Origin of the sequence: Halosimplex halobium (assembly GCF_051414055.1) — an archaeon.
Taxonomy (GTDB): domain Archaea; phylum Halobacteriota; class Halobacteria; order Halobacteriales; family Haloarculaceae; genus Halosimplex; species Halosimplex halobium.
Window position 1 is genome coordinate 1 of record NZ_JBLKNX010000005.1, and the last position, 56007, is coordinate 56007.

The window sequence follows — 56007 nt, forward strand, 5'->3', positions numbered from 1 at the left end:
GGCGCCGGCGGCATGGGCGGCGCCGGTCCGGGCGGCGCTGCAGGCGCCGGCGGCGCGGCCGGCGGCCAGGGCGAGGAGTACGTCGACGCCGACTTCGAGGACGTCGACGACGACGAAGACGACGAGTCCGGCGAGTCGTCCGCCTGACGACGCCCGTCCCCGACGCGACGCGGTTTCCGACCCCCGTTTCACACTTTCTGCGGGCGGTAGCGAACTCGGTAGCCACCGCTCGACGGCGAGCGGTGTCTCACTCGTCCAGATGTGTCGCGTGTCCCGCTCCGGATGAAAACCGTGTCCCTCGTCGGGGGCGAGACGCGTCGCGGCTACCCGGCGTGGCGTTTCGCGGTCGTGTAGGCCTCGCGGACGCGCTTGAACTCGTCCTCGTCGCCGCCCTGGTCGGGGTGGACCTCCTTGACCTTCCGCCGGTAGGCGGCTTTCACCTCGTCCAGGCTGGCGGAGGCCGACACGCCGAGTTCCTCGAACGCGGCCGTGGCGGGGTCGCGGTGCTCGCCGTCGGCCTCCTCGGGCCCGAAGTCCACGTCGGGCACCTCGAAGGGGAGCCGGTCGCCGAGGTGGACGCCGGGCATCTCGTGTTCGACGAGGACCGGGTGGGTCGGCGAGCGGTCGATGCGGTAGTAGGCGTGGGCGTCGAAAGTGATCGCCACGTCGCGCTCGGGGAGGTAGAAGGCGATATGCTGGCCCTCGACGAAGTGGTCCTCGGCGTAGGACTCGCCGATCGCGTCGAGGTAGTCCCGGAGTTCGCCGCGGCGACGGTGTTCGCCGTCGTCGCGGCGCCGGTGGGCCCGCGGGGAGGGATAGAGCCGGTCGGCGGCGACGAACAGGACTGCGGCGAGGACGCTACTCGCGACGCCGAGACCGAGGCCGACGACGAGCCAGTGGGGCAACCCGAACACCGCGTCGTGTACCACGCGCGAGCGTTGGCGTCGCTCGACTATCAAAGTCTCGCCGGCGGGTCGGGAGTCGGAGCGGACGGTCGACGGACCGACCGTCGAGGGGAAGGTGACCGATCAGCCGATGTAGCGCAGGTCCTCGTCGGAGGCCGCGGGCGTCCCCTGGTCCATCTCCTGGATCTTGCGGACGACCTCCTCCATCTCGTCGGCCCGCTCCTCCAGGGAGGCGTAGTCGACGTCGAAGTCGACGACCTCCTGAAGCACTTCGAGGACGGCCTGTGCGCTCTTGGGGTCGACGAGGTAGCCGCTGGTCTCGCCCATCAGGCAGGCGGCCTCGAAGCCCCTGCGTTCGCCGAGGCCCAGCAACAGGCCGCTGACGCCGACGATGCCGCCAGCGGGCTCGTCCTCGCGGAACTCCACGCCCACGTCTTCGAGGTCGTCGACGACCGCGTCGGCCGTCGCGGCGCCGAGCACGGAGTACTCCTCGATGAGTTCGCCCGTCGGGACGCCGCCCAGCGCGAACACGCGGGCGACGCCGTGGTCGTCGGCCACGTCGAGGAAGGTGTCGGTCAGGCCGTAGTGACCGGTGTTGTCCTGGGCCTGGTGGTCGCCGGTGAGCACGAGCATGTCCTGCCCGTCCTCGGGGCGGACGCCGTGGAACTCCGCGCCGGCCAGTTGCGTGCGCCCCTCGTCGACGCTGACCTGCGGCGGGAAGTGCGTCGAGTGGACCCGCTCGACGAGCTCGCTGTCCAGCTCTTCGAGGAGGTGTTCGGCGGCGAGCTTGCCGACGTGCCCCACGCCCGGTAGCCCCTCGACCAGTACGGGGTCGTCGAGGTCGACCTCGCCCAGCGACTCGCGTTCGAATTCGTCCATGCGCGCTAGTCCCGGCGCCGCTCCTTAAGTGCGCGTCGATACTCGCCGTAGTTATCCTCCGGCGAGAAGGGCGCGGGCGCGGAGTTGACCGCCTCCGCACCGCAGTCCGGACAGGTCTCCGAGAGCGTGTAGCGCGGCCGCTCGTGCTCCGCCCGCCAGGCCGAACAGACGAGGATGTCGGATTTCATGAGAAGTGGTGGCGGGCCGCCGTGGCGGCGGGCCGCGAGGGGACGGTCACTCCGTCTCTTCTTCGCGTTCGCGGTGGTAGCGGCCGGAGCCGCCGTGGTCGCCGACGACGGCGACGGCACGGTCGGCGCTCTCCTCGAGGTGGGACTCGGCGGTCTTGTAGTCGGGCGCCTGCACCTGGATGCGGTACTCCGGCGAGCCGACGTAGGTGACCTCGAGCTGGACCTCCTCGGGAATCGACCCGTTGCCCTCGGCGGCCTGCAGGGCCTCCTTGATCACGTCGACGCCGTCGCCGCTGGGACACTCCAGCGTGACGTAGCCGGTGACGTTGACGTAGGGTACCGAGACGTTCTCCCGGGCGGTCTCGACGATGGCTTCGACCTCCTCGTCGTCCAGATCCGTGTCCTCGAGGGCCTCCTCGCCGTGGATGGCGGCCTGCTCGAAGCCCTCGTACATCGAGCCGAACTCGGCGAGCAGCTCGTTGGCGATGGCGGCGTAGCTCTCGTCGTCGATGTCCTCGCCGAACGCCAGCAGCATCCAGTTGTCGGCCTTCTGCTCGTTCTTCCACTCCTGGATCTTGTCCTTGCGCTGGTGGTCGTTGACGTCCTTGATCGAGAGGTCGATCTGCTGGGACCCCTGATCGACGTCGAGCACCTTCGCGACGACCGTCTGCCCCTCAGAGACGTGGTCGCGGACGTTCTTGATCCACCCGGAGGCGACCTCGCTGATGTGACAGAGGCCGCGCTTGTCCTCGTACTCCTGGAGGTCGACGAAGACGCCGAAGTCCTCGATCTCGTCGACGCGTCCGACCACGAGTTCACCGGGGTCGGGCCAGCCGCTGTATTTCATTATCGTGCCTCGACGGTCTCTAGGACCTCGCCCTCGATGGCCGCCTTGCCGCCGGTCGGTCGCGCGAGCGTGTGCCCGCAGACCTCGCAGGCGACCTCGGTCGCGGCCTTGCCGAACACGATCTGTTCGTTCTCACAGTCCGGACACGCGACGCTGAAGAAGTTTCCTGCCATCGTTAGTCCTGGAGGTCGAGTCGCCCGGCGCGCCATCCCTCGCGGAGGTGGGCCTTGCCGCAGTCGGAGCAGCGGTACTTGAGGTCCGTCTTCTGGGTCGGCTTCCCGCCGGACGGGACCTTCGAGAACTTGCCCGCGTTCCCGTAGCCCGAGCGCGTCCGCTCGGCCTGGCGCCCGTTGACCTTCGTCATCCCCGAGGTGCGACCGCTCCGAACGCGCTCGACCTCGTGTTCGTTGTGCTCGTCGCAGTGCGGACAGTACGTGTTAAATCGGCGTGGCATCTCCATAGATATCGACCTTGCGGTCGACTTGGACATCCCCGCTTAAAACCCGTTTGGTTCGCACCGGTCGCGGCGACCGAAACCGCCGACTCGACCCGGCTGTCCCCTGGGATCGCGGCGCACACGCCGGGTTCGTGCGGTCTCGGGCTCGGGTCCCGCGTCGTCCACAGGCGTCGCCTCCCCAAGCGTCGTCGTCCCTACAGCGTGGTCGTCACCTGTTCGCCGCTGACGACCTCGGGGACGATCACCTCGTCGGCGCCCGCGCGGCGGGCGACCGGTTCGTACATCTCGTCGCCCGCGCGGACGACGACCCGCGCCTCGGGCGCGATCTCGCCGGCTGTGATAGCGACCTGGATGTTGACGTTCGCGTCGTCGACGGCGCCGACGACCGCGGCGGCCCGTTCGGCGCCGGCCTCGACGAGCAACTCCTCGCGGCGGGCGTCGCCCTGGACCGCCAGCAGCCCGTCCTCCAGGGCGCGCTCGTACTGGCTCTCTCCCGACTCGACCACAACGACCGGCCGGTCCCGCTCGTTCAGTCGTCGTGCGACGGTCTTGCCGAAGGTGCCGTACCCGCAGACGACGACGTGCTGTCCCGTCTCCTCGATGGTTCGTTCGACCTGCATCCGTCTGAGTTCCGTTCCTATCTGTCCGCCGAACGCCGCCGAGACGACCGTCTCGCCGATCCACAGCCCCGAGAGGATCAGGCCCGACTCGACGACGAGCGCGAACGCCCGCAGCGACCGCGCCGGCGCGTCGTGGGACGCGATGAATATCTCGATGCTCGTCGGGTCGAGCAGCCAGAACAGCGCCTCGACGGCACCAACACCCGCGAGGGCGCCGAACCCGGTCACGCCCGCGACCACCAGCGCCGCGAACGCGGCGACCGGGCGGCCGACGCGGCGCGCCAGCGGGCGACTCATCAGCGCTCGGACGTACTCGCTCGCCACGGGACTCCCGCGTTCGCAGGAACTGATATACGTTACCGCTTAACACATAATGTCCCCTTTCACACCTCCGGATCCTTTCGCCGCCCGAGGACGGCGGGAAACCGGACAGACAGGGGGCGCTGGGGGCGGCGGGCTTCGAAGTCACTAAGTACGCCTCCGTCGAATCGGCAGGCATGAAGAAGCTCATCGTCCACGGGGACCCCGGATTCCGGAAGGACGCCGTCATTTCCGTCGACGGCGAGGAGCTGGTCGTCTTCGGCGTCGCCCGCCAGGGCGAGTGGCACGGCCCCGACGAGCCCCAGCTGTGGTGTACCGTCGGCACCGAGGACGAACGCGAGACCTACCAGCGCCGGGACTACATCCCCAACTTCCTCGACACCGAGGCCGTCGACGCCGAGGCCGTCGAGCTCGTCGAGAAGGCAAGCGCCTGAGCCGCCCCTTTTCCGCGGTTACACCAGGTCGACGTACGGCGGGGTCTCGTCGTAGGCCACCACCTTGCTCGTCCCGGGCGAGCCCGTCGGCGACTTGCGTAGCGTGAGCCACTCGATGCCGTCGTCGCCCCGTTCGATCCGGATCGTCTGGTTGCTCGTGTCGACGAGGAACTCGACGAGCGCGGTGTCCTGGACGGCTGGGTTGATCGTGTAGACGACCACGTCGTCCTCTTCGGTGTAGCGGGCCGCGGCGCGGTAGCGGACCGCCCGGACGCGCTCGCGCGACACCCGCTCCAGCAGCGGTTCGGTGTCGACGAGCGCGAACAGCGGGCGGTCGCCGCTGCGCTCGTAGGACAGTTCCATCAGCCGGTCCCAGTCGCGTTGCTCGTCGTCGTACGAGAGGACGTTCCGGTGGTCGCAGCCGTTGCTCTCGACGAGTTCGAGGACGAACAGCCGGTCGTCGTCGAGCAGGTCCGCGACGGTCCAGTCGGCGTCGGTCCAGTAGCGGTCCAGTTGCGAGAGCGAGACCGCCGCCGGGAGCGCGACGGCCACGGCCATCCCCGCGTCGAGGGCGCTGGCCAGCATCCGCGTGTTGATCGTGTAGTAGCCGGTCGTCCCGTCGTGTGACAGGAGGGTGAACCCACCGCGGACGAGGCCACCGCCGAGCAGGTCGTCGAGCGCGTCGACGCCGGTCGAGAGGTGGTCGTGGGCCAGGAGCGCGCTCGGCGGCGTGCGCTGTGTCGGCTGGACGGTCACGCCCGACTCCCCGAAGACGAGTTTGTGCCGCCGCGTGTCGTGGTCGCGGCCGCGGAGCTTCTCGACGCGCAGGAAGCGGTGGCGCTGGTTGGCCCGCTCGTCCCACGACAGCTCGACCACCCCGTGGGTCGCGTACCGCAGCAGCTCGCTGGCGACGCTGTCGCCGGTGTTCCTGTCCTCGGCGGTCAGCAGGGACGTGGCGTCGAACGTGTCCGAGAACAGCCGGATCAGGTCGTACGTCGAGCGCCAGAAGGAGATCTCGTCGGCGGCGATCGGCCGCAGCCCCGAGAGGCTGTCCAGCAGGATCCGGTCGCGGGGGCCGTACTCCGAGAGGTAGTGGACGACGTTCTCCCGGGTGAACGGGAGGTCGAACCACTCGGTGACGGCGCGGTCGCCGCCCTCCAGCGTGCGGACGACCAGGTCGTCGTCCCGCTCCATCGTGTCCCCCGGCTCGCAGTGGACGGTGATCACGGTCAGCCCCTCGGCTTCGAGGTCGAACGGGTACGGCTCGAACGTGTCCGCGAGCTCGTCGATCGTCTGCTCGGTGCTGACGAACAGGCAGTCCTCGCCGTCGTCGAGTCCCGCCTGGAGGAACTGCATGCCCAGGGTCGTCTTGCCGGTCCCCGGCGGCCCGGACACGAGGAGGCTCCGCCTGTCCGGGACGCCGCCGCCGAGCAGTTCGTCCAGCCGTTCGCACCCGGTCGAGAGACCCATCGTTCACTAGTGGGATTCGTTCGGTAAATCAATTTGGCAGAGTAGTGAGGTACGGGGAGCGTCCGTGGTGTTGCCGGGTCCGAAGGGGGACAAAAACGTATCGGGGCGGTGATAGCCCGTCACACCCGAAAGAAACGCTTTACTGTCGGCCGGAGCGACCACTCGGTATGGACACGGCCGAGCGACTCGAACTCGCGACCCGCAACACGGCGGAGGTCGTCGAGGAATCGGAACTGGAGGCGCTGTTCGACGAGGGGCGGCCGTCGGTGTACATCGGCTACGCCCCCACCGGCGAGATGCACATCGGCCACTTCACCACGATGCGCAAGCTCGCCGACTTCCTCGGCGCCGGCATGGACGTGACCGTCCTGATCGCCGACCTCCACGCCCACCTCGACGACAACAAGAGCCCGTTCGACCTGCTCGACGCCCGCTCGGCCTACTACGAGGCGACCATCGAGGCGATGATCGATGCCGCCGGCGCCGACGCCGACCGGATCTCGTTCGTCCGCGGCAGCGACTTCGAGCTCGACGAGGAGTACACGCTCGAACTCCTTCGGATGGCCGCCGAGACCACCATCTCCCGCGCCCAGCGGGCCGGCAGCGAGGTCGTCCGCGAGTCCGACTCGCCCAAGCTGGGCGGCCTGCTCTACCCGCTCATGCAGACGCTCGACGTGGACGCGCTCGACGCCGACGTGGCCTACGGCGGCATCGACCAGCGCGGCATCTACATGCTCTCGCGGGAGGTCCTCCCCGACCACGGCGGCGAGGCGCCGGTCTGCGTCTTCGCGCCGTTGCTGTCGGGGCTCACGGGCGAGAAGATGTCCTCCTCGCTCGAGGAGTCGAAGATCAACCTCACCGACTCCCGCGAGGAGGTCCTCGAGAAGATCGGCGACGCCTACTGTCCGGCCGGCGAGCGCGAGAACAACGGCGTGCTGGAGTACCTCGAGTACCTCGTGTTCCCCGTCCTCGACGAGCGCGGCGAGAGCCTCGTCGTCGAGCGCCCCGAGGAGTACGGCGGCGACCTGACCTACGACGCCTACGAGCCGCTGGAGGAGGACTTTCTCTCGGGCGAGTTGCACCCGGCCGACCTCAAGCCCGCCGCCGGCGAGGCCATCTCCGAGGTCATCGCGCCCGTCCGCGAGCGGCTGAACGACCGGCCCGAGCTACTCCGCGAGGCCTACCCCGAGAAGTACGACTGACCGGAGCCGATGCCCGAGGAACCGCCGTCGGCGCCGGACGATCCGTCGGCGCCGGACGATCCGTCGGCCGACTCGGTCCGCGCGACGTACGACCGCATCGCCGACCACTTCTCGCAGACCCGCGAGTACCCCTGGCCGGAGATCGAGTCGTTCCTCGACGGCCGATCCGGCCGTGTCGGGCTGGACGTGGGATGTGGCAACGGGCGCCACACGGAGTTGCTGGCCGAACGCTGCGAGCGGGCCGTGGGCGTCGACCTGAGCCGCGGGATGCTGGCGACCGCCGGCGAGCGGGCCCGCGAGCGCGGCTTCGAGTGTGGCCTCGCACAGGCCGACGCGGGGTCGTTGCCCGTCCGGAGCGACCGCGTGGACCTGGGGGTGTTCGTGGCGACGCTGCCGCACCTGCCGTCGCGGGAGCGGCGGGTGGCGAGCCTGGACGAGCTGGCGCGGGTACTGAGCGACGGGGGGCGGGCGCTCGTGAGCGCGTGGTCGACCGAACACGACCGCTTCGACGCGAGCGAGGGGTTCGACACGACCGTCGAGTGGACGCTGCCCGGCGGGGAGGCCGTCGACCGGTTCTACCACGTCTACGACCCCGAGGAGTTCCGCGCGGACGTGGCGGCCAGCGGGCTGGCACTGGTCGAGTTCGAGGTGTCCAGCGGGAACTGCTACGGCGTGGCCCGGGCCGAGTGACCGGGGACAGCCCGGGGGCGTTCTCCGGGTCCGGTCCGGACTGAAAGGAAACACCCTTAGTTCGTGACGCGAAACTGCCGGGTGCGATCGAACGAGCGCCGGTGGTCTAGTGGTAGGACCTGAGCCTTCCAAGCTCATGGCCCGGGTTCAAATCCCGGCCGGCGCATAGGACGGCGCCGCGATGTTGCGGCCTTCTTCGGAATCCGAACCGGATAGCCACGAGAAACCGTTCGGCCGAGGCGGAAGTCGATACTGTTCCCCGGTCACTCCGGGAACAGAGTTGCTGTAACGGACAGATACAAGTGTATCTGTTCGCTTGCCTTGTCCGAACGGAGAGAGTGTGTATATATGCCAGTTCGAAACACAGCGTGTCCCAACTGCGGCCACGAGATGATCGCGAACGTCCCGACCACCAGCACGACGATACGGAAAGTGAAAGTGTACTCCAGCGGTGACGGCTACGACACGAAAGCCACGTGCAAGAACTGCCAGAAGAGTATCTCCGTGTATTACGGCTAACCAGCCGTACGCGCTCGCGAGTACATCGGGCATCGCCGGTGGCGGCCGAACCCGGACCAGTCGTGCCGAAAGGTGCCGATACCGGCGACAGTGGTGCGCGGTCGTATCGTAGCGTCGAATTCCGTACGTGGAAGACAGGAGCGGGATGGGAGTCCCCGTTTTCCCCGGATCCGCTACCCTGCGGCGTTCGATTGCGTCGCAAGCGCCGCCGACTCCGCTCCGTGGCGTCGAGGGTGGCAGGCCTCGGTCGGAACGATCGGGTAACCCGGCGTTACCGAACGGAGACCGCGGCCGGAGCGCGGACGGTGTGTCCATCGCGGTCCGGCGCGACGGCGCGTGCGTGGGACGAAGTGACACAAGGAGTGGCCTATCGCGGCGACCGTCGCGGTTGCCCGAGCTTACGGCTCGGGGACGGTCCGTGGGCGGAGGATAACAAAGTGTATCTCGGCCTTGCCCTCAGTCGCATGACTTACGATAGGTACACGAAAGCGATAGTCGGAGTCGTCGCTCTGACACTCGTCGTGAGCGCGCTCGCGGCGGGCGGGGCGGCGTCCTCGTTCGCGGCGCAGGAAGACGAGGAGACAACTACACAGACCCAGGACACGTCGTATCTGCGGATCGCCCACATGTCCCCGGACGCGCCGGCCGTGGACGTGACGATCGACAACGAGACCGTCGTCGAGGGGGCGGCGTTCGGTGACGTGACTGGGTACCTGACCCTGGAGAGCGGCACCTACAACGCGACCATCGCGGTCGCGGACCAGCCGAGCAACGTCCTCTTCGATGGCAACCTGACGCTCGAACCGCGGACGGTCGGGACGCTCGCCGCCAGCGGCGAGTTCTCGACCGGGTCCGAGACCGAGTTCCAGCCGGTCCTCTTCGAGGACGACGCCTGGGAGCCGGACAACGACACCGCCGCGGTCAGCCTCGTCCACCTCTCGCCGGACGCGCCCGCGGTCGACATCGTCGTGACCGAGGGCCCGACCGAGGAGACCGAGACCGACACCGCGACCGGGACGGAGACCGAGGAGACCGCGACCGACACCGAGGAGACCGAGACGCCGACCGACGACGGCACGGAAACGCCGACTGACGACGGTACGGCGACTGAGACACCGGCCGACGACGGCACGGCCACCGAGACGGGCACCGCCCAGGGCTCGCCGACCGCGACGCCCACCGAGGCAGGGGCGACCGCGACGGAGGCGGGCGCGACCGGCACGCCGACCGACACCGTCGGCGTCGACAACCTGATGCCGGCCCAGCAGGAGGAGAACGAGACCTACCTCGCACAGAACCTCACGTTCGGGAACGCGACGGACTACACGAACGTCCCGGCCGGTAACTACACGGTCGAGATCCGCGACAACGAGACCGGCGACGTGCTCGCCACCGTCGAGCTCTCGGTGGAGGGCGGCACCGCCTACTCCGTGTTCGCGGCCGGCTACGCGAACCCCGACGAGTCGCCCGCCGGCGCCTCGTTCACCGCCATCCCGGTCGAGGACGCGACGATGACCGTCTCGCTCCCCGAGATGGCCACCGACAACGGGACCGCCACCGACATGCCCGGCACCGAGACGGACGGCGTCGGCACGGAGACGCCGACCGACGACGGTACCGAGACGCCGACCGACGACGGCACGGCGACCGAGACACCGACGGAGGACGGGACGGCGACCGAAACGCCGACCGACGGCACGGCGACTGAGACCCCGGCCGACGACGGAACCGGGACGGCGACCGACACCGCAGGCACCGAGACGGCGACCGACACCGCAGGCACCGCTACAGCGACGGCGACCGAAGCGGGCGCCTGACTCGCGCGACCTCATTTTTTCGCGGCAGTGTCGACGGATGTGACGAGATTCAAGACGCCGGCGTCCGAACGGCCTGGCGTGAGCGACGAGACGCGAGCGGACGCCAGCGACGGGGGGTCGGACAGCGACGGCGCCCGCGGCGGCCGCGAGTCTGAGCCGACGGGCGACGCCCCGAATCCGCGATACGACCGGGTGAGCCGCCACCCGACCGCCGGGCCGTACAACTCCATCTTCCACTGGACGGACGCCCGCCACCCGCTCCGGGTGATGGTCAACTACGTCGTCATTCTGGCCTGTCGGGTCTGCCCGAGCATGCGGCTGAAGAACTGGCTGCTGCGGCGCATCGGCGTCACGGTCGGGACCGGCGTCGCGTGGGGGCTGGAGTCGACGCCCGACGTGTTCTGGCCGGACCTCATCACCGTCGAGGACCACGCAATCGTCGGGTACGACGCGACGGTCCTCTGCCACGAGTTCCTCCAGGACGAATACCGGACCGGGGAGGTCGTGATCGGGGAGCGGGCGATGGTCGGTGCCGGCGCGGTGGTCCTCCCGGGCGTCGAGATCGGCGCGGGCGCCCAGGTCGCGGCCAACTCGCTGGTCGCCGAGGACGTGCCGCCGGGCGCGACCGTCGCCGGCGTCCCGGCGACCGTGCAGGACGAGGAGTGAGGCGCCGGAGAGTGGGCCGCGGGGCGCCTGCCCCGGCGCAGCCGGGTCCCCTCGCTCAATCGCGGACGCGCACGATGCCGCTGGAGAAGACCTTCCCGTTGGGGACGATGTACTCCTCGCCGTCGCTCTCGATGCGCGTGGTGAACATGTCGACCTCCTGGACGATGCCCTCGCTGTCGTCGATGCGGACGCGGTCGCCGATGCTGTACGGTTCGCGCAGCAGGAGGTAGGTGCCCGCGGCGCCCGACCGGAGCAGGTCCCAGAACGCCACGAGGGCGACGACGACGATTGCGAAGGCGTAGACGCCCAGCAGGACGACCAGCGCGGTCGTCTCGACGCCGAGCTGGCTCAGCGCGATGAGGATCGCGACGTAGAAGATGCTGTACTTGACGAGCTCCGGGATGACGTTGACCTCGGGGAGCTTGACGCTCCGGAGGCGCTCGCTGACGTGGAGTTTGGCCTTGTCGCCGACGATGAGGCCGATTATCAGCGCGAACGCGGCGACGAACAGGCTGGGGAGGAACCCGACCAGTCGCGTCCAGAACAGGTCAGGGTTGCCCAGCTGGGCGATGTTGACGGCGAGGACGATCGCGAGGACGTAGACGAAGATCGCGGCGATCGTCGAGACGATGCCGACCGTCGAGGTGCCGAAGCTCCTGGCGGTGCGCTCGAAGGGCGTCCCCTCGACGGCGTCGGAGACGCCGGCCCTCTTGAGGAACTTCCGGGTCCACCGCCAGACGAGGTAGCTGCCGAGAACGCCCAGGAACAGGACGGCGATGGAGACGGCGAAGGCACCGCGCTCCGAGAATATCGACCGGACGACCTCGGGCCACTCGATCTGCATCAGTACGCCTCCGGATCCAGCTCCAGAATGAGTTCGCCCGCCTTGAACGCCCGGACCAGCCCGTCGCTCTCCGAGAGGACGATGGCGATGGCGTTCGTGTCCCGCGTGATCGCGCCGGCGGCCATGTGGCGGGCGCCCAGCCCCTTCGGGATGTCGACGCCCTCGGCGGAGGGTTCGAGGTAGCGGTAGGCCGAGACGATCTTCCCGGAGTCGGAGATGACGAAGGCGCCGTCGAGCCGCGAGAACTCCTTGAGCATCACGTTCACGATGGGGTCGCCGACGTGGACGTGGGACTTCTCGAAGGGGTTGTAGGACAGGGGCCGGGACTTGTTCATCACCTTCCCGGCGTCGCCGACGACGAAGAGGGCGCCGACGGGCTTGCCCTTCTGGCCCTTCTTGCCGAGTTCGACCGCCACCTCCAGCACATCCCGGATGACCGACGGTTCAGCCCGGGAGTTGGCGAACAGGTCGTAGACTCCCGACTTGTCGAACTCGTCGGCGCGGACCCGCGCGACCGTGTCGGCGTCCTCGCCGAACACCTTCGCGAGACAGACCAGCTCGGCGTCCTCGTCGACGTGGCCCTTGTCGACGGCCCCCTCGACGCCGAACCGGATCCGTTCGCGCAGGTCCTCGAACTCCAGCGGCAGCTCCACGAACGCGTCGGCCTCCAGGTCGTTGTTCGGCCCGACGACGACCACGTCGCCGTCGTCCGCCAGGGCCTCGTAGTGGGACTTCCCCGGCGAGAACAGACAGACCGCGTCCGCGTCGGCCACCAGCTCCTGTAGAAACTCGTCCAGCCCGGTCATTGTCGTATCAACTCATCCGACAGGAAAAAGGGTTTCGGCACGTCTGACTCGCGTCGCGCGCTCGTCTTGCGTGCCGGCCGAACTGCGGTTCGGTCGGCCGCCGCGCAACCATGGAAATGACGGCACTATTATAGGTCCGGGAGCGCCCGGTAGCGCGCCAGCACCCGCTCGCGAACGTCGGCCATGGGGACGCCGGTCGCGCGGGCGAGCGCGAGGGCGCCGCCCATCGCGACGCCCTCCTTGGCCTCGCCGGCGACGTAGCCGTCGAACGCCGGGTGGTCACCCGCCTCGAACCCGGGGTCGGTGACCGTCACCGACAGGTCCAGCGCGTCGGCCAGCCCGTCGATGTCGACCGACGGGTCCTCGGCCACGAACGCCGTCGTCGCCAGTTCGAGGGGTTGCTCGACGCCCGCGTGGCGCAACAGCGCCGCCACGGTCGTGAGCTGGGTCCCGCCGGCCAGCGTCACGGCGGTGTCGGTCTCCAGACACCCCAGCGCGGTCCCCGCGGCCACGGCGAGGACGGGGTCGCCCATCCGGCGGATCGCCACCTTCGGATCCCTCGCCGCGTCGCCCTCGTCGAGTCCGCTCGCGGCCAGCCCCTCCGCGACGACCTCGCGTTTCTGTTCGACCGGGTTCTCCGGGAGCGAGGAGGAGACGCCGGCCCCCTCGCCCAGCGCCGCCTGGACGCCCAGCGCCGTCGTCGTCCCGCCGGGGATTGACTCTCCCAGGTAGATGGCGTCGTCGGGCAGCGCCCGCCCGAACTGCCGGGCGGCCTCGAAGGCCCCGTGGGCCGTCGCCACCGGGTCCTCGTCGCGAACGTCCCCCCCGGGCCGCGCGCCCACGGTCACCGTCGGCGCGCCCGTCGGCTCCGCCAGCCCGGCGTCGACGACGGTCACGTCGAAGTCGACCAGGTCACGCACCGCCCGCGTCACCAGCGCCGGCGTCGGCGTCCCCGTCGGGCTCACCGGTACGACCGGCGCCCGGATCGGCTCGCCGTAACAGACGATCTCCGCGTCGGCGCTCGGCGTGTGGACCATCACGTCCGGGTCGGCGCCGGCGGCGCTGATCCCGTCGATCGCCGCCGTCCGCGTCGTCCCGACGGCCAGCACTACGCGCACGGTCCGGTCCTCCCCGCGGATCGCGTCCTCCACGGTTCACTGCGTTCGGTCATACCGACGGGTTCGGCGGCGCTGGGTTAACTCCGTCGCCACCGCTCTCCGGGAGACGGCCTGCCCGCGGAACCCGCCCCGGAACCCCGCGGGTCCAGCGAACTCCGACCCGGAACGCCGCCGGTCCCGGGGCCTCGCGAGCCGGCGACCGGGTCGATCAGATGAAGTCGTCGACGCTCGGGCCGCCCGCGTCGTCGTCGTCCTCGTGTGCGGTCCCGCCGGCCATCAGCGTCAGCGGGTTGCGCGTCTGCAGCCAGACGTGGCCATCGCCGGTGAACTCCGTCACGTAGCCCTCGCCGCCGAGCATCGTCGACTTGATGCTGCCGTCGCGCTGGCGACTCATCGACAGCCCCTCCGTCCAGGCGACGAGGTGGTCCTCGTCGACGGTCAGCGGCTCGCCCGTCGTCACGTCGACCTCGTACATCGACCCGTACGAGGAGACGAAGGCCATCCCCTGCCCGGAGATACCCAGCACCGTCAGCTCGCCCGACGAGAAGAGGTTCGAGGTGTTGTTCAGCTCCGTCGAGCGCTCGACCAGCGGCTCCCACGCCAGCAGCGACCCCGACTGCGACCGGATCGGCCCCTGCTCGCCGACGTTTATCGCCGTGATGTCGCCCGGGTGGTCGGGCACCAGCGTCACCGTCGACTCGTCGTCGGTCGCGTAGTAGGTGTTCTCGATCAGCCCCCGCTCGTCGCTCATCGCCCGCTTGGCCATCCCCATCACGCCGTCGTCACCCCCGATGTTCGTCTCGTTGTCGATGCCCGCGGACTGGGTCATCATCGCACCCGGTTTCGTCTCGATCTCCTCACCCTCCGCCAGCTCCAGCTCCAGCACCGCGTAGCTGGGACGCTTGCCGATCGTGTAACGCATCTCACCCGGGATGTCGCTCACCGGTTATTTATAACTTTCCTACAGCTTCCGGCCGCCCGAAGGGTCGGCTCGGTCGGGTGCCCTGTCCGCGTACCGTTCGCAGCAGAAGTGCGCGGGACCGGATTCGAACCGGAGGAAGAAATGCTCGCTCCCGACGGTCGCTGCGCGTTCCTTCCAGGATTCAGATCCGCTTGCGCATTCGTCGCTCGCCGTTGGCTCGCGACAGAACTGCGCGGGACCGGATTCGAACCGGCGGACCCCTACGGGACAGCGTCCTAAGCGCTGCGCCGTTTCCTGGCTTGGCTACCCGCGCCCAGTCGTCGCTATCCCCGACGGCGCCAAGAAGGTGTCGTTACTCGTCGAACTCGACGCCGCGGAACTCGAAGCGGGCGCCGCCGTCGGCGCTCTCGGTCGCCGCGGCCTCCCAGCCGTGGGCGCGCGCGACCTGCCGGACGATCGCCAGGCCGTAGCCGGTCCCGTCGGCCGCGGTCGAGAATCCCGACTCGAACACGTCCCCGCGGTCCGCCTCGGGGATCCCCCGGCCGTCGTCCTCGACGAAGAGACAGCCGTCCTCGCCGACGCCGACCCTGACCTCGACGGTTCCGGGCGGGTCGTCAGCCCCGTGTTCCACGGTGTCCTGCTGAGCTTGCGAAGCAGGGCTCGTCGAGCCGTGCTCGACGGAGTTGACGAACAGGTTCTCCAGCAGCTGGGTCAGCCGGCCGCGGTCGGCGACGACCGTCGGGTCGTCGGCGACGACCAGCGAGTTCTCGCCGGTGGGGACGTTGTCCCAGGCGCCGCGGGCGACTTCGGCGAGCGAGACGGGCTCGGTCCGGCCGAGCTGCTCGCCCTGGCGAGCCATCCGGAGCAGGTCCCGGAGCAGCTCGTCCATCCGGTCGAGCGCCGACACGGCGTCCTCGAGGTGGCGCTCGTCGCCCGTCCGGCGGGCCATCTCGATGCGGTGCCTGACCGCGCCCATCGGGTTGCGCAGGTCGTGGCCGATGACGCTCGCGAACTCGTTGAGCCGGTCGTTCTGCTCCCGGAGCCGTCGCTCGCGGTCCTTCCGGTCGCTGATGTCGACGTAGACGGCGTAGCCCGCGGGCCGGTCGCCGGACTCGACGGGCACGTTGCGGAGGAGGAAGGTTCGGGCCCCGTCGGTCGTCTCTCGCTCGGTCTCGACGCGGAGGCGCTCGCCGGCCCGCACCCGCTCGTCGAGCGACGCCGCCTCCGCCTCCCTGCCGTCGGGGACGACCAGGTCGTTCAGCGGCTCGCCGACGGCGACCCCGCGGTCGTAGCCGAACGTCTCGACGAACGCGCGGTTGACCGACTCGACGACGGGTTCGCCGTCCTCGAAGACGTACTCGACGACCGGGTCCGGCGTGGCGGCGAACAGCGCGTCGAGCCGCTGCCGGGCCGCTCCCTCGGCCGCTTCCCCTTCGTCCGCCTCCTCGTGGTCGTCACCGTCGTCGTGGTCGTCACCCACGTCCCGCCCGCGGTCGAGCGCCCGGTCGACGGCGGCGACCAGCGAGGCGCCCGCCGACGCGGGCACGTACTCGTCGGCGCCAGCGGCGACGGTCCGGCCGGCGAGCGACTCGTCCCCGCCGCGGGCGAACACGACGACCGGAGGGCCGCTCGCCGCGAGCGTCTCGACGGTCTCGACCGCCTCGGCCGCCGAGAACGGGCCGGTGTCGCAGACCGCGCAGTCGGGCCGCTCGCCGGCGAGCGCGTCGGCGACCGACCCGGGCGTCGACCGGACGACCGCGTAGCCGGCCCGCTCCAGACGGGCGACCGCTTCGACGGCCTCGACGTCCGCCTCGGCCACTTCGGCGTCTGTATCGGCCGCCTCGACGTCCGACTCGACGGCCCCGGCGACCCGCCCGGTCACCGACTCCTCGCAGACCCACAGGACCGTCGCGCCGTCGCTCATTGTCGGACCGTGTGGCCTCCGATCGTTTACATGTACCGGCCTGGTTTCCGAGCCGGCTTCTCCCTGGCTCGGGTCGAGGCGGCGCCCTCAGCGGGTCGCACCGACGTTCTCCGTGCTCTCCGGGCAGGGCGGGTCCGGTTCGATGTTGGCGTACTCGACGACGCGCCGGCCCAGCGTCCGCACGCGCTCGGCGTCGTCCCCGTCGCGCAGGTCGGGCCCGTCGAACTTCGTCCGGACCTTCGGGAGCGCGACCTGGTGGGGGACCACCCACGCGTTGAGCGAGCGGGCGACCGACCGCAGGTGGTCGAGCGAGGTGATCGGGAAGGATCCGCCGGCGACACAGAGCAGACCGACGGTCGTGTTCTCGAACTCGTCGAACCCGCAGTAGTCGAGCGCCGTCTTGAGCGCCGAGGAGTACGACCCGTGGTAGACGGGCGTGCCGAAGACGACCGAGTCGGCCCGGCCGACCCGCTCGCGCAGCTCCGGCGCGTCGCCGGCGTCGTCGTCGTCCGCGTCGAACACCGGCAGGTCCAGCTCGCGGAGGTCGACCAGGTCGACACTGGCGCCCCGGTCCTCGGCCTCCCTCAGTACGATCCGCAGCGCCCTGCGCGTGTAGCTCTCCTCGCGGAGGCTCCCGCAGAGCGCGACGACGTGTGGTCGCTCGGGCATACTGGCTCTGCGAAGGCACGGGTAAAAACCGCCGCGGTCGACGGCGTCGCCGGGGGCCGACGGCTCAGATCCCACGGACGGTCTCGATGACGCCGGCGGATTCGAGGCCCATCCACGCGAGGAAGACGGCGTACAGCCCGAGAAACACGTAGGCCTCGCGGTCGGTGATCTCCAGTCCGGTGCGGGCGAAGACGATGAACACGAGCGTTGCGAGCGCGAGGAAGCCCATCGTCGGGATGGCCGCCAGGAAGTCGATGGTCGCCTCCCCGGCCAGCAGGACGCCGACGGGGATGGCGACGAGGAGGTTGAAGGTGTTGCTCCCGAGGACGTTCGCGAGGCTGGTGACGTCGTCGTTTTCGCGAGCGGCGTTGACGCTGACGAACGTGTCCGGCAGGCTCGTCCCCGCGGCGATGACCGTCAGCCCCCAGAAGAACGTCGGCGTCTCGAAGGCTTCGCCCAGCGCGAGCGCCGCCCGGACGATGCCCTCGACGCCGACGGCGATCACGACGAGCGAGACGGCGAGGGTGCCCCACTCCCGGAGCACGCTGACGTTGCCGGCGGGGTCGGCGACGTAGTCGGCGGCGTCCTGCTGGTGGAGGAAGACGTAGACGCCGTAGGTGGCCAGCGGGACGACGACGAGCGCCGGCGTCAGCACCGCCTCGCGGTTCGTCCCCCCGGGGACGTAGGTCGCCCCGAGCGCGAAGACGATGAACAGGACGAGGATGCTGATGACGTAGAACTGGGCGTCCTTGTGGACGATGTCCCGCGTCGAGGTCAGCTCCTCGCTGGCCAGCGCCGAGACGGCGGGGATCACGAGGAGGTTGAAGATGGCGCTGCCGACGATCGCGCCGACGCCCAGCGAGAACTCGCCGTGGACGACCGTGCTGATGACGACGGAGCTGATCTCCGGGAAGCTCGACCCGACGGCGACGACGACCGCCCCGTGGACGGCCACCGGCAGCCCGTAGTACCTGCTGAGCCGCTCGGCGGCCCGCTCGAACCACACGCTGCCCTTCCAGATGACGACCGTCGCGACCGCTGCCAGCGCGACCGCGCCGAGGGGTCCGACCATCGACGGCCGGTTTGTCGGCCGCGGGTAACAATCTGCCCCTCCCGGTCCCGCCAGGTCCGAGGGGCCGCGGCGGTCACTTCCGGAGGCTGGCGACGCCGGCCGACTCGTCGTAGTCGACCAGTCCGTCGTCGTCCAGGTCCGCGAGGAGGTCGGCGAGCCACTCGCGGCCGTACTCGCCGTCGGGCGCGTAGTCGACGCGGACTTTCGGGCCGAGCTCGTCGAGCGCGAGTTCCTCGCTGGCGCCGAGGACGTTCACGACCCGGCCGCGCATCTGCCGCCGAGACCCCTCGAAGTCGGGCTGGGTGGGCACGTCCGGCGCGGTGAAATCGCCCGTCCCGTAGGCGTGACACCACTCCCGCCAGGGACAGCCCGCCTCGTCGCAGGCGGGTGTCTTCTCGCAGGCGACCCCGCCGAGTTCCATGACGGCGTTGTTCCAGACGCGGGACTCCCCCTCGGGCAGCAACTCGGCGGCGACCCGCTCGAAGGTGTCGTCGTCGTCCGGCACGTCGAACGCGCGGTAGAGGACGCGCTTGACGTTCGTGTCGACGACCGCGTTCCCGTTGTCGAAGGCGAAGCTCGCGACCGCGTTGGCGGTGTAGGGGCCGACGCCCATCAGCTCCGAGAGCTCGTCGGGCGACTCGGGGAACTCGCCGCCGTACTCGGACTCGACCTGGTCGGCGGCCTCGTGGAGGTACTTCGCGCGGTTGTTGTAGCCGAGGCTGTGGTCGCTCCAGAACCCCACCACGTCCGCGCGGTCGGCGGCCGCCAGGTCCGCGGTCGTCGGCCACCGCTCCAGGAACGCCTCCCAGGCGGCGACCACCCGTGAGAGCTGTGTCTGCTGGCTCATCACCTCCGAGACGAGGATCTCGTAGGGGTCGTCGGTCCGCCGCCACGGGAAGTCGCGGTGGTCGGCCTCGTACCACTCGACCAGCGCCTCGCGGACGGCGTCGGCGTCGTCGGGCAGGAACGCTTCCGCTGGTGCGTCCGCCTCCGTCTCCGCGTCGGCGTCACTCATCGCGAGAGCGTATCGGCCGGACCGGCTTGGGGGTGGCGATCAGCGGTCGGCGGCCGGCGACTGATGGGCGCGGACGACAGCGAAGACGAACCGAACTCAGACGAGCGCCGCGACGGCGGGAACGGCGGCAGCCACCGCACCGACCGCGGACTGGACGGCGTTCGAGACGGCGCCGACGACCGTCTCCCAGACCGAGAAGTCGGTGAAGATGGCGAGGAACGTGTCGAGGCCGAAGAAGAAGAACACGCCCGCGCCGAACAGGTGGGCCTTCGCCGCGTCGAACCGGCCCGAAAACGTGCTGAAGAAGTAGGCGTTGGCGAGGCTGATGGGGATGATGACGAGCATCTCGCCGACCCAGATGCCCGGGTGGGCGCCGTACTGGACGGCGAGGCTGATCGTGACCAGCTGGGTCTTGTCGCCGAACTCGCCGACCGCCATCAGCACGAAGATGGGGAGGAAGTTACCGAAGCGGTCGGGCACGTCCCACCCCAGCACCGACACGTCGAGGTCGCCGCTCCCGCCGACGCCCGCGTACCCGCCGTCGGTCTCGGCCTCCTCGGGCGAGCGGCCGGCGTCGGTCGGCGTGACACGGCCGCCCTCGGGGATCGACCGGAGGAGCAGCACACCGAACAGCAGGAAGAGCATCCCGGAGATGGCGTCGAGGTACACCGGCGGCAGCGCCCCCTTCAGCGCCTGGCCGAACCAGACCTCCAGCGCCGTCCAGCCGGCGAAGGCCAGCCCCGCTGCGCCGACGACCGTCAGCGGGCGGAACCGCGTCGCCAGCCCCGCGATGATGAACTGCACCTTCTCGCCGGGCAGGACGATCAACTGCGCGACCATCGCCGCGAACATCACCGCCAGAAAGTCGCTCACGGCGTATCCACCCCCCGCCAGACAGCCGACCCGGCGGCGTGGCTCCGCCGGACGGACCGCACGTGACGCATCATATCCGTGAATTAGACCTGTCTAAATCAAAAGCCTGGCGAACGCGGTAGCGGGCGGTCGGGGGTCGGGGCGACCGGACTGCACGGCGAGTCTACCGCCCGAGGGCCACACTCGGGGGAGAATCTCACTCGGGGGAGGCCACGGTTTCGCGGTCGAGCGGCGTGGCCTCCGTCCAGTAGCGCTCGAAGGCGTCCTCGGCCCACTCGCGGACGGCGGCGTCGTCGGTGTCGATGGCCGCCCGGAGGACGCCGCTGTCGTCCCGGACCAGCAGGTGGACCCGCCCGTCGGCGACGGTCCCGGCGACCGGGACGCCGGCCGGGCGGACCCGGACGGCGGCCGAGTCGGCGTCGACGAGGCTCAGGAGGTCACGGCGGAGCCCCTCCTCGCTCGTCAGCGCGTCGACGGCCTCGGGGGAGAAGACGCCGCGGAACCGGACCTCGCCCGCGGCGGCCCGCCCGGCCAGCAGCGAGAGCGTCCCCTCGTTGAACGCGTGGGAGAACGCCCGGACCTCGTCGGCCGCCCGCTCCAGGTCGAGCAGCCGCTGGACCGGCGCCGACGGCCGCGTCTCCGTGGGGACGGTGATCGTCGCGTCGGTCAGCCGCGCGAGGTCGAACCCCAGTTCCTCGGTCGGGAGGTACGCGACGATGTCCCGGAGGTCGCGTTCGAGTTCGAGCGCCTCCAGGAGATCCGCGAACGCGTCGGCGACCAGTTCGCCCGTGGCCGTCGCCTCGTAGGCCCCGTCGGTCCGCCGGACCCACGACCGCTCCTCGAAGTCCGCGAGGATCCGGCCGAGCGTGGCCTGGGAGGCGCCCGTCTCGTCGGCCAGCTCCGACCGGCTCCGCGGCCCTTCGGCGAGCGACCGCAGGACGGCCACACGGTTGGCCGACAGCGCGAGGAACTCCACGTCTTCGAGCGCCGCGTCCATACCGGGAGTGGCGCCGCTCGGGCTAAACCGTTTTCGGGCCGCTCGACGGGCTCGATACGCCGCGGTCGGTCGTGTTCTTCACGGTACGAAATCGTTTCACGCCGTGCAATCCCGACACCCGTCGCCGCGCTTGCCCGCCGCTCAAGGATTTCTGGACGGGCCTATAAGGCTTCGAACCGTACGATATTCCACGATGTTCTCTCACGTCATCTATCTGGGACCGACGCCCGCGGAGGTGTCGCCGTGATCGGCCGCAAGACCGTCGCGGCGTTCCTCGCGACGAGTCTGCTGTTCGGCGGCACGTTCGTCGCCGCCAAGGGCGGTCTGGAGTATTTCCCGCCGCTGCTGTTCGTCGCGCTCCGGTTCGACGTCGCGGCCGTCGCGCTGATAGCCTACGTCCTGCTGACTCGCTCGCGCGCCGACCTGGTCCCGCGGACACGGGGCGACCTGGGGGGGATCGTCGCGACCGGGCTGTTCGCCATCGGACTGACGAACGCGCTGCTGTTCGTGGGCCAGCAGTACGTCACCAGCGGCGTCGCCGCCATCATCGCGAGCCTCAATCCCATCCTGACGCCCGTGCTCGCGGCCGTCCTGCTCGCGGACGAGCGGCTCTCGGCCCGCGGCGCCGTCGGGATGGCGATGGGGCTGGTCGGCGTCGCGCTCGTGGCCAACCCCGACCCGTCGGCGTTCGGCGCCGGCGGGCTGCTCGGCGAGGGGCTCATGCTCGTCAGCGCGGTCTGTGGCGCGCTCGGGTCGGTACTGATCCGCCGGGCCGACGCCGACCTGTCCAGCACCGTCCGCACCGCCTGGGGCCTCCCGCTGGCGGCCGTCGTCACCCACGGACTCAGCCTGGCGGCCGGCGAGTCGCCCGCCGCGATCACGTGGACGCCCGGAGCCGTGCTCGCGCTCGCCTACGTCGCCCTGCTGGCCGGCGCCGTCGCCTACATCGCGTACTTCGGCCTCATCGACGAGGTGGGGGCCATCCGCGCGAACCTCGCGTTCTACGTCGTCCCGCTCGTGGCGACGCTCGGCGGGTGGGCGCTGCTGGGCGAGACGATCTCGGGGCTCGCCGTCGCCGGCTTCCTCGTCGTCTTCGCCGGCTTCGCCGTCATCGGCAGCGAGTCGTTCGCCCGCCCCGGACTCCGGGAGACGCTCCCGGGCCGCCTGCTCGCCTCCGGGAGCCTCCGCTCGCTCGACGACGCCTACGCGACCGACGGCGGGACCGACGACCGCCCGACCAGCGACTGCCGGATCGACGGCGACGGTCCCGGCTGTCCCGCCGACGACTGACCCCGACCGCCGGCGCGTCGACCGGGCTCCCCACAGTCACTCCCCCTCGAACTCGGGTTCGCGACTCGCCACGAACGCGCGGACGCCCTCCTCGTGGTCGTCGGTCGAGGCGGAGACGATCTGCGCGGCGGCCTCGTTCTCGATGGCCTCGTCGAGCGAACCCGTCTGCCCCTGCTCGACGAGCCGCTTCGACTGCTTCAGCGCGACCGTCGGCCCGGAGGCGATCCGTTCGACCATCCCCGCGACGCGCTCGTCGAGTTCCTCGTCGTCGTAGACGTGGTTGAACAGCCCCACCTCCTCGGCGCGGTCGGCGTCGATGAGTTCGCCCGTGAACAGCAGTTCCTTCGCGACGTTCTCGCCGACGATCCGCGGGAGCAGGTGCGAGGCGCCGGAGTCGGCGTTGAGGCCGACCTGGCGGAAGCCGAAGCTGATCGACGCCGAGTCGCTGGCGAGCAACACGTCGCAGGCGATCGCGAGCGCGCCACCCGCGCCGTAGGCCGGGCCGTGGATCTTCGCGACGGTCGGGAGGTCGCAGGTCGCGACCGCCCGGACGGCCCCGGCCGTTTCCCCGACGATGCGCTCGACCCGCTCGTGGGCCGGCACCTCGCTATCCAGCCCGTCGACCATCGCGTCGATGTCGCCCCCGGCGCAGAAGGTGGAGCCGTTCCCTGCGAGGACGACGCAGCGCGCTTCCTCCGGGATAGCGTCCATCGCGTCGATGAGGTCCGTCGCGACACCGCTGGTCAGCGCGTTGCGCATCTCCGGGTGGTCGAGCGTGACCGTCGCGACGCCGTCGGAGACGTCGAGCGTGACGTGGTCCATGCTCCGTCGGTGGGTCGCCTGCCGGTTAAGCGTGCGTGGCGACCGCCGGGGCCGGCGCTACCCCCGCGGGACGACGCTACCCCCGCGGGACGCCCCACTCGTTTGGGGGTGTTTTGAGGGTGGGGAACCGACACCACGGTGTATGAGAGTCCACTGGCACCGGCGGGACCTGCGGACGGCGGACAACCGCGGGCTGGCCGCCGCGGCGGGGCGACTGGAAGACGTACCCGCCGACGGCCCCGTCGTCCCACTGTTCGTCTTCGACCGCGACGTGCTCGCCCACGCGGGCCCGCCCCGCGTCGCGTTCATGCTCGACGCGCTCGACTCGCTGCGGGCGTGGTACCGCGAGCGGGGCAGCGACCTCCTGATCCGCCACGGCGACCCACGCGAGGTCGTCCCCGCCATCGCCGATGAAGTGGGTGCCGACGCCGTCACGTGGGGCTCGGAGGTCTCCGGCCTGGGTCGCGAGCGCGACGCCGCCGTCCGGCGGGCGCTCGACGACGCCGACGTGGCCCGCCGGAGCGTCGAGGACGCCCTGCTGCACGAACCGGGGTCGATCCGCACCAACCAGGGCGAGGTCTACTCCGTGTTCACCTACTTCTGGAAGAAGTGGCGCGACCGGGAGAAGCTCCCGCCCGCGCCGACCCCCGACGAGAGCGACCTCGCCGACGTTGCCGACGACGAACCGCTCCCGACACTCGCCGACCTGGACTTCGACGAACCCGAGGCCGACGTGCCGCCCGCGAGCACCGCGGTGGCCCGCGACCTGCTCGACGCCTTCTGCGAGGGCGACGTGTACGACTACGACGACCGCCGGGACTACCCGGCCGACGAGTGTACGTCCCGGCTCTCCGCCCATCTGAAGTTCGGCACCATCGGTATCCGCGAGGTCCACGAGGCGGTCCGCGAGGCGAAGTCCGCGGCCGCCGGCGCCGACTACGACTCCGCCGAGGAGTTCGAGTCGCAACTCGCGTGGCGGGAGTTCTACCACCACGTCCTCTGGGACGAGCCGAGCGTCGTCACGGAGAACTTCAAGGACTACGAGCGAGCCATCGAGTGGAACCACGACCCCGAGGCGCTGCAGGCCTGGAAGGACGGCGAGACGGGCTACCCCATCGTCGACGCGGGGATGCGCCAGCTACGGGCGGAGGCGTACATGCACAACCGCGTGCGGATGATCGTCGCTTCCTTCCTGACGAAGGATCTCCTGATCGACTGGCGGGAGGGCTACGACTGGTTCCGCGAGAAACTCGTCGACCACGACACAGCAAACGACAACGGCGGCTGGCAGTGGGCCGCCTCCACCGGGACCGACGCCCAGCCGTACTTCCGCGTGTTCAACCCGATGACCCAGGGGGAGCGCTACGACCCCGACGCCGAGTACATCCGGGAGTACGTGCCCGAACTCCGGGACGTGCCCGCCGACGCCGTCCACGAGTGGCACGAACTCGACGCCGGCCGCCGGGAGATGCTCGCGCCCGACTACCCCGCGCCCATCGTCGACCACAGCGAGCGGCGGGAGGATGCAATCGAGATGTTCGAGCGGGCGCGGGCCGACGACTGATCCCGGCGGTCGACGCCGCTCCGATCTCTCTCGACGCCGAGTGGTTGCGGGCCTACAGCCGAGCGACGGATTCGGCCGCGTCCCGCGGGTCAGGCTCCGTCAGTGTCGGCCGTGCGAGACACTCACACCCATCCAGTTCCTCAAACTTTAACAGGTATCCAGCCGACTCTCCGAGTGGAGGAGATATCTATGCCAGAACATTCCGATCCCGAGCTTCCGCCGCTCCCGTACGACTACGACGCGCTCGAGCCGCACATCAGCGAGCAGGTGCTCACGTGGCATCACGACACCCACCACCAGGGGTACGTCAACGGCCTCGAATCCGCCGAGGAAACGCTCGCCGACGCCCGCGAGTCGGGGGACTACTCCTCGACAGCCGGCGCGCTGGGCAACGTCACCCACAACGGCTGTGGGCACTACCTCCACACGCTGTTCTGGGACAACATGTCCCCGAACGGCGGCGGCGAGCCGGAGGGTGACCTCCGCGACCGCATCGAGGAGGACTTCGGCTCCTACGAGGGCTGGAAGGGCGAGTTCGAGGCCGCCGCGTCGGCCGCCGGTGGCTGGGCGCTGCTGGTCTACGACCCCGTCGCCAAGCAGCTGCGCAACGTGGCCGTCGACAAGCACGACCAGGGCGCGCTCTGGGGCGCACACCCCATCATGGCCCTGGACGTGTGGGAGCACTCGTACTACTACGACTACGGCCCGGACCGCGGCAGCTTCATCGACGCCTTCTTCGAGGTCGTCGACTGGGACGAGGTCGCCGACCAGTACGAGACCGCTGTCGGCCACTTCGAGTAACGACGAGTCAGTTCACCACCGACATTTTTTCGCGCCCGACCGGTCAGCCGCTGCGCCGCGCTTCACCGACCAGCCCCCGGACCGCACACCACCGACCACCCGTCGGTCGCCGCTCCTCGACCACCCGTCGGTCGCCGCTCCTCGACCACCCGCCGGACCGCACTCCACCGACCAGCCGCCGGACGGACGCCGTAGTGCGACCGTCGCGCCCCAGTCGCGTTTCGAGGGCTTTAGGCGTCGACCCCGAGTATCCGGGTCCATGCCGCGACCGAAATCCGACTTCGACGACCTGCGACCCCTGGAGTTCCGCGAGCCCGCCGAGGTGCTCGACGCCGACAAGCTCTACACGATCTACGAGGTCGGCCGGCTGCTGCAGGGGGTCGACCCCGAGGCCGAGCTGGACATCGAGACGGAGAACGTCCTGCTGGACTGGGCGATCCCGTGGATGATGGGCCACAGCGAGAAGTTCGTCTTCGCCGAGCCCGAGACCGACGGCGAACCCGGCTACTACGGGCTGGCGCCGGGCGTCGACGCCGACGGCGCGAGCGAGCAATGAGCTGGGGAGGGGACCGATGAGGCTGCTCGTGGCCGGTGGCGCGCGCGTCGACGCCGGCAAGACCACCTTCTCGACCGGGCTGGTCGAGCGGGCCGGCGCCGTGGGGTTCAAGCCCCGCGCGGGCAACGACTTCTGGTTCGACCACGACGACTATCTGGATGCCACGGCGGAGGGTCGCCTCTACGGGAAGGACGCCCGCAAGCTCGCCGCGGCCAGCGCCGCCGACGTGACACCGGAGGACATCAACCCTGTCCACCGCCTGTGGCGACCGAACCCGGGCGGCGGCACGGGCCTCCTCGGGAAGGAGGAGCGGGAGTTCCTCGTCGACCGCGTCGGGGAGTCGTTCGTCGTCAACGGGACGGTCGAACTCCCCGACTCCGTGCGGGAGGCGCTCCCCCTGTCCGACGCGCCCCGCGTCTCGTCGGTCGACGCGTTCAACGAGGTGATGACAGACCGGCATCTCCCCGAACAGCGGTCGCTGCTCGCCGAAGTCGAGGCGGCCGAGCGTGCGGTCGTCGAGTCATACGCGGACGTGGCACGCCCGTTCCGGGACGTCGACCCCGACGCCGTCGCCGTGGTCGAGCCCGGTCGCGTCCGCGTCTACGACGGCGACCGCTACGCGAAGGGCTGCGCCGTCGCCAGCGGCGGTCCCGAGGCCGGCCAGCTTGAGGAACGGGTCCCGGACGTGACCGACCTGGTCGACCCGGCGACCGAGACCCGCCTGCCGCCGCTGTCGAAGGCCGAGCGCGGCGACCCGGCGGCCGTCGCCGACGCCTACGAACACGCCTACGACGCCGTCCTCGCCGCCGCCTTCGACTGACCGGGTGAGGAGCGGATCCGGTCACGACCCTGGTCGAGGTCCGTCGCTCAGATCGTGTCGATGCGGTCGACGGGCATGACGGAGTAGTCGATCGAGAGCGTGTCCTGGGTCGCGCGGATCTTGCCGACGAACGTGGAGATGTCCTCCAGGTCGCCCTCGAGGATGAACAGTTCGAGGCAGTAGTGGTCGCCGATGTGGCTGTGGACGTTCGAGGCGACGAGGTTCTCGTACTCGTGGCGGAGATTCATCATCCGGTGTTCGACGCCCGACGACGAGTAGTCGAACAGGACGGTCACCACGCCCATCAGCTCCCGCTCTTCCAGCTGTTTGTCCTCGAACTCCCCGAGGAGGTTGCGCGCGGCCTCCCGGACCACCTCGCTCCGCCCGGTGTAGCCGTGTTCGTCCGCGAACGAGTCGATCCGTTCGAGCAACTCGTCCGGCATCGAGACGCTGACGACGGTCATATGTTAACCGAGTCGGAGTGAGCTATTAAGAATTGATATCGGCCGCGGTCCGGGCCGGCGGTGGCGGTCCCGGCGGCCGGCAGGTGGCGGGGCGACCGCGGGGTCGGGGCCGGGAGTCGCGGCGACACAGGTCGGGAGACTCAAGGACCGCGGGCGGGAGATGGGAGACGATGGAGACGAGTCATCGGGTCGTCCTCGGCGACGCGCGCGAACTCTCGGGGCTGGCCGACGACAGCGTCGACCTGGTCGTCACCTCGCCGCCGTACCCGATGATCGAGATGTGGGACGAGACGTTCGGCGCGCTCGATCCGGCCGTCGCGGACGCGCTGGCGGCCGACGACGGCCAGCGGGCTTTCGAGGCGATGCACGGCGTCCTCGACGAGGTGTGGGCCGAACTCGAACGTGTGCTCGTCGACGGCGGGGTCGCCTGCGTCAACGTCGGCGACGCGACCCGCACCGTCGACGACACGTTCCGCGTCTACCCCAACCACGCCCGCGTGCTCGAAGCGTTCCGGTCGCTCGGGTTCGACCCCCTGCCGGACGTGCTCTGGCGCAAACCGACCAACAGCGCCGCGAAGTTCATGGGCTCGGGGATGGTCCCGCCCAACGCCTACGTCACCCTCGAACACGAGTACGTCCTCGTCTTCCGCAACGGCGACGACTCCCGGTCGTTCGAGCCCGGCGCGGATCGGCGCTACGAGGCCGCCTACTTCTGGGAGGAGCGCAACCGCTGGTTCTCCGACGTGTGGACCGACGTGAGCGGCGAACTCCAGGCGCTCGACCACGACGAGCTCCGCGAGCGCTCCGCCGCGTTCCCCTTCGAGATCCCCTACCGCCTCGTCAACATGTATTCGGCCTACGGCGACACCGTGCTCGACCCCTTCTGGGGCACCGGCACCACCTCGCTGGCGGCGCTGGTCGCCGGCCGCGACTCCGTCGGCTACGAGCGCGAACCCGCCTTCGCCGAGGTGTTCGACGACGCAGTGACCGAAGCCCCCGCGCTCTCGCGGTCGGTCGTCGAGGAGCGCCTCGACCGCCACCGCGAGTTCGTCGCCGACGTTCGCGACGACGGGGAAGAACTCGGCTACGACGCCGTCCACTACGACTTCCCCGTCCGGACGAAACAGGAGCGGGAGATCCGCTTCTACACCGTCGAGTCCGTCGAGTCGACCGGCGAGGGCTACCGCGCGGTCCACGAACCGGTCTGAAAACGCGAGCGCCGGGACGGCGACGGTCCCGCGGGACCGTTCCCGTCCGACCGTCTCGCTACTTCGGCGGGCCGTTGCCGTTCCCCTGGCCGTTTCCGTTGCCGGGACCGTTACCGTTGTTTCCGTTTCCGGGGCCGTTCCCGTTGCCGTTCCCGGGACCGTTGCCGTTGTTCCCGTTGCCGTTCCCGGGACCGTTGCCGTTCCCGGGAGCCTGCTCACCGGCGAAGGTGAACTCGACGCCGACGGGGACGCGACCGCTCTCGCCCTCCTCGGCGGCCCATGTGCTCGCGACGACCACCGTCTCGAAGTTGCCGTTGTGGAGGAACTTCCGCAGGTCGCGCTCGCCGGCCTCGTCGAAGGTCGTCGTGTCGACCTGCTTGACCTGGTAGTTGCCGTTGTGCTTGATCCCGATGAACGAGAACTGGTACTCGACGTTGTCGCCGGTCGCCTCGCGCTCGCTCAGATACGGCGCCGTCGAGTTCGTCGGGACGGACTCGCCCGCGACGCTGACGTTCCTGACGTACCAGCCGTCCTTGACGAACGCCCAGTCGGTGACGTACCGGAAGGAGATCAGGACGCTCTCGTTGCCCTCGTAGGCCGAGAGGTCGAACGTCTGGGACTCCCAGCCGTCCGTGTCGCCGGTCAGCCCCGGCACGTTCGCCTTCACCGTCGGGTGGGCGTCGGCGCTCGGCGAGGCGTCGGTGTTCTCGTTCGCGAGGCTCTCCCAGGTCTCGCCGCCGTCGGTCGACACCTGCACGAAGCCGTAGTCCCAGTTTTCCTCGATGCGCTGGAAGCTCTCGAATGTGAGCGTCGGGTCCTCGACGTTCGTGAGGTCCCGCTCGACGACCGCGTGGCGGTCGAGCAGGTTTCCGGACCCGCTGTAGAGGACCTCGCCCTCGCCGGTCACGGGGTCGGTCGCCGTCGACCACTCCGTGTCCGTGAAGTCGGTCCCCGAGACCGTCACGTCCCTGATCGGACCCCGCTCGCTCGTGTCGATGGTCCGGTAGTTGGTCCCCCAGGCGCCGGCGGTGCCGACCGACCCGGAGGTGTTGACGGTCACCTCGACGCCGTCGATGTGGAACTCGTCTTTCGGCGGCGTCCGGATGTCGTCGGTCACCACGGCGGTCGAGAAGTCCTGGTAGAGGTCGGCGAAGTCGCGTTTCGCCCCGACCTCGTCCAGGGTGTTCTCGACGCCAGTGATGCCGTTGTCCGTATCCTGTGCGAGGTTGGAGACGAACTCCCGGCCGTACTGGTCGGCCAGGTACATCGTCCACGCGTAGGCGATCCCGTAGTCCGCGAGGACGTTCTCCGCCCCCTGGTCCTCCCAGTTGGTCAGCGAGTTCGAGGGCATCTGTTCGTAGGCCCCGAGGTGGCCCTCCGGGACGCCGTAGCCGGTGATGTACTCGGCGTAGTCCGACATCCCCTCGTTGACCCAGGTGGTCTCGTCGCCGTCCAGGTCGGCGTGGATGAGGTGCTGGTACTCGTGGGCCAGCGTGCCCTCGTAGCCCGTCCGCTCGTTGCTCTCGTCGACGGCGTTCCAGTCGTAGGCGTCGACCGTGATGGCGTTACGGTCGGTGTACTCCTGGATCGTCGGCGAGTAGAACCCGGCGATGTACAGCGGGTACTCCGGGTTGTAGTAGTTCCGGTCGCGGACGTTGTCCACGAGCAGGACCGTCCGCTCGGAGCCGTTGCCCGTCTCGTAGTAGTCCTCCGGGACGGCGCCGATCTGCTCCAGCAGCGACTCGGTGCCGTTGCGGGCGTCGGGCTTCCCGAACGTCTCCGTCTCGACCGGGTACATGTTCTCGTCGAACTGCCGGGCCATCGACTCGGCCTGGGCCTCGGAGATCGTCGGGTCCTCGCGCGGGTCGCCGGCCGGCCACGAGAGGTTGTTCGCGACCCACACCTCGATCTCGTCGCCGACCGCCAGCAGCGTGTACTCCTTGAAGTAGTAGCTCCCCCGGTCGGATCCGAGGTACTGCTTCGACGTGCCGACCAGCGGGTGGTCCTCGTCGTCCGGGTCCATCACGATGGACTCAGAGGACGACGCGCTCGCCGATCCGGCGGCCGCGTCCCCCTCGGCGAGCCCGGCCGGCACCGTGTCCACGTCGACCGGCTTGTCGGTCCAGTTGCGCGTCGGTTCGATCCCCGTGTAGCCGTCGGAGGCGTTGCCCGGCTCCCCCTCGGGCACGGGCTCGGTCAGTTCGGCCCGCGTCGGGCCGTCCGTCGGTTCCCCCGTCGCGCCGCCGACGCCCGCGGTGACCGCCGCGAGCGCGACGACGAACGCCATGAGTACTGATCGCATGGGTACGATCCACTCGGCGATACAGACGGAATGATAATAAATAGTTGCCGTATAATGACATTCAAAATTTACGAATGAATTATTTTGCAGTCGCTATCGACCACCGGGGTGGGGTACTGGATCGATAACTGAACCGCCTGCTCCGTCGAAAATGGTGCCGGGATCCGCGGCAGCCGCCACTGAGGGGCGGGCGCATCACCGCTATCGCGAATGAATAAAATTTCTGTCATAGTCCCGGGCGGATTCGAACCGCCGTCCTAGGCTTGCTCCGCGACACGGCGGATGAATGGGTCGCGCACACCGTGTCGCTCCAAAGGCCTAGATGATTGGCCACTACACCACGGGACTTCGAGTAGTCATTGCCACCGAGTCATTTTATTCGTTCCGGCATCGCACGACGGTCAGTTCGGTCGAAGTTTCTCGGGTGGTATCTCACCGGATTCGGCGAGCCGGTGACAGCTCCGGCAGAGTGTCACGACGTTGCCGAGTGAATGCGCTTCCTGAGGGTCGTCGAACTCCCGGATCGGTGTAATGTGATGAACGTCCGGTTCGCGACCGATCTCCTCGCTTCTCTTCCCACAGTTCTGGCATCGGTGATCGTCGCGGTCGAGCGCTCTTCGCCTCACTTGGTACCAGTCGCCGTTGTAGACCCCGGGATCGCTCCGACCGTTGTATAATGCATCGCTTACACACTCTCTGCTGCAGAAGCGCACACCACCATCTCTCAGAGTACAAGGAAGAGCCGAGAACTCCTCGCCGCAGTGTTCACACTCCCGTTCGACCCGGTCGATATCGTGAACCTCGGCGTAGTGGTCGCCGAGGAACTCGTCGGCCTCGCGGACGCAGCCGGGGCAGTAGACACCGTTCTTGTCCGAGGGGTAGTACTCGAACTCGTCGCCGCACCGCTCGCACTCGGCCCGTTCTCTCGCGTCCTTCCAGTTGCCGTTGTTCTCGCCCGCGTTCGGCTCGCAGTCGTCACAGTAGGAGAGCCGCGCTTTCGGGTCGTAGAACTCGCTACCACACCCTTCGCACGTCCGATTCGGGAGCGACTCGCCGTGGACCTTGGCGTGGTGCTGGCGCTTCCCCTGCTCTGTCTCCAGCGATTTCCCGCAAGTCGGGCACTCGGACACACCACCCGGTGGTTGCGGTATCGGTCAAAAACGTACGGACGACTGGTCGTCGGGTCTTCCCGCTCAGTCGTCGGCGGCCGCGGGGACTTCTAGCAGGCCGCAGACGTCGTTCTCGGCGTCGAAGCAGTCGGGGCAGGCGGGGTCGCGGTCGATGATGGTGTCCAGCCGCTCGGCGACCGTCTCGTCGATGACGCTCTCCAGCTGGCGGGCCTCGCCGCGGAACTCCTCGACCTCGAGGACCTCGACGAGGAACCGCTCGATGATGCAGTAGTTCTGGAGGGCCTCGCGGGCGCGCACGATGCCCTCGTCGGAGAGGGAGACGCCCTTGTACTTCTCGTGTTCGGCCAGCCCCTGGTCTTCGAGCTTGCCGATCATCTCGTTGGCGCTGGCGGGGCTCACGTCGAGCCGGTCGGCCAGGTCGCCGGTCGATGCGGGACCGTCCTCCATCCGCTGGATCAGGTAGATTGCTTTCAGGTACTGGTCGGCCGTGTTCACGGGGATCCCTCCTGTTGGGTCCGTCGCGTCGCTCCGTCGGCGGTCATCGGCGCTCCTCCATGAGTTCGGTCACTTCCTCGACGCCCTCGGCCTCCTCCTCGCGGATGGCCGCGAGCGTGTCGAGCAGCCGGTCGCGGTCGATGCCGAACTCCACGTCCGAGGCCTCGACCGCCTCGATGAGGTCGTCGTAGAACTTGTAGGCGGTCTCCTCGTTGCACAGCTGGTCGTAGAGGACGCCGTCGAAGTCCTCGTCGGACTCGTACTGGGCCTCGACCAGCGCCTCGATCTCCTCGTAGGCGACCGTGTCGGCGTCGAGTTCCGCCACCAGGTCCTCCAGCCGGTCGCGGTGGTCGGCGGACTCCTCGGCGGCGTCCTCGAGCATCGCCCGCACGTCCTCGGTCAGGTCCGCCCCGCTGTCGCGGGCGTGTTTCGACGCCCGCGCCTCGACGACCTCCTCCAGGACGATCCCGATCTGGAGCAGGCGGGCGAGCTGGTGGTCGGACCCGACGGGGACGGTGAGACTCACCCTCGCACCTCCCGGGAGTCGGCGCCCGTCGCACGATTCATAGGCACTCCTCGGGTAGGCGGGGACGTAAGTCCTTCCCTCGGCGGTAGCCGGCGGCGGCGTGCCACGCGCGTTCGCCGGCCGGGCCGGGAAGGTCCGGCCCCTGGTCGTCCGGCCCGGGAACGGCCGGCCGACGAGCTACCGGCTGGATTCACGGCCCGCTCGGCCGCCGTCGCTCCCTTCTGTTCGGCCGCTCCCGGAACTGTCGCCCCGTCGGTCTCCGCGTCCGCTACCCGTCCAGCGGAGCGCGAGCACGTACAGCCCGACGACGACCACCCCGACCGCGACCCCGAGGACCGAGTCGGTCACGAGGTGGGGATGGCCCGCGTGAACCGGGACGACGGACGCCGCCGCGAACGTCAGGAGGTGCAGTGGACGCATACTCTGGTGGTGGTCTCGACAGCCTCGAACTTAAAGGACGGGCGCGTTTTCGCAACCTGGGAACGGGAGCGAACGTCGCCGAGGCGCACGGAAAACGGGAGTCCGGGAACCGGGAATCGGTCAGTCGCGCAGACGCTCGACGATCAGCTCGTCGAGGTCCTCGCGGAGCTCGTCGACCGCGACCTCCTCGAGGACGGGCACGAAGAAGCCCTCGACGAGCATGTTCTTCGCGCGCTCCTCGTCGACGCCGCGGGAGGTCATGTAGAACAGCTCCTCGGCGTCGACCTGGCCGACCGTCGCGGAGTGGCTGGCCTCGGTGTCGTGGTTGTTGATGATCAGCTTCGGCGAGGCGTCGGCCTCGCTGTCGTCGGACAACATCAGCGTGTTCTCGCGCTGGTAGGAGTTGGTGTCCCACGCGTCCGTGCCCACGTCCTGGACGCCCTCGTAGACCGAGCGGGCCTCGTCGTCGAGGACGCCGCGGGTCACCAGATCGGCCGTGGTGTGCTCGTCCTCGTGCCAGACGCGGCTGTTGATGTCGAAGTGCTGGTCGTCGTGGCCGAAGAAGGCGCCGACGATCTGCGACTCCGAGCCCTCGCCCAGCAGACGCGTCTCGACGCTGGACTTCGTGAGCCGGGAGCCGATGTTGCCCTCGATCCAGTCGACCGAGGCGTGGTCGGCGGTGTGGCCGCGCTTGACCTGGAAGTTGTAGCTGTCCTCGGCGAGGTTCTGGAGCGCCCCGTACTGGACGCTGGCGTTCTCGCCGGCGACGACCTCGACGACGCCCGAGTAGTACTGGTCGCCGTCGACGTTCGTCCCGGTGCTCTGGCGTTCGAGGATCGTCGCGGAGGCGGACTCCTCGGCGACGACGAGCGTGTAGTTGAACAGCGAGCGGCTGTTCATCCGGGTGCGGATCTTCACGTCCTCGGCGGCGACGCCCTCGGGGACGTAGACGACGGTGCCGGCGCTAAAGAGGGCCGTCGACAGCGCCGTCAGGAAGTCCCGCTGGGGGTCGACGACGCTGCCGAACTGCTCCTCGACGAGGTCGCCGTGTTCGGCCAGCGCCTCGGACCACGAGAGCACGTCGGCGCCCTCGGCCTCGACGCGGTCTTTCTCCTCGTCCCACTCCAGGGGGTCGACCAGCGACTCGTAGTCGAGGTCGGTGAGGTTCGTCCAGTGGCGCGGGCCGGGCGTGGTGATCACGTCCGGCATGTCCAGGTCGTCCAGCGCCGCCAGCGCCTCCAGACGGGTCTCGAGGAGCCACTCGGGCTCGTCGAGCTCGTCGCTGATCTGCTCTACCTGTTCCTCTGTGAGGTTCGCGTGTATCTGCGTACTCATGGAAATCACCGGGGGGTTACCCGAGCGAGCCCTCCATCTCGAGTTCGATGAGGCGGTTGAGCTCGACCGCGTACTCGATGGGCAGTTCCTCGGTGATCGGCTCGATGAACCCGGCGACGATCATCTGCTTGGCGTCGTCGTCGTCCAGGCCCCGCGACTGGAGGTAGAACACGTCCTCGTCGCCGATCTTGCCGACGGTCGCCTCGTGGGCCACGTCGACGTCGCTCTCCTGGATCTCCATGTACGGCATGGTGTCCGACGTGGACTCGTTGTCGAACATCAGCGCGTCACACTCGACGTTGGTCTTCGAGCCCTTCGCGCCGTTGGCCATGTGGACCAGGCCGCGGTAGTTGGTGCGGCCGCCGTCCTTGGCGATGGACTTGGACTCGATGGTGGAGCTGGTATCGGGCGCGTTGTGGTAGACCTTCGCGCCGGTGTCGATGTCCTGGCCCTCGCCGGCCATGGCGATGGTGATGTGGTTGTCGGTCGCGCCGGGGCCCTTGAGGATGGTGCTCGGGTAGAGCATCGTCGCCTTCGAGCCCATCGAGCCGGAGACCCACTCCATCGTGGCGTCGGCCTCGGCGATGGCGCGCTTGGTGTTGAGGTTGTAGGTGTTCTTCGACCAGTTCTGCACCGTCGAGTACTGGACGTGAGCGCCCTCGCCCACGAACACCTCGACGCCGCCTGAGTGGAGGTTGAACTCCGAGTACTTGGGCGCGCTGCAGCCCTCGATGTAGTGAACTTCGGAGTTCTCCTCGGCGATGATGAGCGTGTGCTCGAACTGGCCCATGCCGTCGGAGTTCATCCGGAAGTACGCCTGGACCGGCATGTCGACCGTCGTGTCCTCGGGGACGTAGACGAACGACCCGCCCGACCAGATGGCACCGTGCAGCGCCGCGAACTTGTTGTCGCTCGGCGGCACGGCCTTGGTCATGAAGTGCTCCTTGACGAGCTCCTCGTGCTCCTGGACGGCCTTGTCCATGTCGCAGAAGATGACGCCCTTCTCCTCCCAGCGCTCCTGCATGTTCTGGTAGACGATCTCCGACTCGTACTGGGCGCCGACGCCCGACAGGGCGTTCTTCTCCGCCTCGGGGATGCCGAGCTTGTCGAAGGTGTCCTGGATCTCCTCGGGCAGGTCCTCCCAGTCGTCGACCCCGCCGCGGGTCTCGATGTCCGGCCGGATGTACGGGACGATCTCGTCGACGTCGACCTCCGAGATGTCCGGCGCGCCCGGCCAGTCGGTCGGCATCGGCATCTCGTGGAACTGCTCCAGCGCGCGCAGGCGCCGCTCGAGCATCCACTCCGGTTCGTCCTTGTCCTCGGAGATGACCCTGATGGTCTCCTCCGTGAGACCCTTCTCGGCCTCGAAGGCGGATTTTTCCTCCTTCTTGAACTCGAATCGGGCCTCGGTGTCGGTCTCCTTGAGATGGTCTTGGTCTGAGCTCATTGTTGTGTCGTAGGTTTGGTGTGCAGACGGAAGACGTTGTGCACGGTCACGCCGCCTCGTAGACTTCCTCGCGGACCCAGTCGTAGCCCTCGTCCTCGAGGGTCTCGGCCAGCTCCGCGCCGCCCGACTTCGCGATCTCGCCGTCGAGCATCACGTGGACGTGGTCCGGCTCGACGTAGTCGAGGATGCGCTGGTAGTGGGTGATCTGCAGGATGCCCGCGCCCTGCTCGTCGCGCAGCGCGTTGATGCCCGTCGAGACGTCCTGCAGGCGGTCGATGTCCAGCCCGGAGTCGATCTCGTCGAGCACGGCGATGCTCGGCTCGAGGATCGCGGCCTGGAGGACCTCGTTCTGTTTCTTCTCCCCGCCGGAGAAGCCCGCGTTGAGATAGCGGTTCGCGAACTTCTCGTCCATGTCCAGTTGCTCCATCTTCTCCTGGAGGATCTCCTGGAACTCGGCGACGCCGACCTCGCCCTCGTCGGCGGGCCCCTCCATCGGGGAGGTGTCGTAGCCCGCGGCGTCTTCCTTGGTGTCACCGCCCTCGTCGGCCTCGGCTTCCTCCTCCTCTTCGTCCTCGAAGAGCTCCTCGCGCTCCTCGAGCTTGGCGTTCAGCGCCGTGCGGAGGAAGTTCACCATCGTGACGCCCTCGATCTCGGCGGGGTACTGGAAGGCCAGGAAGATGCCCAGCGCCGCGCGCTCGTTCGGTTCCAGGTCGAGGAGATCCCACGTCCGCATGTCCTCGGGGACCTCGATGTCCTCGAACTCGTCCTCCTCGATGTGGAGTTGCACGTCGCCCCCCGTGACCTCGTAGGCCGGGTGACCCGCGATGATCTTCGCCAGTGTGGACTTCCCGGAGCCGTTGGGACCCATCAGCGCGTGGATCTCGCCCGACTGGACCTCCAGATCCACGCCCCGAAGGATCTGTTCGCCGCCGTCCTCTGCGACTTTCGCCTGCAGGTTGTCTATTTCGAGTACAGCCATGTGTTTCGGTCGTCCTAAATCAGGGTACTGACGCTAATAATAGTTTCGAGTCACCACGACAGTATTTTCCGAATCGGGAACTCAGTTTTTGGTATTGGAAACAAGGGGAGCCGAGGCGAGGGCCGGTCCGGACCGGGACCACCCCTACATGAAGCTCTCTAACCCGGTCTGCTCCTGGCCGCTCTTGACCTCCTCCCAGGAGACGTCGAGGGCTTCGAGGATGCGCGCGATGGGGCCTTTCAGCGTCTTGTCGAGCATCTTGTCCCAGTCGACCTCGAAGGCGTCGGGGACCTGGTCGGCGTACTCGAAGCAGATCACGTCGGGGTCGCGCTTGAACTCGCCGTACAGCGGGTCCTCGGCGGGGTCCAGGTCCATCTCCTCCTCGACCTCGCGGAAGAACTCGGGGTGGACCTTCTCAAGGTAGACACGCTTGGGTTTCGACCCGCTGGCGAAGTTGGTGTCCAGCAGGAGGTTGGCGTACTTCGCCCCGCGGACCTGTGCGGTGTCGGTGTCGTAGTTGTCGAGTTTCTTCCCGATACCGCCGGGAATACCCACGTCGTCGAGGCTGACCTCCCCGTTCTGGTAGTCCTCGATGACGCCGTGGACGTAGTCTTTCACGTCCTCGATGTCCTCGCCGTGGACGATCATCTCGATGACCTGCAGCTGCACTTCCTTCGTGATCGGCGCGATGTCCGACCGCTGGTACTCGAAGCCCGTGATGTCGATGTCGTCGACCTCCTTGCCCTCCTTCCAGACGATGTGGCCCGCGTAGCGCTTCTTCTTGCCCGCCTGGAAGAACCGCCGGTAGAGCTTCTCGAACTCGATCTGGAAGCGGTGGGAGTCGGCGTTGAGCTCCTCGCGGGCGAACTCGTCGTAGCGGTCGTTGATGTGCTCCTCGATCTCGAATGACTTCTCGATGGCGCCCTCGGTGTCGAGGTCGCCCAGTTCGAGCATGACGGAGTCGGTGTTGTGAAGAACGACCCCGCCGACTGCATCGACGAAGTTCCCGTTTTCCGCGACACTGAGGTCGTAGACGTGTCCGTCGTGCTCAGCCTCGGAGATCTGGGGGTCACGGCCGCGACGGTAATACGTACACGTTCTGATGGTGTAGGAGTCCTTCTCATCCCTGTATTTGAGCGAGTGTTTCCGCCCGCGCTGAGTGAGAAGCATGGATAGTCCACCGGCGAGTTCCCGGCTCGTCGTCTCGAAATCGAAGTTCTGCTCCGCGTATTCGTCGGAGTATCGCGGGAACTCCCTCGAACCGTCTCCTTCGACGAGGGTTTCGAGAAAGAGGTCCTGCAGCTCTTCGGGCAGATGGAACACGAACGAGGGGATCCGTTTACCGCGAGAGGTTTGGCCTGCGAACTCGCGGAAAAAGACTGCCACAAGTTCGTTCATCATCTGCAACTTCTGCGTCCGGTCGTCGTACGTGGCGGTCCCGGACCCATCTTCGATTTCGTACTCGACAGTCCGTTCACCACCGCTGTCGCACGCGACGATGCTTGAATTCGTATTGTCGAACAGTCGGTGGTAATCGTCCTGCAGTGGTTCGAGCCAGGCAGCGCGCTCTTCGGAGATACTCGCACCGAACCGGGAATCCGTCGTCTCGATAGTCGACGAACTTCCCTCCGAGATGTACGCGGCGAGCAACCGAACGAGCGCTCGTCCGTCCTCGCCCGCGAGGTCGATGTGGCGCTTCACGCGGACTGTCTTCGATTGGTCACGGTGGTGCTCGTGGCCGAACCAGACCCACTGGTCGTCGGCGTAGACGCGTTTCACTTTCGTAACGACGTCTTCGCCACCACCGCCACGCCCGTCTTCGTACTCTCGCGTGTATCCGTCGAGAACTTCGTACACGTCGACGGTCGATCGCTCGTCCACCGCGGGGACATCTGGGACTCGGACCGGCGCCTCCACGTCCGCCGGACTCGCTTCACCGTAGCCGTCGCCGTGTTCGACGACGTAGGCGTGATCGCGCGTGGTGACCGACTCACCGAACTTGTGCTGCAGCTTGACCACGTCCTTCTCGGTTCGGTGGCGGATGACCTGCTCAATCGGCTGCCACTCGGGCTCACCCTCGTCCGACAGCGAAAGCGCTTCCCATCCCTCGAGTGTCCGACGGTCTTTCGGGTCGTTTGTGGCGGGAACCACACCACCGTCAGCGGTCACCACGATGCTGGAGTCCGTACGCTCCGTCGCTCTCTCGAAGAGGTCCGCGATCGGAACGATACGAACGGTTCCTGATGCGTCGCGAACGACGACGGGGCGGTCCCCGGTGACGCTGTCCCCGTAGGTGACGTCGTAGCCCAGTTCACTCGAGGCCTCGGCGGTGAAGCTGATCACCTTGCGGTTCGTCGACGTGACCCCAGCACTCATTTCACGGTCGTAGAGCCTGAAACGATCCCATCCGAAAACGCCGTACAACGAGTTCATTATCACCTTGACAGCTGCTTGTTGCCGGTCATATCGCTCGTACGCCTCGGATCCGGGGTCGTTGTCGTTTCGGAGGGACTTCTTTTCTTCACGTTCTGACAGTAGTTCGTCGACCATCTCACGGATGATGCCGTCGGGCTCCTTCCGGAAGTGGACGCCCGTGGGCGTGCGGTAGGTCTCGCCGTCGTAGCTCTCGGGGTCGACCTTCGTCTCCGGCGAGGCGTTTATAGTTGTCATCGACATTGGATAGAGGCTCTTAAGGTCTAGAACGCTGACATTTTCTCGGACGCCGGTGATCGGGTCGAAGACGGCGCCGCCCTCGAACTCGTCGGTGGCGTCCTGTTGGCCCTTCGATGGGAGCGCGAACTCGCCGTAGGCCTTGTGGAGGACGTACATGTCGACGGCGTCGCCGGCGGTGGGGGCGTCCTCGATCTTGCAGCCCACGAGCTTGCGCGCCTCGTCCCAGAAGGCGATGATGTCCTGCTTGCGGTCGAGTTCGACGCACAGCTCCACGTCCCGGAGGTTGTACTCCAGCAGGCGCTCGGGGTCGTCCTCCCACAGGTCGCCGATGTCGCCGGTGTACCGTTCCTTGCCGGCGTCGAGTTCCATCTCCCCGACGGCGTCCAGTCGGTAGGACTCCAGTTCGGTGAACTGCGTGCTCTTGTACGCCCGCAGCAGGTCGAAGACGACGCGGCCCTTGATGTCCGGGCCGTTCCAGTCCGAGCGCCACACCTCGTCGACGCGGGAGAGGCGGTCGATGTCGAGGTCGTAGTCGTGGTCCGGGCCCTGTAACTCCTCCATCCGGTCGAGAAGGTACGGGGCGTCGAAGTCGTCGCAGTTGTGGACCAGACATTCATCGGCGACAAAATTGTGCGTCGTCGTCTCGATATCGTACGTCGTTTCGGTTCCGGTGACCTCGATGTCGTCGACCTCGACGAATACGAACTCTTCCCACTCTTCGGACTTCGTTTCGTGACGTTTGAGGTTGATATCCCGACGGTGCTTGTCTCGACCGATACGTTTCTCGTCGCTCCCGGTCTCGGCGTCGAACAGCGCGTACGGAATGTTCTCCGAGCGTCCGCTTTTGCCACCAGCGAAGTCCTCGAGGGCGTCCACCTTCTCGCCGTGGTTCATATGGGGCAAGACCCTCCGTTTGAGGCGCCCCATATCGCGCTTAGCGGACGGGATACGGACGATGTGGTCTCGCTGTTCGGCGTAGATCCCGAGTCGTTTGAACAGTTTCACGTACCAGTCCCCGATAGACCGGTTCTCCGCCGCGACGGTGACGCACGAGGAGACGTTTCCATCACCGTCGATCACACCAGCCAAGAATTTGGCAATATACTCTTCGGGGAGTTCGTACACCATCGAGAGATCGACCGAACCATCATTCTTGTCCCCGAACGGGATCCCCAGCCCGTTGAACGCGTACATCGTGGCGTAGTCGAGAACGTTCTGCTTGTAACAGCCTTTTCCGTCGGGTTCGAGGTGGGGATCGCTGGTAAATTGTTCGTGAAGCTCCTCTCTGGTGTTGTAGAATCGGACTCCATCGTCCCGCGACATCGAGCCGTCGGTGAGAACCAGGCCTGCCAGATAGAGTTCCCGAGCCGTAAGCTCCCTATCGAGGTCGGCACGTGTTCGCCGATACTCACGACCGCCATCGGGCACAGCGATACCGTACTCTTCGGCGGCGACCTCACACCGTTCGAGAGTCCAGACATCGGTTTTTGGATGATAGAGAGTCCCTTTCGATAAATCGAACGTATCGGCAAGTTCGGTGACGGCCCCCTCAGGGAGTTCCGATTTGATTTCCTTGACTCGTTCCTCGCTGGCAAACCGCTGATTCGCGGTCGGAACGAGATCTGAGAGCGCAGGGACGCTAGTGTCGTCCACTCGTAACTTCCTCGGTTTCAGGACGTAGTCGCCGCACTCGATACTCTCCCCCCGTTTCCAGCCGACCTGATCCTCGTCGCCGACCATGACCCGATGATCGCCGGACGTGGAGAGTTCGGTCCCGTCGGCGAGGTCGAAACGGAGAACCTCTTTTTCGCTCTCCCACTTGTTCGTTACTTCAGCGACAGTGGTTTGCTGAGCCTCACTACCGACGACTTCGTCGCCGGCTTCGACCTCGCGGATCTCGGTCAATGTCCCGTCGGCCATCTGGACCGCCGAATCCCCGGGGAGACAGTTCCACCCGGTTATGAGATCCGGGTCGGTCTCCTCCTCGAGATACTCCACGTACGCGTCGAGCATCTCCGGCTCGGAGTCGAACACGCGCACGTCGGCGTCGATGTCGTCCTCGATGGGCTCGTACTCCGCCAGCGCGGCGGGGCCGTCGACGCCCGCCGGCGACTGGTAGAGCCAATTGATGTACTCGTCGTCGTAGGAGTCGTGGGAGGTGAGACAGACGATGGTCTGCTCGCCGTCCTCGGGGAACCCGTTGCGGTCGTCGACCTCGATGTCGAAGGTGTTGACCCGCGGCGTGGCGTTGTCGTCGACGGCCTCGACCTCCTGGTGGGGGATGCGGATGGTCCCGTCGTCGTCGCGTCGCTCGGGCACGCGGACGCCGCTCTCGATGTCCTTGTCGATGAGCAGGCGGTTGGGGAACAGGATGTCGGCCTCGTAGTGCTCGAAGTCGTCGCGGACCTGGCCCACGTCGCGGGGCGTGCGGCCGATGATCTTCGCGAGGCGCTCGCCGCGGATCGACTCGAAGGGCTCGCCCTCGGCGTCGGTCTCGCGGTAGTCGACGAGGCCGTCGTACCCCGCGATGCGCTCGTCGTCGACGTTCTCGATAGGCGCGTAGAAGTACGGCTCGAAGTCGTACACCGCGACGTGTTCGAGTTCCGGGTCGTCGCCAGCGCCGGTCTCCCGCCGGCCGAAGACGTGGACGACGGGGAACTCGTCGTCGCCGCTGTACTCGACGGTGTAGTCGACCTGCGTGACCGTCAGCGTGACCGTGCCCTGCGCGTCGGGGAACCGGACCGAGTCGGCGTCGACCACCGTCGCGGCGCCGCCGCCGTCCTCGTCGCCTGCGACGGCTTCGGCCTCGTCGGCGGGCCGCTCCTCGCCGGCCCCGAAGTCCCCGAACTCCGTTTGCTCCATGTTACTCGGCGTTGGCGGGGCCCGACTAAAATAGTCGCGGTATCCGGGATCGACGGGTCGGTCTCGCCGGTGTCTCCGCTGTCTCTGACCGAGCGGGTCTGAACTGCTGCGAGGAACGGGACCGACTCGACCGTACTCGTCTCGACCGCACTCGATTCGGCCCACCTCGACTCGACCGCAGGGGACAGCAGGCGGTGAATGCCCTCGCCGCGCTCGCTAGCAGTCGTCTTGACCGCAAGGGACAGTAGGCGCTGAAAGCCCTCGCCGCGCTCGCTAGCAGTCGTCTTGACCGCAAGGGACAGTAGGCGCTGAAAGCCCTCGCCGCGCTCGCGGTCGCTGAGGCGGGATATCCGCGCTCTCGGCACCGCCCGCGCGGATAGTGCCCGCTCAGGCGACTACACGAGCGCGAGCGCGCCTCGCCCTTTCAGTCCGCCAGGACCGCAACCGCCCCGCGCAGCACCGCAGACGGCCACGAACCTCCCCAGCCGATTCGCTCCTGTCGTCGCTCATCCCTCGCGCGGCTACGGTCGCGCGCATGAACGCGCGCTCCAGCGCGCGCCGTGTGGTCCGTCCGGGAGCCGTCCCGGGTGGAGACCCGCCGAGCGAAGCGAGGTGGGACAGGGGACGCCGACCGTGGGACCGCCCGTTTCGTCTAGCTTTTTGCGCGGGCGCCCGTCGGGACGGACGTGACAGACGCACACAGGCGAGTGGCCGTGGCCGAGCGGGCGGCGCGGGCGGGCGGCGCCGTCGCCCGGCAGGCCTTCCGCGGCGAGCTCGCCGTCGAGACGAAGGCGGACAAGAACGACCTGGTGACCGAGTCCGACCGGGACGCCCAGCGGCAGGTCGTCTCGACGCTGCGCGCGGAGTTCCCGAACGACGCGGTCGTGGGCGAAGAGGAGGCCGTGCCGGTGGGGCCGGCCGGCGAGGAGACGGAGATCCTGTCGGAAGTCCCGGAGTCGGGGGACACGTGGGTCGTCGACCCGATCGACGGGACGGCGAACTTCGCCCGCGGCCACCGGACGTGGGCGACGGCGGTCGCGGCGGTGGCCGACGGCGACCTCGCCGCGGCGGCCGTCTATCTCCCGGCGACCGAGGACATGTACGCCGCGGGGGCGGAGACCGGCACCCGCAACGGGACGGCGCTGTCGGTCAGCGACCGGTCGGACCCGGAGACGTTCGCGGTCGCGCCGGTCGGCCGGTTCGAGCGCGGGACCGGCGACGAACTGGGCGCCATCGCCGAGGCGGTCGTCGACGAACTGGGCGACTTCCGGCGGTTCGGGAGCATGCAGGCGACGCTGGCGTTCGTCGCGAGCGGCGAGCTCGACGCGGCCTTCGCGACGTACACGCCCGACCCGTGGGACTCGCTGGCGGGGATCCACCTCGTCCGGCGGGCCGGCGGGACGGTCACTGACCTGGCCGGCGAGCCCTGGACCCGCGACAGCGAGGGGATCGTGGCGAGCAACGGACAGGCCCACGAGGCGGTCCGCGAGGTCGCGCGGGCCGCAGACTCGGCCTGACGGGAGACGGGACGCGAGCGGTCGGGGCCGCATCGCCGGTCGAGAACGGGGGCAGGCGGTCGTGTCGGCGGTGCGCCCACGACCGGAAGGCTAAACAGCCAGACGCGCCCGGTTGCGGGCATGGGAACGGACAGGGTCCTGACGGAGCGGAGCTGGCTGGGGGCGTTCGCCGCGGCGGTGGCGGCGCTCGTCGTCGGCTCCGTCGTCGCCACCGAGCGCGTCTACGACCAGTTCATCTGGAAGTACTTCTGGGGACCGGTCTACTCGGACGCCAACAACGCCCGCTGTGCGGTCCTGACCGGCGACGGGATCGACCTGCACGCGACCGGCGCGGCCTGCCGGGCCGCGACCGGCGTCGTCGCGGAGACGGGCTACACGACCGTCTCGACGGTCGGCTACATGGTCGTGCTGGTGTTCATGCTCGGCGGCGTCTACCTCCTGCTCGACCGGCTCGAGATCGGCGGTGACAGACGACTCTTCCTCTCGCTTGTCCCGTTCATGCTGTTCGGCGGCGCGGTCCGGGTCGTCGAGGACGCGACCGACGCCGCGGTCGCCGCGGGCGTCGAACCCGTCATCGGTTACCCGCTGAACGTGCTGTTCATCAGCCCGATCATCTACGTGACGGTGTTCCTGATCACGCTGGCGGCCCTGCTCGCGAGCATGTGGCTGGAGTCGCAGGGGACGGTCCGGAACCGCTACCGGGCGCTGGCCGGCTTCGGGCTCGGGATCCTCGCGCTCACGCTCGCCTATCTCTTCTTCGTCGCGTTCACACGGGAGTACGTCTCCTTCTACCCGCAGATCCTGGTCGTCGACGTGGGGCTGGCCTCGGTGCTAGCCTACGGGATCTACCGGGCCGCCGACCGCTTCGAACCGGCGATCAACGCGGGGACGGGCGTGGTCGGACTCGGGATCCTGTGGGCCCACGCAATCGACGGCGTGGCGAACGTCGTCGCGGCCGACTGGCTGCCCGAGCTGGGCCACCCCATCGAGGCCTACGGCGCGAAACACGTCGCCAACCGGGCGATCATCGACGTGACCCAGGCGGTCCAGCCGGCATCCGTGTCGGCGGCCATCGGCACGTCGTGGCCGTTCCTGTTCGTGAAACTCGGCGTCGCGCTGGGCATCGTGTGGCTGTTCGACGAGCGGATCTTCGAGGAGAGCCCCCGCTACGCGGTCCTGCTGCTCGTCGCGGCCGCGGCCGTCGGGCTCGGCCCGGGTACCCGGGACATCCTCCGGGTGACGTTCGCGATCTGACGGCGGTCGCCTCACCGTTTGCGAGGCGGTCGCTGTCGAGGGTTCGGAAACCGACGGAGAATCCCGACCGTCTCAGACCGTCTCGAGCGCCGACTCGGGGTAGTACCGGCTACCGCAAGTCGGGCACTCGGCGACGGTCACCTCGCCGCCCGCCGCGGGCGACGCCACTTTGGTCCGCACGAGTTGCTGGTCGCAGTCTGTACACGGGAGGTCGAACTCGGATACCATGATACGCTCCTCTGACGGTCCGCTTCGGGCCTGCAGAAGCGACGCCAGGTGCCGTGTGAACGGTGCGCACCCGATAGCATAAAGTCTCGCATTAGTCGGTTTCGTTCCATATTCCGCGCCGTCGTCGGGTTACAAAAATCGAGGTAGCTGTCGGAACCCGAAACGGGCACGACCCGTCAGGGGTAGGGGTGGTGGTCGCGGTCGAGCGCGGGCTCGAAGCCCATGTCGGCGGGGACCGAGCGGGCCCGCTCCCCGAAGTAGGGGTCGCCGAAGAACAGCGGCTGGGCGCCCGGGACGACGACGCGGACGGCCTCGAAGCCGAGGCGTTGCACGTCCCGCGTCGTCGTCCGGGCGGCGTAGACCGAGGGGCCGGCCTCGACGACCCGGTCGAGGACGGCGTCGAGGTGGGCACCGCCTTCGGGGACTGACTCGGGGCCGACGGAAGCGGCGTCGACGGTCGTCTCCGGGCTGACGAACTCGTCGACGACGGGCGGGCGGTCGGCGTAGCGGCCGATGGCGCCGTCGGTCTCGGCAGCGCCCTCGCGGCCCATGCCGTCGAGTTCGACCCAGTTCTGGACGGCCTCGGCCAGCGCGTTGCGGGCGGCGCGGCCGGCGTCGAGGTGGGCCGCGGTGCCCAGCGCGAGTTCCGGCCACTCCTCGCGGGTGACGGCGACGGCTACCACCGGCACGTCGATATCCTGCGTGAGCAACAGTGCGGTCGCGTCCAGCCCCTCGGCACCGGCGCGGGCGGCCAGCCGCTCGTAGCCCGGGTCCGACACGTCCAGGCCCAGCGGGTCGTACGTCGAGTACCAGGCGATGGTCGTCGCGTCGCGCTCGACGACCTCGTACAGGCCCGACAGCAGCGCCTCCACCGACGAGTTGCCGAGGCCGAGCCCGGTTGTGATAGCGGGGCGGATCGTCCGCTCGGGCGGCGGGTAGTGGACGATCTCGGCGGGCAGGGAGACGGGCTGTTCGGTCACCAGGTCCGTCCCGCGGACCCACGGCCGCTCGGCGCGGTCGGCGTCGGCGCCCTCGCCGCTCCCGACCCAGCTCTCGGGGCGGACGAACGCCGAGGGCGCGACGGCGTCGGCCAGCTCGGTCGCCGCGGCGGTCTTGAACTCCCGGGCGTGGTAGACGCCGGCGCAGTAGCGCTCGTAGGCCTCGCCGAGCGCCTTCATGAACGCGGCGTCCCACCCGGGGTCGACCCCGGCTGCCTGCCGGGAGGCGGTCGCGTCCGCGAACGCGCCCGTGTCGCAGACCTGCGCGAGGTAGTACGGCGCCGGGTACGACTCGGCCTCGCCGACCTGGGCGACGACGCCGACCCGGTCGTCGAGGCCGCGCTCGGCACGCGAGAGCGACCGCTCCACGTCGCGGTCGAGATGTCCGCGGTCGAGGACGCGGTCGCGACCCTCGCCGCACTGACAGCCCGGCACGGGGAGGAACTCCCGTTCGGTGTGGGGGAGTTCGACGACGGTCCCGAGCGGGTCGCCCTCGGCGGGGTCGACCAACTGAGCGGCCCGGCGGCCGGCGACGGCGCCGGCGAAGCGGGCGGTCGCGTCGGCCGGCGCGGCCGTCGGGTCGGCGTCGGGGTCGGCGTTCGACTCGACGCGCGCGGCGAGACACCGGTAGCAGGCCCCCTCGGGCTCGAAGGCGGCGACGGCGGCGTCGACGACCGGGACGCCGCCGACCCCACCGAGTTCGACCGCGACCCAGGGGACGCCCGCCTCGCGCGCCCGGTCGTTCGCTCGCTCGAACGCGGCGGCGCCCGCCCGGTCGACGACGACGCCGAGCCGCGCCCCGGGGTCGAACGCCGCCCGCTCGCGCCGCTCGACGGGTTCGTCCACGTCGCCCAGCGCCGCCGCGACCGCGTCGGCGGCGGGGCCCGTTCCGACGAGTTCGACTGTCATGCCAGCCCGGTGGGGGCGACGGGTAGAAAAGCCCGGGGACTCGCAGCCCCCGGTCCGTCGGGTCCCGGCGGCCGTCTCCGACCGGAGCGGGTCAGTCGTAGAGCTGTTCCTGGGCGATCTGTCCGAGTTCTGTTAGGTCCATCTCGCGCAGGTCCTCGGCCAGCCGGAGCCGCAGGCGCGGGCGACCCACGTCGATCGGGACCTTCTCGGTCGTGACGAGGCCGCTGTCCTCCAGTCGCGTCTTCATCCGCGAGAAGGTGGCCTTGCTCGCCAGGCCCACGTCCTCGCCCCACTTGCTCATGTCGTAGAGCAGCTGGCCGTTGCGCGCGGCGACCAGCAGGGCGATGGCCACCTCGTCGAGCCCTTCCCCCTCGCCCTTGGCGACCGCCAGGGAGTCGAGGAGCGCGTCGAAGTCCTCCGCGGTGTCGGTGCCGATGTCGGCGGCCAGCGTCTCGCGGACGGCCGACAGCGGCGGCGTCCGCAGCGAGTAGTCCTCGGCGGCGTCCCACTCGCGCCCGTAGCGGTCGCGTACGTCGGCGACGAACGCCTCGTCGGCGGCCGAGAGCCCGCCGACCCGGTCGTCGCCGGCGACCAGCGAGACGACCGCCGACTCCGTCACCAGAAGCGACGCCTCCGGCGGCTCCTCCAGCACCCGCAGCGCCAGCGTCCCGGCGTCGACCAGGTCGGCGGCCCGCCCCGCCACGATGAAATCCGCGAGCACGTCCTTGATCGGGTCGCCGGGCGCGAGCAGCCGGACAGTCGGCGGCGTCTCCACCTCGTGCAGCCCGAATATCACTTCGGAGATAGTCTCGCGGGTGGGGTTGACCGCGTAGACGACGCCGCTACTGTCCCGAAAGACGCCAGCCAGGACCGCGCCCACGTCCGCCTCGAGAAAGTTCGAACTCATCTGATAGCTATGGTATTCCGCATTATCACACTTAATTTTACCGCCAGATACCGTTGAATCGACCTGGACGGACGACGAGGCCGACGTTCGCCCGCGCGACCGCGGAGTACGGTCGGCCCCGATCCGGCCGGTCGTGGGGCCGTCGACGCGGCCCGCCGTGGCGCGGCGGCGCGGTCGTCCTCGCTCCGCGAAAAGGTAGATTATTGACGGGGCGTCGCCGATACCCCTACATGAACTACGACACGGTCCGGTCTGTGGACCCCGAAGTCGCGAACGCCCTCGAAGCGGAGGTCGAGCGCCAGGGCGACACCCTCGCGATGATCGCCAGCGAGAACCACGTCAGCGAGGCGGTCCTCGAAGCCCAGAGCTCGGTGCTCACGAACAAGTACGCCGAGGGCTACCCCGGGTCGCGCTACTACGGCGGCTGCGAGCACGCCGACACGATCGAACAGCTCGCCATCGACCGCGCGAAGGGGCTGTGGGGCGCCGAGTACGTCAACGTCCAGCCCCACTCGGGCTCGCAGGCCAACATGGCCGTCTACACGGCGATGCTGGAACCGGGTGACAAGATCCTCTCGCTGGACCTGACCCACGGCGGCCACCTCAGCCACGGCCACCCGAAGAACTTCGCCGGGCAGGTCTACGAGGTCGAGAACTACGAGGTCGACGAGGAGACGGGCCGCCTCGACTTCGAGGAGATCCGCGCCCACGCCGAGGCGTTCGACCCGGACATGATCGTCTCGGGCTTCTCCGCGTACCCCCGCGAGGTGCAGTGGGACGAGTTCCAGGCCATCGCCGACGACGTGGGCGCCTACCACACGGCCGACATCGCCCACATCACCGGGCTGGTCGCCGCCGGCGTCCACGAATCGCCGGTCGGCGTCGCGGACTTCGTCACGGGTTCGACGCACAAGACCATCCGCGCGGGTCGCGGCGGCATCATCATGGCCGACGGGGAGTACGGCGACGCCATCGACTCGGCGATCATCCCCGGCACGCAGGGCGGCCCGCTCATGCACAACATCGCCGGCAAGGCCGTCGGCTTCAAGGAGGCGCTGCAGCCGCACTTCGAGGAGTACGCCGAGCAGACGATCAGGAACGCACAGGCGCTGGCCGACCACCTGCAGGAGCACGGTTTCTCGCTGGTCTCCGGCGGGACGGACAACCACCTCGTGCTCGTGGACCTCCGGGACTCCCACCCGGACGTGACGGGCAAGCAGGCCGAGGAGGCGCTGGAGGACGTGGGGATCGTCCTCAACGCCAACACGGTGCCCGGCGAGACTCGCTCGCCGTTCGTCGCTTCGGGCATCCGTGCGGGCACGCCCGCGCTGACCACCCGGGGCTTCGACGAGGACGCCTGCGAGACGGTCGGCCACTGCATCGCCGAGGTCATCGACAACCCCGACGACGAGGACGTCAAGGCCGAGGTCGCCGAGATCGTCCAGGGGCTCTGCGAGGAGTACCCCCTCTACGGCGACGACAGCGAAGGACTCGTCTTCGAGTAACGCAGTTCGTTTTTCGCCTACGGCGGTTCGTCGGAGCGGACCGTCTCGCTCCGGTTGACCAGGTCGCCGTCGACGCTGATCGCGCCGCGTCCGTCGACGGTCACGGTGTGGTCGGGCACCTCGAAGGTCAGTTTCCAGTCGTCGTGGTCCATCGCCGCCAGCGACCTGACCGCGTCGGTCGAGACGTGGTCGTGCAGCGAGAAGTCGAGTTCGTGCGGCTCGACGCCCTCGACGACGGCGATCGCCCGGACGATGTTCAGGGCGATGTCGTCGGTCGAGGTCACGATTCACACCCCCGTTGTTGCTCCCCCAGCCGCTGGCACGACTCGGTGAGTTGCTGGGGGATCTCGTCGGCGTGAGCGTCGAGCGCCTCGAAGACGGCAGCGACCTCCTCGAAGGCCGGGCCGCGGCGCACTCGCAGCGGTTCGCACTCCCACTCGACGAAGCCGTGTTCGGCCAGCGCCGGCAGGTGCGAGTGGACCAGGTCGACGTACAGCTCCTCGGGGTCCCGGAGCAGATACGGCGGGTTGGCCGCCTCGGGGAGCGACAGCTCCCGGTCGGGCGGGGCCTCCATCAGCGCGACCACCATCTGCCTGCGGGGCTCGGCCGTGAGCGACCCGAACACCCTGTTCCACCGGTCGATCATTGCCGCTGCCCGTTCGTCGTGGTCGGCGGACATGTCTACACGTTTGCTACCAGGCCACATACAACTTTGGTGGACGGCAGCCCCGGTCGTCCGTCACGCCCGCGAGACACGCTTTTGGCCGGTCCGGGCGAAGTCGTCCGCATGACCGACGAGCCCCGTCGAACCCGGCGAGCGGTCCTCCGACTGAGCGCGCTCGCGGCCGCCGGGGTCGCGGGCTGTGCGACCTTCGAGCCCGGGAGCGAGACCGCGACAGCGGGACCCGCCACAGAGGCGGCGAACGGCGGCGGGGCGGGCGACCCCGCCGGCGAGGATACTGGTGAACCGACCGCAACGCGGCGGGAGGGTTCGGCGGCCACCGACTCGACCGGCCAGACCGGGACGCCCGAACTCGACCTCCAGGAGGCCAACGTCACCGCCGTTGCGGTCGAACCGGCGGGCGACGGCGCGTACCGCTTCTCGGTGACGCTGTACCACGACGACGACGGCGAGGACGGCTACGCCGACTGGTGGCAGGTCGAGACGCTCGACGGCGAGCGACTCGGCCGCCGGGAACTCCTGCACGCTCACTCCACCGCGCCGTTCACGCGCTCCGATACCGTCGAAATTCCGTCCAATACGACCTGCGTCGTCGTTCGCGGCCACGACCAGACCCACGGCTACGGCGGCCAGGCGATGCTGGTGACCGTCGACAGCGGTGCGACCCGCGCGGTCGACCAGGGATCCGAGAAGTCGAGGTTCGCCGAGCAGGAGTGTCCCTGACGGGGTCGAAGGGGGAGGGAGACAATCGGTGAGGGGCTTGCAGTCGCCTGCCGCAGACGGGCGGTTTATGCCGTTCGGTTCCCGAGTTCCGGGTATGACCGACCTCGACGACGTCGACCGGGCGATCCTCAACGCCTACCAGGGCGGGTTCCCGGTCGTCGCGGACCCCTACGAGCCGGCGGCCGAGGCACTCCGGGAGCACGGCGTCGACGTGACCGCCGACGAGCTACACGAGCGCCTCGCGGCGATGGACGAGGCGGGCGTCCTCACACGCTTCGGCGCGCTCATCAACGCGGAGGCCATCGGCGGCACGGCGACGCTCGTCGCGATGCACGCCCCCGAGGAGCGCTTCGACGAGGTGGCCGAGCAGGTCAACGCCCACACCGAGGTCGCGCACAACTACGAGCGCGAACACCCCCACCTGAACATGTGGTTCGTCGTCAGCGTCGCGGACGAGGACCGCGTCGACGAGGTGCTCGCGGAGATCGAGGCCGAGACCGGCCAGGAGACGTACAACCTCCCGAAACAGCGGGAGTTCCACGTCGGCGCGAAGTTCCCCGTCGAGGGCCCGCTCGAGGACCTCGACGACGGGATCGACCTGTCGGACCTGGGGCCCGAGGTCGAGCCGACCGAACGGGACAGCCTGACTCCGCGGGAACGCGACCTCGTCGTCGAGATCCAGGGCGGGCTTCCCACCACGCGGACGCCGTACCGGGAGGTGGCCGACGCGCTCGGCGAGGACGTCGAGTGGGTACTGGAGACGATCAAGCGCTTCGATCGGGAGGGGAAGGTCCGCCGCGTCGGCGTCATTCCGAACCACTACTCGCTGGGCTACTCCGAGAACGGGATGACCGTCTGGGACGTACCCGACGACGTGGTCGAGGAAGTCGGCGAGGCGGTCGCCGCGTTCGACTTCGTGACCCACTGCTACCGGCGGCCACGCCACGAGGGCGTCTGGCCGTACAACTTCTTCGCGATGACCCACGGTCGCAGCGAGGCCGAGAGCGAGCAACGGGTCGAGCAGGTCCGCGAGGCGATGGCCGACCACTGGGACGTGACCGACGAGGACTGGGACACCCTGTTCTCGACGGGGATCCTGAAGAAGACGGGCATCCGCATCGAGGAGCGCGCGGACGCCAACACCGCCTGAGCGGTGCCGACGGAGACGAGACACCGAATCTCAACCGTGATCCCACTGCTCCACGACTTCGACGGCGAGACGGTACTGGTGTTCGGCGGCGGCCGCGTCGGCGCGCGGAAGGCCCGGCGGTTCGCCCGCGAGGCCCGCGTGGTCGTCGTCAGTCCCGACTTCGCCGACGCCGACTTCGGGGGCGCCGAGCGCGTCCGCGCCGCGCCCGACCCGGACGAAGTCGACGACTGGTTCGACCGCGCCGGCCCCGCGCTCGCCGTCGCGGCGACCGACGACGGTGAGCTCAACGAGCGGATCGAGGCCGTCGCCCGCGACCGGGGCGTACTCGTCAACCGGACGGACGAGCACGGCGGGCGCGACCCGGGCAGTGTCGTGGTGCCGGCGACCATCAGGGACGACCCGGTCGTCGCGGCGGTGGCGACCGGCGGCGCGAGCCCGGCGCTGAGCCGCCTGCTACGCCAGCGGATCGAGACGGAGATCGCGGACGCCGGGGCGATGGCCGAGCTGACCGGGGACATCCGGGCGGAGTTGCAGGCCGAGGGCGTCCCGCCCGGGGATCGGCGGGCGGCCGTGCGTGCGGTTGTCAGGTCGGACGCGGTTTGGAAGGCTTTAGATAGTGGGAAACCAAAGGCTCGACAAGTGGCAGCGGACGTGATCTCGGACGTGACAGGTGAGACATCGTGACGGTCGGCACGGGCGTCATCTCGGGCGCGAGCGTCGCGATCGACCGCGCGACGGTCGACGAGCTCGAAGCGGCGACCGTCGAGAGCCAGCGCGCGGGCGTCGAGCGCCTGCTGTCGGTCCCGGCCGTCGAGGAGGCCTACGTCCTCCAGACGTGCAACCGCGTCGAGGCCTACGTCGTCACCGGCGACGGCCCCGACGGCCGCGCGGCGCTGGCCGCCTTCTTCGAGGGGGTGCCCGACGACGTGCTGGTCGAGTTCGGCCACGAGGAGAGCCTCCGCCACCTCATGCGGGTGGCGGCCGGGCTCGAATCGCTGGTCGTCGGCGAAGACCAGATCCTCGGCCAGGTCGGCGACGCCTACGAGGACGCCCGCGCGGCCGGCGGCGTCGGCCGCCTGCTCGAGGAGGGGGTCACCAAGGCGATCCACGTCGGCGAGCGCGCCCGCACCGAGACGGCCATCAACGAGGGGTCGGTCTCGCTGGCGAGCGCGGCGGTCTCGCTCGCCGACGAGGAGGTCGGCGTCGACGGGGCGGCGGCGCTGGTCGTCGGCGCGGGCGAGATGGGGCGGCTCGCCGCCCAGTCGCTCGCGCCGCGGGTCGACCGCCTCCACGTCGCCAACCGCACCGCCGAGCGGGCCGAACACCTCGCCGAGACCGTCGACGCCGACGCGACCGTCGTCGACCTGGCCGACCTCGACGAGGCCGTCGAGCGCGCGTCGGTTGTCGTCACCGCGACCGGCGCCGCCGACTACGTCTTCGAGAAATCGACCGTCGCCGGCGCGGGCGAGACGTTCGTCGTCGACATCGCTCAGCCCCGCGACGTGCAGCCGACCGTCACGGAACTCCCCGACGTGACCGTCCGCGACCTGGACGCCCTGCAGACGGTCACCGACGAGAACCGCGCCCAGCGCGCGGAGGCGGCCACGGTCGTCGAGGAGATGATCGACGTGGAGTTCGAGCACCTGCTCGCCCAGTACAAGCGCAAGCGAGCCGACCGGGTCATCTCGGCGATGTACGAGAGCGCCGAGCGCGTCAAGGCCCAGGAGCTGGAGACCGCGCTCGAGAAGGGCGACTTCGACGCCGAACAGCGCGAAGTCGTCGAGGCGATGGCCGACGCCGTCGTCAACCAGCTGCTCGCCGCGCCGACCAAGAGCCTCCGCGACGCCGCCGAGGAGGACGACTGGTCGACCATCAACACCGCACTCCAGCTGTTCGACCCCGAGTTCGGCGAGGACGAGGAGGGCGGCGAGGAGATCCCCGACCACCTCCGCGACCAGATGCCCGATGCCGTCTTCGACCAGCTGAGCGACGACTAGCAGCGGTTCGAGTTCTGGCTGTATCTGCCGACGGAAATGCTCCTCGACCGTCAGCGACCGCTACCGGACCCGCGACCGCGAACAGCGTGAAAGCCCCGACCGTCTCGGCTCGGGGGCTTTGCTGCGGTCCTCGCTCACTGCGTTCGCTGCGGTCCTTGCGGCAGCCGCCTTCGCCGAGACGGTCGCCCCTTTCAGTCCCACCCGCATAGACTGGTCGACCAGCCGAGAGGGACGGGACTGAAAGGGGCCGGTCGCTCCGGGAAGACGGGCGCCGTAAGCACCGCAGGGAGTGAAACGACCGAGGAGCGCAGCAAGCCCCTCGACCGGAGCGACCGGGGGCTTTCACGCTGTCTGCGGTGCCAGTCCGAGCGGTGGTCGGCACGGCAACTCGATCACAGCACTCGCTCCCACGAACACCTCGGCCGAACTTTCATGCGGGGAGCGGCCCACCGCTCACACATGGCAGACCTGCTATCCGACGACGAGATCGAAGAACAACTACCGGACGAGTGGGAGCGCGACGGCGACGAGATCGTCCGGACCTACGAGTTCGACGCCTACCTCGACGGCGTCGGGTTCGCTGCGGGCGCGGGCGGCGTCGCCCAGGACGCCTTCCACCACCCGGAGATAACCATCAGCTGGCGCGAGGTCGAGGTCCGACTGACGAGCCACGAAGAGGGCGGGATCACCGACAAGGACATCGAACTCGCCGAGCGGTTCGACGACCTCCGCTGAGATGAGTCGGGGCGAGGGCGCTGGGGGAGATTCGCCGGCCGCGGCCTACGTCTTCCGGGTGACCGTGCGGCTCGACCCCGAGGTCGAGGGCGTCTGGACCGAACCGGACGCCTTCGAGACGACGGTGTTCAGGGTGGCCGACCCGCCCGGCGAGCCGGGGTGGCTGTACTTCCGGGACAACCTCTGGCGCGGCGACTGTGGCGACGCGGCGCATATGCGCGATGTCGCCGAGGACGCGCTGGGGATGCCGGTCGACAGTATCGACTTCCGGGAGTTGCGGACGACCCAGGCGTACCTGGACGACCTGCGGGCGGCGGTCGCCGACGACCTGGGGACGTTCAACGCCGACACGGTCGACGAGGCGCTGACGAAGTACCTCGGGAGTTCGATCCACGTGACCGACGAGGTCTGAGGAGCGAGGGACGCGCCGATCGCTACGGACGTACCGGTCAC

Annotated in this window: 56 protein-coding genes and 3 tRNA genes (1 of these 59 only partly in view); 22 read left to right on the forward strand and 37 right to left on the reverse strand. The window is 68.9% G+C overall.

Features of this window, described 5'->3' with window-relative positions; genetic code table 11:
- Window positions 1–323 precede the first annotated feature (323 nt).
- From ACMGFG_RS06540 to ACMGFG_RS06570, 7 genes are all read right to left on the reverse strand, one after another.
- Entirely contained in the window at window positions 324–929 is a 606-nt protein-coding gene (locus ACMGFG_RS06540) for a J domain-containing protein (protein ID WP_436929541.1), read from the reverse strand.
- 99 nt (window positions 930–1028) lie between these two features.
- Complete coding sequence (locus ACMGFG_RS06545) at window positions 1029–1784, reverse strand: proteasome assembly chaperone family protein (protein ID WP_436929542.1); 756 nt, start codon at window positions 1782–1784, stop codon at window positions 1029–1031.
- 5 nt (window positions 1785–1789) lie between these two features.
- Window positions 1790–1972, reverse strand: a complete 183-nt coding sequence (locus ACMGFG_RS06550) for an RNA-protein complex protein Nop10 (RefSeq protein ID WP_436929543.1) — start codon at window positions 1970–1972, stop codon at window positions 1790–1792.
- A 46-nt stretch (window positions 1973–2018) separates the two neighbouring features.
- Window positions 2019–2819 (reverse strand): translation initiation factor IF-2 subunit alpha, encoded by an 801-nt coding sequence (locus ACMGFG_RS06555; RefSeq protein ID WP_436929544.1) that lies wholly within the window; start codon window positions 2817–2819, stop codon window positions 2019–2021.
- On the reverse strand, window positions 2819–2992 hold the full coding sequence (locus tag ACMGFG_RS06560; protein WP_436910529.1) for a 30S ribosomal protein S27e: 174 nt from the start codon (window positions 2990–2992) through the stop codon (window positions 2819–2821). The genes ACMGFG_RS06555 and ACMGFG_RS06560 overlap by 1 nt, the downstream gene beginning before the upstream one ends.
- Window positions 2993–2994: 2 nt before the next feature.
- Window positions 2995–3279, reverse strand: a complete 285-nt coding sequence (locus ACMGFG_RS06565) for a 50S ribosomal protein L44e (protein WP_135363005.1) — start codon at window positions 3277–3279, stop codon at window positions 2995–2997.
- A gap of 191 nt (window positions 3280–3470) precedes the next feature.
- Window positions 3471–4193: a potassium channel family protein gene (locus ACMGFG_RS06570; RefSeq protein WP_436929801.1), complete on the reverse strand. Its 723-nt coding sequence runs from the start codon at window positions 4191–4193 to the stop codon at window positions 3471–3473.
- A gap of 200 nt (window positions 4194–4393) precedes the next feature.
- Between ACMGFG_RS06570 and ACMGFG_RS06575 the strand changes: the two genes are divergently transcribed.
- Window positions 4394–4651, forward strand: a complete 258-nt coding sequence (locus ACMGFG_RS06575) for an HAH_0734 family protein (RefSeq protein WP_436929545.1) — start codon at window positions 4394–4396, stop codon at window positions 4649–4651.
- An 18-nt stretch (window positions 4652–4669) separates the two neighbouring features.
- Here ACMGFG_RS06575 and ACMGFG_RS06580 read toward each other — a convergent pair whose 3' ends face one another.
- A complete protein-coding gene (locus ACMGFG_RS06580) occupies window positions 4670–6121 on the reverse strand; it encodes an RAD55 family ATPase (RefSeq protein ID WP_436929546.1) in 1452 nt (483 codons plus the stop codon).
- A gap of 167 nt (window positions 6122–6288) precedes the next feature.
- Between ACMGFG_RS06580 and ACMGFG_RS06585 the strand changes: the two genes are divergently transcribed.
- The 5 genes from ACMGFG_RS06585 (at window position 6289) to ACMGFG_RS06605 (ending at window position 11015) form a co-directional block, all read left to right on the forward strand.
- Window positions 6289–7323, forward strand: a complete 1035-nt coding sequence (locus ACMGFG_RS06585; RefSeq protein ID WP_436929547.1) for a tyrosine--tRNA ligase — start codon at window positions 6289–6291, stop codon at window positions 7321–7323.
- A 9-nt stretch (window positions 7324–7332) separates the two neighbouring features.
- Window positions 7333–8013: a class I SAM-dependent methyltransferase gene (locus tag ACMGFG_RS06590; RefSeq protein WP_436929548.1), complete on the forward strand. Its 681-nt coding sequence runs from the start codon at window positions 7333–7335 to the stop codon at window positions 8011–8013.
- Window positions 8014–8108: 95 nt separating this feature from the next.
- Window positions 8109–8179 (forward strand) — tRNA-Gly (locus tag ACMGFG_RS06595).
- A gap of 874 nt (window positions 8180–9053) precedes the next feature.
- Complete coding sequence (locus tag ACMGFG_RS06600; protein WP_436929549.1) at window positions 9054–10349, forward strand: DUF4397 domain-containing protein; 1296 nt, start codon at window positions 9054–9056, stop codon at window positions 10347–10349.
- A gap of 192 nt (window positions 10350–10541) precedes the next feature.
- Entirely contained in the window at window positions 10542–11015 is a 474-nt protein-coding gene (locus ACMGFG_RS06605) for an acyltransferase (protein ID WP_246022978.1), read from the forward strand.
- A 55-nt stretch (window positions 11016–11070) separates the two neighbouring features.
- On the opposite strand, the gene ACMGFG_RS06610 is transcribed toward ACMGFG_RS06605, so the two are convergent.
- From ACMGFG_RS06610 to ACMGFG_RS06660, 11 genes are all read right to left on the reverse strand, one after another.
- A complete protein-coding gene (locus tag ACMGFG_RS06610; RefSeq protein ID WP_436929550.1) occupies window positions 11071–11859 on the reverse strand; it encodes a mechanosensitive ion channel family protein in 789 nt (262 codons plus the stop codon).
- Window positions 11859–12665, reverse strand: a complete 807-nt coding sequence (gene dacZ / locus ACMGFG_RS06615; protein WP_436929551.1) for a diadenylate cyclase DacZ — start codon at window positions 12663–12665, stop codon at window positions 11859–11861. Before dacZ ends, ACMGFG_RS06610 begins: the two co-directional genes overlap by 1 nt.
- A gap of 128 nt (window positions 12666–12793) precedes the next feature.
- On the reverse strand, window positions 12794–13816 hold the full coding sequence (gene cobT, locus ACMGFG_RS06620) for a nicotinate mononucleotide-dependent phosphoribosyltransferase CobT (RefSeq protein ID WP_436929552.1): 1023 nt from the start codon (window positions 13814–13816) through the stop codon (window positions 12794–12796).
- 175 nt (window positions 13817–13991) lie between these two features.
- Window positions 13992–14705, reverse strand: coding sequence for a TIGR00266 family protein (locus tag ACMGFG_RS06625; protein ID WP_436929553.1), 714 nt, complete (start codon window positions 14703–14705; stop codon window positions 13992–13994).
- A gap of 229 nt (window positions 14706–14934) precedes the next feature.
- Window positions 14935–15018, reverse strand: a tRNA-Leu gene (locus ACMGFG_RS06630).
- 39 nt (window positions 15019–15057) lie between these two features.
- Entirely contained in the window at window positions 15058–16629 is a 1572-nt protein-coding gene (locus tag ACMGFG_RS06635) for a receiver/sensor box histidine kinase (protein ID WP_436929554.1), read from the reverse strand.
- 87 nt (window positions 16630–16716) lie between these two features.
- On the reverse strand, window positions 16717–17298 hold the full coding sequence (locus ACMGFG_RS06640; protein WP_436929555.1) for an NADPH-dependent FMN reductase: 582 nt from the start codon (window positions 17296–17298) through the stop codon (window positions 16717–16719).
- 64 nt (window positions 17299–17362) lie between these two features.
- Window positions 17363–18370, reverse strand: coding sequence for a sodium:calcium antiporter (locus ACMGFG_RS06645; protein ID WP_436929556.1), 1008 nt, complete (start codon window positions 18368–18370; stop codon window positions 17363–17365).
- Window positions 18371–18443: 73 nt separating this feature from the next.
- The gene (locus ACMGFG_RS06650) at window positions 18444–19385 is read right to left on the reverse strand and encodes an HhH-GPD family protein (RefSeq protein ID WP_436929557.1); all 942 of its coding nucleotides are present in this window, start codon (window positions 19383–19385) and stop codon (window positions 18444–18446) included.
- Window positions 19386–19481: 96 nt separating this feature from the next.
- Complete coding sequence (locus ACMGFG_RS06655; protein ID WP_436929558.1) at window positions 19482–20258, reverse strand: TMEM165/GDT1 family protein; 777 nt, start codon at window positions 20256–20258, stop codon at window positions 19482–19484.
- Window positions 20259–20454: 196 nt separating this feature from the next.
- Window positions 20455–21255 (reverse strand): helix-turn-helix transcriptional regulator, encoded by an 801-nt coding sequence (locus ACMGFG_RS06660; protein WP_436929559.1) that lies wholly within the window; start codon window positions 21253–21255, stop codon window positions 20455–20457.
- 243 nt (window positions 21256–21498) lie between these two features.
- Here ACMGFG_RS06660 and ACMGFG_RS06665 point away from each other — a divergent pair, with 243 nt between their 5' ends.
- Window positions 21499–22545 (forward strand): DMT family transporter, encoded by a 1047-nt coding sequence (locus ACMGFG_RS06665; protein WP_436929560.1) that lies wholly within the window; start codon window positions 21499–21501, stop codon window positions 22543–22545.
- Window positions 22546–22581: 36 nt separating this feature from the next.
- Here the strand turns inward: ACMGFG_RS06665 and ACMGFG_RS06670 are convergent, their stop codons facing one another.
- Window positions 22582–23367, reverse strand: coding sequence for an enoyl-CoA hydratase/isomerase family protein (locus ACMGFG_RS06670; RefSeq protein WP_436929561.1), 786 nt, complete (start codon window positions 23365–23367; stop codon window positions 22582–22584).
- A gap of 142 nt (window positions 23368–23509) precedes the next feature.
- Between ACMGFG_RS06670 and ACMGFG_RS06675 the strand changes: the two genes are divergently transcribed.
- The 4 genes from ACMGFG_RS06675 to ACMGFG_RS06690 all read left to right on the forward strand — a co-directional run bounded on the left by ACMGFG_RS06675 (window position 23510) and on the right by ACMGFG_RS06690 (window position 27108).
- Window positions 23510–24931, forward strand: coding sequence for a cryptochrome/photolyase family protein (locus ACMGFG_RS06675; RefSeq protein ID WP_436929562.1), 1422 nt, complete (start codon window positions 23510–23512; stop codon window positions 24929–24931).
- Between the two features lie 189 nt (window positions 24932–25120).
- Window positions 25121–25732 carry a superoxide dismutase [Mn] gene (gene sod, locus ACMGFG_RS06680; RefSeq protein ID WP_436929563.1) on the forward strand — a complete coding sequence of 204 codons (612 nt, stop codon included), beginning with the start codon at window positions 25121–25123 and terminating at the stop codon, window positions 25730–25732.
- A 259-nt stretch (window positions 25733–25991) separates the two neighbouring features.
- Entirely contained in the window at window positions 25992–26288 is a 297-nt protein-coding gene (locus ACMGFG_RS06685) for a DUF5827 family protein (RefSeq protein ID WP_436929564.1), read from the forward strand.
- Window positions 26289–26304: 16 nt separating this feature from the next.
- Entirely contained in the window at window positions 26305–27108 is an 804-nt protein-coding gene (locus tag ACMGFG_RS06690; RefSeq protein ID WP_436929565.1) for an ATPase, read from the forward strand.
- A gap of 47 nt (window positions 27109–27155) precedes the next feature.
- On the opposite strand, the gene nikR is transcribed toward ACMGFG_RS06690, so the two are convergent.
- On the reverse strand, window positions 27156–27572 hold the full coding sequence (nikR, locus tag ACMGFG_RS06695) for a nickel-responsive transcriptional regulator NikR (protein WP_135362972.1): 417 nt from the start codon (window positions 27570–27572) through the stop codon (window positions 27156–27158).
- A gap of 170 nt (window positions 27573–27742) precedes the next feature.
- Here nikR and ACMGFG_RS06700 point away from each other — a divergent pair, with 170 nt between their 5' ends.
- Window positions 27743–28780 (forward strand): DNA-methyltransferase, encoded by a 1038-nt coding sequence (locus tag ACMGFG_RS06700; protein WP_436929566.1) that lies wholly within the window; start codon window positions 27743–27745, stop codon window positions 28778–28780.
- Between the two features lie 58 nt (window positions 28781–28838).
- Here ACMGFG_RS06700 and ACMGFG_RS06705 read toward each other — a convergent pair whose 3' ends face one another.
- From ACMGFG_RS06705 to ACMGFG_RS06750, 10 genes are all read right to left on the reverse strand, one after another.
- Window positions 28839–31082, reverse strand: coding sequence for a peptidase M6 (locus ACMGFG_RS06705; RefSeq protein WP_436929567.1), 2244 nt, complete (start codon window positions 31080–31082; stop codon window positions 28839–28841).
- A gap of 229 nt (window positions 31083–31311) precedes the next feature.
- A tRNA-Gln gene (locus ACMGFG_RS06710) sits at window positions 31312–31430 on the reverse strand.
- Between the two features lie 53 nt (window positions 31431–31483).
- Window positions 31484–32212, reverse strand: coding sequence for an HNH endonuclease (locus ACMGFG_RS06715; RefSeq protein ID WP_436929568.1), 729 nt, complete (start codon window positions 32210–32212; stop codon window positions 31484–31486).
- Window positions 32213–32275: 63 nt separating this feature from the next.
- Window positions 32276–32707 carry a metal-dependent transcriptional regulator gene (locus ACMGFG_RS06720; protein ID WP_135362970.1) on the reverse strand — a complete coding sequence of 144 codons (432 nt, stop codon included), beginning with the start codon at window positions 32705–32707 and terminating at the stop codon, window positions 32276–32278.
- Window positions 32708–32750: 43 nt separating this feature from the next.
- Window positions 32751–33233 (reverse strand): ferritin-like domain-containing protein, encoded by a 483-nt coding sequence (locus ACMGFG_RS06725; protein WP_436929569.1) that lies wholly within the window; start codon window positions 33231–33233, stop codon window positions 32751–32753.
- 177 nt (window positions 33234–33410) lie between these two features.
- Entirely contained in the window at window positions 33411–33653 is a 243-nt protein-coding gene (locus ACMGFG_RS06730) for a hypothetical protein (RefSeq protein ID WP_436929570.1), read from the reverse strand.
- A 120-nt stretch (window positions 33654–33773) separates the two neighbouring features.
- A complete protein-coding gene (sufD, locus tag ACMGFG_RS06735) occupies window positions 33774–34988 on the reverse strand; it encodes a Fe-S cluster assembly protein SufD (RefSeq protein WP_436929571.1) in 1215 nt (404 codons plus the stop codon).
- 16 nt (window positions 34989–35004) lie between these two features.
- Complete coding sequence (gene sufB, locus ACMGFG_RS06740; RefSeq protein WP_436929572.1) at window positions 35005–36435, reverse strand: Fe-S cluster assembly protein SufB; 1431 nt, start codon at window positions 36433–36435, stop codon at window positions 35005–35007.
- Window positions 36436–36481: 46 nt separating this feature from the next.
- Entirely contained in the window at window positions 36482–37414 is a 933-nt protein-coding gene (locus ACMGFG_RS06745) for an ABC transporter ATP-binding protein (protein WP_436929573.1), read from the reverse strand.
- 144 nt (window positions 37415–37558) lie between these two features.
- Window positions 37559–42502 (reverse strand): DNA polymerase domain-containing protein, encoded by a 4944-nt coding sequence (locus ACMGFG_RS06750; RefSeq protein ID WP_436929802.1) that lies wholly within the window; start codon window positions 42500–42502, stop codon window positions 37559–37561.
- Here ACMGFG_RS06750 and ACMGFG_RS06755 point away from each other — a divergent pair.
- The 3 genes from ACMGFG_RS06755 to ACMGFG_RS06765 all read left to right on the forward strand — a co-directional run bounded on the left by ACMGFG_RS06755 (window position 42473) and on the right by ACMGFG_RS06765 (window position 45720).
- Window positions 42473–43051, forward strand: a complete 579-nt coding sequence (locus ACMGFG_RS06755; protein ID WP_436929809.1) for a hypothetical protein — start codon at window positions 42473–42475, stop codon at window positions 43049–43051. The genes ACMGFG_RS06750 and ACMGFG_RS06755 overlap by 30 nt on opposite strands.
- Window positions 43052–43635: 584 nt before the next feature.
- Entirely contained in the window at window positions 43636–44466 is an 831-nt protein-coding gene (locus ACMGFG_RS06760; protein ID WP_436929574.1) for an inositol monophosphatase family protein, read from the forward strand.
- Window positions 44467–44586: 120 nt separating this feature from the next.
- Complete coding sequence (locus tag ACMGFG_RS06765) at window positions 44587–45720, forward strand: DUF63 family protein (RefSeq protein ID WP_436929575.1); 1134 nt, start codon at window positions 44587–44589, stop codon at window positions 45718–45720.
- A 72-nt stretch (window positions 45721–45792) separates the two neighbouring features.
- On the opposite strand, the gene ACMGFG_RS06770 is transcribed toward ACMGFG_RS06765, so the two are convergent.
- The 3 genes from ACMGFG_RS06770 to tbsP all read right to left on the reverse strand — a co-directional run bounded on the left by ACMGFG_RS06770 (window position 45793) and on the right by tbsP (window position 48762).
- On the reverse strand, window positions 45793–45948 hold the full coding sequence (locus ACMGFG_RS06770; RefSeq protein WP_436929576.1) for a DUF7479 domain-containing protein: 156 nt from the start codon (window positions 45946–45948) through the stop codon (window positions 45793–45795).
- A 176-nt stretch (window positions 45949–46124) separates the two neighbouring features.
- Complete coding sequence (locus ACMGFG_RS06775; RefSeq protein ID WP_436929577.1) at window positions 46125–47855, reverse strand: YcaO-like family protein; 1731 nt, start codon at window positions 47853–47855, stop codon at window positions 46125–46127.
- A gap of 91 nt (window positions 47856–47946) precedes the next feature.
- Window positions 47947–48762, reverse strand: coding sequence for a transcriptional regulator TbsP (tbsP, locus tag ACMGFG_RS06780; RefSeq protein WP_436929578.1), 816 nt, complete (start codon window positions 48760–48762; stop codon window positions 47947–47949).
- Window positions 48763–48992: 230 nt separating this feature from the next.
- Between tbsP and glyA the strand changes: the two genes are divergently transcribed.
- Window positions 48993–50267 carry a serine hydroxymethyltransferase gene (gene glyA, locus ACMGFG_RS06785; RefSeq protein WP_436929579.1) on the forward strand — a complete coding sequence of 425 codons (1275 nt, stop codon included), beginning with the start codon at window positions 48993–48995 and terminating at the stop codon, window positions 50265–50267.
- Window positions 50268–50284: 17 nt separating this feature from the next.
- Here the strand turns inward: glyA and ACMGFG_RS06790 are convergent, their stop codons facing one another.
- Together ACMGFG_RS06790 and ACMGFG_RS06795 are read right to left on the reverse strand one after the other, a co-directional pair.
- Window positions 50285–50551 (reverse strand): HalOD1 output domain-containing protein, encoded by a 267-nt coding sequence (locus tag ACMGFG_RS06790; protein WP_436929580.1) that lies wholly within the window; start codon window positions 50549–50551, stop codon window positions 50285–50287.
- On the reverse strand, window positions 50548–50946 hold the full coding sequence (locus ACMGFG_RS06795) for a hypothetical protein (RefSeq protein ID WP_436929581.1): 399 nt from the start codon (window positions 50944–50946) through the stop codon (window positions 50548–50550). The genes ACMGFG_RS06790 and ACMGFG_RS06795 overlap by 4 nt, the downstream gene beginning before the upstream one ends.
- A gap of 108 nt (window positions 50947–51054) precedes the next feature.
- Between ACMGFG_RS06795 and ACMGFG_RS06800 the strand changes: the two genes are divergently transcribed.
- The 6 genes from ACMGFG_RS06800 (at window position 51055) to lwrS (ending at window position 55966) form a co-directional block, all read left to right on the forward strand.
- Window positions 51055–51672, forward strand: a complete 618-nt coding sequence (locus ACMGFG_RS06800) for a hypothetical protein (RefSeq protein WP_436929582.1) — start codon at window positions 51055–51057, stop codon at window positions 51670–51672.
- Window positions 51673–51766: 94 nt separating this feature from the next.
- Entirely contained in the window at window positions 51767–52822 is a 1056-nt protein-coding gene (ahbB, locus tag ACMGFG_RS06805; protein WP_436929583.1) for a siroheme decarboxylase subunit beta, read from the forward strand.
- Between the two features lie 36 nt (window positions 52823–52858).
- Window positions 52859–53506, forward strand: coding sequence for a precorrin-2 dehydrogenase/sirohydrochlorin ferrochelatase family protein (locus ACMGFG_RS06810; protein ID WP_436929584.1), 648 nt, complete (start codon window positions 52859–52861; stop codon window positions 53504–53506).
- The gene (gene hemA / locus ACMGFG_RS06815; protein WP_436929585.1) at window positions 53503–54819 is read left to right on the forward strand and encodes a glutamyl-tRNA reductase; all 1317 of its coding nucleotides are present in this window, start codon (window positions 53503–53505) and stop codon (window positions 54817–54819) included. Before ACMGFG_RS06810 ends, hemA begins: the two co-directional genes overlap by 4 nt.
- A gap of 459 nt (window positions 54820–55278) precedes the next feature.
- A complete protein-coding gene (locus ACMGFG_RS06820; RefSeq protein WP_436929586.1) occupies window positions 55279–55554 on the forward strand; it encodes a 4a-hydroxytetrahydrobiopterin dehydratase in 276 nt (91 codons plus the stop codon).
- Window position 55555: 1 nt separating this feature from the next.
- Window positions 55556–55966 (forward strand): LWR-salt protein, encoded by a 411-nt coding sequence (gene lwrS / locus ACMGFG_RS06825; RefSeq protein ID WP_436929587.1) that lies wholly within the window; start codon window positions 55556–55558, stop codon window positions 55964–55966.
- A gap of 37 nt (window positions 55967–56003) precedes the next feature.
- Here the strand turns inward: lwrS and ACMGFG_RS06830 are convergent, their stop codons facing one another.
- Window positions 56004–56007: the 3' end of a YIP1 family protein gene (locus ACMGFG_RS06830; protein WP_436929588.1), read on the reverse strand. It continues 683 nt past the right edge of the window; only the last 4 of its 687 coding nucleotides appear in the window; its start codon lies beyond the right edge, outside the window; the stop codon is at window positions 56004–56006.

Coding starts and splice junctions, on each gene's coding strand:
- ACMGFG_RS06770 (WP_436929576.1), bottom strand. CDS start 45,948: ATGGTATCCGAGTTCGACCTCCCGTGTACAGACTGCGACCAGCAACTC.
- ACMGFG_RS06625 (WP_436929553.1), bottom strand. CDS start 14,705: ATGCGTTACACGATCGGCAAGCGTCCCAGCTACGCGGTGCTGGAGCTG.
- glyA (WP_436929579.1), top strand. CDS start 48,993: ATGAACTACGACACGGTCCGGTCTGTGGACCCCGAAGTCGCGAACGCC.
- ACMGFG_RS06705 (WP_436929567.1), bottom strand. CDS start 31,082: ATGCGATCAGTACTCATGGCGTTCGTCGTCGCGCTCGCGGCGGTCACC.
- ACMGFG_RS06580 (WP_436929546.1), bottom strand. CDS start 6,121: ATGGGTCTCTCGACCGGGTGCGAACGGCTGGACGAACTGCTCGGCGGC.
- ACMGFG_RS06640 (WP_436929555.1), bottom strand. CDS start 17,298: ATGCCCGAGCGACCACACGTCGTCGCGCTCTGCGGGAGCCTCCGCGAG.
- ACMGFG_RS06765 (WP_436929575.1), top strand. CDS start 44,587: ATGGGAACGGACAGGGTCCTGACGGAGCGGAGCTGGCTGGGGGCGTTC.
- ACMGFG_RS06660 (WP_436929559.1), bottom strand. CDS start 21,255: ATGGACGCGGCGCTCGAAGACGTGGAGTTCCTCGCGCTGTCGGCCAAC.
- ACMGFG_RS06800 (WP_436929582.1), top strand. CDS start 51,055: ATGACCGACGAGCCCCGTCGAACCCGGCGAGCGGTCCTCCGACTGAGC.
- sufB (WP_436929572.1), bottom strand. CDS start 36,435: ATGAGCTCAGACCAAGACCATCTCAAGGAGACCGACACCGAGGCCCGA.
- ACMGFG_RS06650 (WP_436929557.1), bottom strand. CDS start 19,385: ATGAGTGACGCCGACGCGGAGACGGAGGCGGACGCACCAGCGGAAGCG.
- ACMGFG_RS06670 (WP_436929561.1), bottom strand. CDS start 23,367: ATGGACCACGTCACGCTCGACGTCTCCGACGGCGTCGCGACGGTCACG.
- ACMGFG_RS06550 (WP_436929543.1), bottom strand. CDS start 1,972: ATGAAATCCGACATCCTCGTCTGTTCGGCCTGGCGGGCGGAGCACGAG.
- ACMGFG_RS06795 (WP_436929581.1), bottom strand. CDS start 50,946: ATGTCCGCCGACCACGACGAACGGGCAGCGGCAATGATCGACCGGTGG.
- ACMGFG_RS06545 (WP_436929542.1), bottom strand. CDS start 1,784: ATGGACGAATTCGAACGCGAGTCGCTGGGCGAGGTCGACCTCGACGAC.
- ACMGFG_RS06730 (WP_436929570.1), bottom strand. CDS start 33,653: ATGCGTCCACTGCACCTCCTGACGTTCGCGGCGGCGTCCGTCGTCCCG.
- ACMGFG_RS06555 (WP_436929544.1), bottom strand. CDS start 2,819: ATGAAATACAGCGGCTGGCCCGACCCCGGTGAACTCGTGGTCGGACGC.
- ACMGFG_RS06745 (WP_436929573.1), bottom strand. CDS start 37,414: ATGGCTGTACTCGAAATAGACAACCTGCAGGCGAAAGTCGCAGAGGAC.
- ACMGFG_RS06610 (WP_436929550.1), bottom strand. CDS start 11,859: ATGCAGATCGAGTGGCCCGAGGTCGTCCGGTCGATATTCTCGGAGCGC.
- lwrS (WP_436929587.1), top strand. CDS start 55,556: ATGAGTCGGGGCGAGGGCGCTGGGGGAGATTCGCCGGCCGCGGCCTAC.
- ACMGFG_RS06675 (WP_436929562.1), top strand. CDS start 23,510: ATGAGAGTCCACTGGCACCGGCGGGACCTGCGGACGGCGGACAACCGC.
- tbsP (WP_436929578.1), bottom strand. CDS start 48,762: ATGAGTTCGAACTTTCTCGAGGCGGACGTGGGCGCGGTCCTGGCTGGC.
- ACMGFG_RS06775 (WP_436929577.1), bottom strand. CDS start 47,855: ATGACAGTCGAACTCGTCGGAACGGGCCCCGCCGCCGACGCGGTCGCG.
- ACMGFG_RS06570 (WP_436929801.1), bottom strand. CDS start 4,193: ATGAGTCGCCCGCTGGCGCGCCGCGTCGGCCGCCCGGTCGCCGCGTTC.
- ACMGFG_RS06575 (WP_436929545.1), top strand. CDS start 4,394: ATGAAGAAGCTCATCGTCCACGGGGACCCCGGATTCCGGAAGGACGCC.
- ACMGFG_RS06590 (WP_436929548.1), top strand. CDS start 7,333: ATGCCCGAGGAACCGCCGTCGGCGCCGGACGATCCGTCGGCGCCGGAC.
- ACMGFG_RS06560 (WP_436910529.1), bottom strand. CDS start 2,992: ATGGCAGGAAACTTCTTCAGCGTCGCGTGTCCGGACTGTGAGAACGAA.
- dacZ (WP_436929551.1), bottom strand. CDS start 12,665: ATGACCGGGCTGGACGAGTTTCTACAGGAGCTGGTGGCCGACGCGGAC.
- ACMGFG_RS06585 (WP_436929547.1), top strand. CDS start 6,289: ATGGACACGGCCGAGCGACTCGAACTCGCGACCCGCAACACGGCGGAG.
- ahbB (WP_436929583.1), top strand. CDS start 51,767: ATGACCGACCTCGACGACGTCGACCGGGCGATCCTCAACGCCTACCAG.
- ACMGFG_RS06690 (WP_436929565.1), top strand. CDS start 26,305: ATGAGGCTGCTCGTGGCCGGTGGCGCGCGCGTCGACGCCGGCAAGACC.
- ACMGFG_RS06645 (WP_436929556.1), bottom strand. CDS start 18,370: ATGGTCGGACCCCTCGGCGCGGTCGCGCTGGCAGCGGTCGCGACGGTC.
- ACMGFG_RS06635 (WP_436929554.1), bottom strand. CDS start 16,629: ATGAGCGACGGCGCGACGGTCCTGTGGGTCTGCGAGGAGTCGGTGACC.
- sufD (WP_436929571.1), bottom strand. CDS start 34,988: ATGAGTACGCAGATACACGCGAACCTCACAGAGGAACAGGTAGAGCAG.
- ACMGFG_RS06820 (WP_436929586.1), top strand. CDS start 55,279: ATGGCAGACCTGCTATCCGACGACGAGATCGAAGAACAACTACCGGAC.
- ACMGFG_RS06565 (WP_135363005.1), bottom strand. CDS start 3,279: ATGGAGATGCCACGCCGATTTAACACGTACTGTCCGCACTGCGACGAG.
- nikR (WP_135362972.1), bottom strand. CDS start 27,572: ATGACCGTCGTCAGCGTCTCGATGCCGGACGAGTTGCTCGAACGGATC.
- sod (WP_436929563.1), top strand. CDS start 25,121: ATGCCAGAACATTCCGATCCCGAGCTTCCGCCGCTCCCGTACGACTAC.
- ACMGFG_RS06685 (WP_436929564.1), top strand. CDS start 25,992: ATGCCGCGACCGAAATCCGACTTCGACGACCTGCGACCCCTGGAGTTC.
- ACMGFG_RS06700 (WP_436929566.1), top strand. CDS start 27,743: ATGGAGACGAGTCATCGGGTCGTCCTCGGCGACGCGCGCGAACTCTCG.